The organism is Bradyrhizobium sp. CCBAU 51745 (assembly GCF_028128715.1).
In the GTDB taxonomy this organism is placed as follows: domain Bacteria; phylum Pseudomonadota; class Alphaproteobacteria; order Rhizobiales; family Xanthobacteraceae; genus Bradyrhizobium; species Bradyrhizobium manausense.
The window spans coordinates 35,372-93,042 of record NZ_LBJP01000001.1; the positions used below are offsets into that span (position 1 = coordinate 35,372).

The following is a 57,671-nucleotide window of genomic DNA, read 5'->3' on the forward strand; positions in this document are numbered from 1 at the left end:
AGATCCTGGTGGAAACTCGGCTCCAGCGATTCCAGGGCCACGCTACCGCCCGACACCGCGCCGATCGCGTTGTTGAGATAGTTGCCGTTGCTGTCGGTGTTCCAAACCGTGTACTGGTCGGCACCCGCCAGCTTCCAGGCGACCTCATAGCCTCCCGCCGTCGCCTCAACCCCGATCGGCGCCCAATTTCCGATCTGCCCCACGGTGACCGCAGCGCCATTCAGCTTCAGCGTCGGTCCCGCGCCCGCCGTGTACAGGTAGTAGTTGCTGCCGATCAGGTCGAGGCTCGTCGAGCCTGACGATTCCAACACAGTGGCAACCAGGCCAATCACGCCGTCGCCGTTCAAATCCTGATGGAAACTCGGCTCCAGCGATTCCAGGGCCACGCTACCGCCCGACACCGCGCCGATCGCGTTGTTGAGATAGTTGCCGTTGCTGTCGGTGTTCCAAACCGTGTACTGGTCTGCACCCGCCAGCTTCCAGGCGACTTCGTAGCCTCCCGCTGTCGCCTCAACCCCGATCGGCGCCCAATTTCCGATCTGCCCCACGGTGACCGCAGCGCCATTCAGCTTCAGCGTCGGTCCGGCGCCCGCCGTGTACAGGTAGTAGTTGCTGCCGATCAGGTCGAGGCTCGTCGCACCTGACGATTCCAACACAGTGGCAACCAGGCCAATCACGCCGTCGCCATTCAGATCCTGATGGAAACTCGGCTCCAGCGATTCCAGGGCCACGCTACCGCCCAAGACCGCGCCGATCGCATTGCTGAGATAGTTGCCGTTGCTGTCGGTGTTCCAAACCGTGTACTGGTCGGCACCTGCCAGCTTCCAGGCGACCTCGTAGCCTCCCGCTGTCGCCTCAACCCCGATCGGCGCCCAATTTCCGATCTGCCCCACGGTGACCGCAGCGCCATTCAGCTTCAGCGCCGGTCCCCCGCCTCCTGCAACCGGATCCAGGAAATAATTGCGGCCGGCCTGCACAAGGCTGGTCGCACCATAAGCCTCGATCGTCGTCGGGGTGCTGGTGGCAACATGGAAGCCGAGTGCATCGAGTTGCTTCAGATCGATTGCCGTCAGGCCCTGAATGGTGCTGCTTGTATAGTATTCGTTGAAAGGATCGTTGGGCCCCTGCACACCGTTGTTCAGGAAGTCGCTCGGATCGGAAGACTGGCCGTAGTCCGCGAGCTTGGTGTTACCGCCGTCCAGCGAGAAATAGGCGGCCGGCGCGGTCTGGGCGCCGGAAAACAGATGCGCGCCTGGACTCGTGAAACGATAGAAATCGAAGACGTCAGGCGCCGCCCCATATGGCACGCGACCCATCGCATGGGTCAGCTCGTGGAGCGCAACGCCGACCAGAAGATTTGGATTGATATCGGTCGAGAAATACGCGCTGGCGTCGTCGGTCGTCGTGTCGTTGGCACCAATCACACCCCACAGCTTCAGCTGCGCATTCCAGACAGCGACGTTCGATTGTCCCTGGATAGCTGTCCCGCTCGGGAGGCTGTTGAACGTGGTGTCGCCTGGGGTGGCGTTGTTCACCAGCTGCGAGTGAACCCACGAATAGTTCTCGTAAAGTCCGCTGTCGGGTCCGGCCGCTGCGCCGCCCCCTGTGCCACTGTAGTCGATGTTGATGTTGACGGTGATCTTGTCTGTTAGGTTGGCAGCCAGGATCGCAACCGCCTGCTGCAAGCCGCTCTTGAAGCTCGCCGGCGCGGCCTGCGCTGCGGCGTCGAGAATGAGATTGATGATGATACCGCCCGCGGTGACCGACAAGACAGAGCCGGTCGTTGCTCCACCCGACCCCGAGCCTGCCGACCCCGCTGGGATGTAGCTTCCCTGAATGCTATCGCCGACGACCGTGTAAAACGGATCGTCTGACACCAGATTTGTGTCCAGGGTAGATTTTGATCTCAAGGCCTATCTCTCTCGAAAATATTCAGCTCAACCGCAGTTCGGCTCCAAGCAAAGGCGAAGCGCGAAGTGAATTTGAACACATGCCCGCCAGTACCGCGCCATCGGGCACAAACGTTCAACGCTTTGACCGCGGTCGCCAAGGGAAAGCTCCGAAGCAGTAAGCCCGCTCGATTCGAGCGGGGTAGAACGCAGATTCTAGCTTGATATCTATACGTTTGGTTTAAATGGGGCGAGGTGACTCGGCCTCTTCCGCAAGACCGTATTAAGCATCAAGTCCCGTAGTCATACGAGTCGGATAGCCATCCTGGTTCCACTGCCCTTTGCGGTTTGCCGGCCCGCGCATGCAGGCCCCCTCTTCGGACCGCCCTTGACGGTCCCGACCAAAATGGCCAAAGTGCCTCGCTGGACATCTATGTCACTCTAATTGCATCACTTTTACTCGAGGCTCAGGATGGAACACGTCGAACATGTTCGATTCGGCGAACAACTCTACGCGATCATCGTGCGCGCCTCGTTCCGCGAGCCAGGGATTCATTTCTTCTCGACACCGGAATTGTCGCAGCAACTTGCGTATATGAGCCATCCGAAGGGCAAGAGCATCGAGCCGCATCGCCACAACAAGGTGACGCGAGAGGTGCACTACACCCAGGAGGTGCTGCTGATCCAGAAGGGCAAGCTCCAGGTCGACTTCTACACGATGAACGAGAAATATCTGGAAAGCCGCGTGCTGAGTGCCGGCGACACCATCCTGTTGTGCAGCGGCGCCCACGGCTTCCACGTTCTCGAGCCGGTCGAGATGTTCGAGATCAAGCAAGGCCCCTATTCCGGCGAAAACGACAAGACACGGTTTGCGGAAGTCGCGCCGTCGGAGATCCGGATCAAGGGTCCAAATCTGTGACCGCGCCGTTCATTCCCGTCAGCACGCCGCTGCTCGACGACAACGAAGCCCAATATCTCGTCGAATGTATCCGGACCGGGCGGATCTCGTCGGAAGGGCCATCCATCACGCGCTCCGCGCAGGCGCTCAAGGAGATCCTGGCGTGATTGTCTTCGCTGACTACGCGCCCTGGTATGACCTGCTCTATCGGGACAAGGACTATGCGGGCGAGACGTCTTTCGTCGAAGCACGCCTGCGCGACCATGGAACATCTTCAGGCAAACTGCTCGATATCGGCTGCGGCACCGGTTTGCATGCCCTGGCCTTCGCCCAACGGGGCTGGAACGTTACTGGCATCGATCTCAGCGATGAGATGATCGCAAGCGCCAAGGCGCGCGTCGCGCAGGCTGGGCTTCCGATTCAGTTCCGGCAGGGCGACGTCCGCGAGGCCGGTCCGGAACGCGACTACGATGTGGTCGTGTCGCTGTTCCACGTCGCGAGCTATCAAACCAGCCGCGATGCGCTGGCGGCGATGTTTCGCACCGCGCACGCCGCGCTGAAACCGGGCGGCCTATTCTTGTTCGATTATTGGTATGGTGGCGCCGTGTTGGCGCAGGGCGTCGAGACGCGGGTCAAGGTGATCGAGCAGAAGCCGTTGCGCCTGACCCGCATCGCGCAATCCGTCCACGACGAGCAGGCCGCGACCGTCACCGTGAACTACACCCTGTTCTGCGAGGACAGCGATCGCGCAACCATCCGTCGGGTCGATGAAGCGCATCATATGCGCTACTGGTTTCCGTTCGAGATCGATGCCGCGCTCGCGGCGAGCGGCTTTGAGCCCGGCACTCATGCCGCATGGCTGACGCTGGACGCGCCGAGTTCGAAGAGCTGGGCCGCCTATACCGTCGCCAGGAGGCGCGTCTCGCCGTAAGACCGCTGCGCAGCGATGGCCCCGGCAACGCCGGGCAACGCGCTCAGCACGGCGACCCCGGTCGATCATCCCGACATCGAAGGTCCCTTGCAGCCACGAGCGGCCGCGCCAACCTCTGAAGCAGCAACCTGGTTGATGGCGCCGCCATCAACCCGCCCCGCGCCGGTTCAATCCCCGCTATGCTGCGATGCAACAGATTGTTGCCCAACGGCCACGATTGCTGAGATTACAAGGGAAATGGGCGGGAACGTCGGGCCAATGGATGCCCGTTCATTGCAGCCGGTCGCGACGCCGTGGGATCATCGTGCCGGGGCTCGGTGGCTCCCGATTTACTTTAGCGATTTGCGAAGGGCCGATGGCTGACCCGATCATTGCGCCTGGAAGGATGGATGGCCGGCTGCGTGCAGTGATCAAGCATTCACTGGCGACCCTGCTCGCGACCACGGCCCTCGGCGTCGTCGCCGCGCATGCGGTGGACGGCACCTGGACCGGCGCCACGACCGACTGGACCGCTCCGACGAACTGGTCGAGCCCCACAGTGCCGGACGGAACCGCAACCTTCGGCAACACCGGAAGCACCGCCGTCGACAACAACAACGGCACCGTCACCATCGGCACGATCCTGTTCAACGGCACCGCTCAGGCCTATTCGGTCACCGTCGGCAAGCCATTCACCGTCAACGGGACAGGCATCATCAACAATTCCGGCAATACGCAGAATTTCGCCGTCACCTCCGGCAACACTCTGGCGTTTCAGCAAAGCAGCACCGCGAGCGGCGGCACCGGCGCAGTGACGATCACCACCAACGGTGGCGGCATCACGAGCTTCGCGGGAACGAGCAGCGGCGGCAACGCGCGCTTCGTCACCAATATCGGCGGCACGGTCATCATCTCCGGCCTGACCAATGGCGGCACGACGACGGGCTCGATCGAAGGCGCGGGCAATTACGTGCTCGGCGCCAACACGCTGAACACCGGCAGCCTCAACACCTCGACCCTGGTCGATGGCTCGATCTCCGGCACCGGCGGCAGCCTGACCAAGGTCGGCACCGGCACGCTGACCCTGACCGGCGGCAACACCTACACCGGCGCGACGACGGTCTCGGCCGGAACGCTGGCGCTGTCGGGCTTCGGCAACATCTCGTCATCGAGCGTCGTGACGGTGAATGCGATCTTCGATATTTCCGGAATGAATCCGGGAATTCCCGCCGTGATCACCACGCTCGCCGGCAATTCGAGCGGCGTAGTCAACATGGGCAACACGAACCTGATCATCACGAGCGGCGCGACCGAGTTCGCCGGCGTGATCCAGGGGGCGGGCGGGCTCGAGGTCTTCGGCGGAACGCAGACGCTGTCCGGCGAGAACACCTACACCAACGCGACGCAGATCGACGCCGGCGCAACGCTGGCCCTGAAAGGCAGCGGATCGATCGCGAGCTCGGCGAGCGTCACGTTCACGCCAGGTGCAGGCGGGACATTCGACATTTCGCAGACGACCTCCGGCGCGTCGGTGAACGCTCTGGTTTCCGCCACCGGCGGCAGCTTCGTTTCGTTGGGGTCCAGGACGCTGACGATCACGAGTGGCAGTCTTTACGGTGGCGTGATTCAGGACGGCGGCATCGGTGGCGGCACCGGCGGCAACCTCGTCATCGCGAGCGGCGCGACGCAGCAGCTCTACGGCGTCAACACCTATACCGGCACCACGACCATCGCGGCCGGTGGCGAGCTGGATCTCGCCAATGGCGGCAGCGACGGCAGCATCGCCACCTCGCGCAATGTCATCGTCAACGGCGTCTTCGACATCTCGGCCCTGGCCGCCGGCACGTCGATCAAATCGCTGTCGGGCACCGATGCCACCGCACGCGTCAATCTCGGCGCCAACACGCTGACGATCACGAGCGGCAACGGCGCCTTCGCCGGTGTCATCCAGGATGGCGGCGCCGGCGGCGGCCTCACCCTGCCCGGCGGCACGGAAATCCTGACCGGCGCCAACACCTATACCGGCGCGACAACTGTCAACGGCGGCAGGCTGGAGGTCGACGGCTCGATCGTCAGCGCGACCACCGTCAATGCCGGAGGCACGCTCGCCGGCGGCAGCACGTCCCCAGGCTCCGGCGCGGTCGGCAATGTCACCGTCAATGGCGGCACGCTCGCACCGGGCAGCACCGCCAATCCGTTCGCGCCGCTGACGGTCAATGGCAGCCTGAGCTTCACCGCCGCCTCGACCTATCTGGTGCAGGTCTCCTCCAGCACTGCCAGCCTCGCGAACGTCACCGGCGCGGCCACGCTCGGCAGCGCGAGGGTGAGTGCGATCTTCGGCTCCGGCAGCATCAAGAAGCAGTATACGATCCTGACCGCAGCCGGCGGCCTCGGCGGCACCACCTTCAATCCGGCCGTCACCTCCAACATATCGACGATCAACGCGACGCTGAGCTACAACGCCAACAACGTCTTCCTCAACATCGGCGTCAACTTCACGCCTGTGAGCGGCGGCCTCAACACCAATCAGCAGAACGTCGCGAGCGCGCTGACGAACTTCTTCAACACGACCGGCAGCATCCCGACGGCCTTCGCCGCGCTGACGCCTTCAGGGCTGACCACCGCCTCGGGCGAGCTCGGCACCGGCATCATCCAGTCCGCGATCAATGCCGACGGCCAGTTCCTCAACCTGATGCTCGATCCGACCATCGCGGGCCGCTCGAGCGGCTTCACCAAGGCGGGCAGCGTCGCGCAATTCGCCGAGTGCGATGACACTGAAGCTTATGCCTCGATGCGCCCGGCCACCGCGCGCGAGCGCGAGGCCTTTGCGATGGCGACCAAGGCGCCGCTGCTGTCGTCGCAGCCGGTCAATCGCTGGAGCGTCTGGACCGCCGGCTATGGCGGCTCGGCCCAGGTCGGCGGCAACGCCGCGGTCGGCTCGCAGGATCTGACGGCGCGAGTCTGGGGCGGCGCGGCCGGTGCCGACTACAGGGTTTCGATGGATACGCTGGTCGGCTTCGCGCTCGGCGGCGGCGGGCTGAATTACTCGCTTGCCAATGCGATGGGCACGGGCTCGGCCGACCTGTTCCAGGCCGGCGTCTACGGCCGGCACAATTTCGGCCCCGCCTATGTTTCCGCCGCGCTCGCCTATGGCTGGCACGACGTCACCACCAACCGCACCGTGATCGGCGCCGACCAGCTCCAGGGCCGCTTCAAGGCCGACACCTTCTCCGCGCGCGTCGAGGGCGGCTATCGCTTCGCCACGCCGCTGGTCGGCATCACGCCCTACGCGGCCGTCCAGGTCACGAACGTCAACCTGCCCAACTATTCCGAAGTCAGCCTCAATGGCCGTGGCCTGTTTGCGCTGAACTACGCCTCGCAATCGCCGACCGATATCCGCTCCGAGCTCGGCCTGCGCACCGACAAATCCTATGCGATGCAGAACGGTGTGTTGACCTTGCGCGGCCGCGCCGCCTGGCTGCATGACTACGATCCGAGCCGCGCCGTCACGGCGCTGTTCCAGACGCTGCCCGGCGCCAGCTTCGTCGTCAACGGCGCCAGGGTCGACGCCGATTCCGCGCTGGTGAGCGCCAGCGCCGAGATGAAATGGCTGAACGGCTTCTCGATCGCCGGCACCTTCGACGGCGAGTTCTCCGGCAACGTCGCCAGCTATTCCGGCAAGGGCGTGTTCAAGTACAGCTGGTGAGCTACCTTCCGACTTCCTGGGCGGCTGGCCCGGCTAAGGCCCGGGGCACGCACGCTGAATTGGCGTGACCGCGCAGGCGCGCGGCTCCCCGAGGTCTACTGTGCATGGGGTTGTTTTCGACTTTTTGCCGGGCCCGGGCCGATGTGACGGAATCCAGAGCGCGGGCTTCGATGAGGAGCGCGCGCAGAGGCTCGTTCCACGAGATGCTCTCAAACTCGGCGCATGGCTGGCTGCGCCAGCCGACGCTTGCCGCATGATCTTTCGGCATTATGGTGGGCGCGCGGTTTGTTCCCGGAGCCATCCCATATGCCCTTTCCTCACGCTTCCGAAGCCCTGTCGCGCTTCACTGTGCTCGACCTGACCCGCGTCCGCTCCGGGCCGACCTGCGTGCGTCAGCTCGCGGATTGGGGCGCCACAGTGATCAAGATCGACGCGCTGACGGAAGATGCCGGCGGCGAGCAGCCGGGGGGACCGCGGCGCGGCTCCGACTTCCAGAACTTGCACCGCAACAAGCGGGCGATGACGCTGAACCTGAAGGACGCGCGCGGGCTTGCCGTGTTCAAGCGCCTCGCAGCCAAGGCCGACGTCGTGGTTGAGAATTTCCGGCCAGACGTGAAGAAGAAGCTCGGCATCGACTATGAGAGCCTCGCCGCGATCAACCCGCGCATCGTCTATGGCAGCATCTCCGGCTTCGGCCAGGACGGCCCCTATCACAAGCGGCCTGGCTTTGATCAGATCGCGCAGGGCATGGGCGGGCTGATGTCGATCACGGGCGCGCCCGGACAAGGCCCGATGCGGGTCGGCATTCCCGTCGCCGACCTCACCGCGGGCCTGTTCTGCGCCATGGGCATTCTCACCGCGCTGCTCGAGCGCGAGGTCTCCGGCAAGGGCCAATGGGTGCAGACCTCGCTGCTACAGGCCCAGATCTTCATGCTCGACTTCCAGGCGGCGCGCTGGCTCATGGAAAATGAAGTGGCAAAACAGGCCGGCAACAATCATCCGACCAGCATCCCGACCGGCGTGTTCAAGACCTCGGACGGTTACATCAACATCGCGACCACAGGCGGACGGATCTGGGAGCGCTGCGCGCAGGCGATCGGCGCGCCCGAGCTCTACAGTCATCCCGATTATGCGACGGCCCCTGCCCGCTCCAAGAACCGCGACGCGCTCAACGCCGAGATTGAGAAGCGCACCGTGACCAAGTCGACCGAGACCTGGGTGCGCGAGCTCAACGACGCCGGCGTACCCTGCGGGCCGATCTACGCTATCGACCAGATGTTCGAGGACGCACAGGTCAAGCATCTCGGCATCGCGCAGGATGTGCCCAATGAGGAGGGCCGCCACATCCGCCTGGTCGGCCAGCCCGTCACGCTGTCGCGCACGCCAAGCAAGATGGTGGCTCGCCCGCCTGAGTACGGCGAGCAGACCGACGAGGTGCTGAAGGAATTCGACTTCAGCGCCGACGAGATCGCCGCGCTCAGGGCCGCCAACGTCGTGTGAGCGAAGGCTGGCCCGCACGGACACCCACATGAGAAAAGCCCCGGAAAACCGGGGCTTTTCCAATCCGACACTGCCTGCCGATCAGTACTTGGCGACGACCGGGCCGGCCGTGAACTGGTAGTTGAACCCAGCGCGCAGAATATGGTCGCGGAAGCGGACGTCGATGTCGTTCCCTGTCCCACTGAAGTAGGTCTTGGTGCCGAGATCGACATAGAGATATTCGAGCTTCGCTGACCAGTTGGGAGCGAACTTCTTCTCGAGGCCAGCGCCGAGCGTCCAGCCGACCCGCGTCTGGCTCTCCGACACCGTCGCACCGGTGGCCGATATGGGACCACCGATCGGTGTGTTGCTGTTGCCGTCGAACCGCTGAATCGTAACCGTCGGCGTGCTCGCGAACTTGACCTCGCCGACCGCCAGACCGCCGGTAGCATAGAGCAGCAAGCTCGGATCGACAAGGAAGCCGCCGCGTCCACGGAAGGTTGCGAACCAGGGGAAATCGGTGCTGGTGGCCGAGGACTGCGTGATACCGAAACTGCCGATTCGGATCGTCCCAAACGTGTCGTTCGAACGGCCGCGCTCGCCGGTGCCTTGGATGTCGGCCTCAACGCCGACGACCCATTTCCGGTCCACCTGCCAATTATAACCGACCTGGCCGCCGCCGAGGCCGCCATCCACGTTGTGCTTGACCGTGGCTATGGATCCCGCAGGAAAAAACCCGCCGATGTCAGCTGTCGCGTTCGATCTGCCCCAGCTATAGCCGCCGTTCAATCCAGCGTAGAATCCCGTCCAATTGTATCCGGGATCGACGATCGGGGGCGCCTTCACGTATGGCTTCGCGGCCAGGTCCGCCGCCATGGCGTGCGTCGTAAGCAACGAGGCCGCCGCCAATCCCATCACAATCCGCTTCATACTCGCCCCCGCGATCAAAATAAAAGCTGCAATCTGGGTGGAACCATACGCGTTTCGAACAGGCGCCGCTGTCGCGCGGCAGCAACATTTGGAAATAATCGGTCAGCATCAGGACTTGGACCAGGACGTCATGGATGGACCAAGCCATTGATATTACGTCGATTGGTCCCGAACTCACTCTGCCGCGATTTTCGCCCGCCCCCTCCATCCGACGCGGGCGAGCAGACCGTCAAGGAGGGGCCAAAACAGCAGAATGATCGCTAGCGTCGTAAGCGAACCGACCAGACCGTTCGACCAGAACACTCCGAGGTTCCCGCCGGCGCCGATCATCGACAGGCGGAAGGCGTCTTCAGCGCGGTTGCCGAGCACGAGCGCCAGCGTGAACGGCGCCAAGGGAATACCGATCTTCTTGAAGACGTAGCCGACAACACCAAAGCCGAGCATCAGCCAGATGTCGAACATCGCGTTCTGGATCGCGTAGGCGCCGATGGCGCAGGACACCACGATCATCGGCGCGATGGCTGCGAACGGCACGCGCAGGATCGAGGCGAAGATCGGCACCGTCGTTAACACCAGCACGAGGCCGACGACATTGCCCAAATACATCGAGGCGATCAGGCCCCAGACGAAATCCTTGTGCTCGACGAACAGCAGCGGGCCCGGATTGAGCCCCCACACCATCAAACCGCCGAGCAGGATCGCAGCGGTGCCGGAGCCGGGAATGCCGAGCGCCAGCATCGGCAGCAGCGCCGAGGTGCCGGAGGCATGTGCCGCCGTCTCCGGCGCGAACACGCCTTCGATGCGGCCGTTGCCAAAACTCTCGGGATCCTTGGCGAAACATTTTGCCAGATTGTAGCCCATGAAGGACGCAGCGATCGCGCCGCCCGGCGTGATGCCGAGCCAGCAGCCGATGAAAGAGGAGCGCAACAACGTCACCCAGTATTTCGGCAGGTCCTTCCACACGCTCAGCACCACGCGCAGCGAGATGCTCGCCGCGTGACCGCGCAGCGCCAGCCGTTCCTCCATCGTCAGCAGAATCTCGCTGATGCCGAACAGGCCGATGACGGCGACCAGGAAGTTGATGCCGCGCAGAAGCTCGGCCGAACCGAACGTCATGCGCAGCTGGCCTGACACCGTGTCCATGCCGACGCCGGCGAGCAGAAGGCCGAGCGACATCGAAATGACGGTCTTGTGCCTGGCTTCGCGGCCCAATCCGACGAAGGAGCAGAACGTCAACAGATACACCGCGAAGAACTCGGGCGGACCGAACTTCAGCGCGAAGGACGAGATCATCGGCGCAAGGAAGGTCATCAGCAGCACTGCGACCAGCGAGCCGATGAAGGAGGACGTGAACGCCGCGGTCAGCGCCTCGGCCGCCCGGCCCTGCTGCGCCATCGGATAGCCGTCGAACGTGGTCGCGACCGACCAGGCTTCGCCGGGAATGTTGAACAGGATCGAGGTGATGGCGCCGCCGAACAACGCACCCCAATAGATGCTGGACAGCATCACGATCGCCGAGGTCGGATCCATCGTGAAGGTCAGCGGCAACAGGATGGCGACGCCGTTCGGCCCGCCAAGGCCGGGCAGCACGCCGACAAAGATGCCGAGCACGAGCCCGACCATCATCAGCACGAGCGTCTTCCAGGTCAGCAGGACGGTGAAGCCGTGAAGCAGGAGACCAAGAGCTTCCATCGCGCAAGTCCGCCTAGTAGCCGAAGGCCGCTTCGAGCGGGCCCTTCGGCATGATGACGTCGAAGGCGACGTCGAAGGTGACGAACATGATCGCCGCGAACACGAGAGCGGTGAGCAGCGACTTCCAAAGCGCGATCTTGCCGATCGCCCGCATGAAGCCGGCGATCAAAAGGAAGCTCGCGACATAGAGGCCGAGGAACTGCGTCACCAGGCAGAACAGCAGCGTCGGCACGAACACCGCCAGCACGCGGCGCGCCTGTGCGCGCGTGACGAAGGTTTCGGATATCGCGCGCCGCGCCGGCAACGCGACGATCAGGCCATAGAGGCTAGCGCCGCCGAGGACGAGGGAGAGATAGAATGGGAAATAGCCAGGCTCCGGCCCGGTTGAATCCCAGGAAGCACCGGTGCGCCAATTGTCGTAGCCGAGGATGGCGGCGAGCGCGAGCAGCAGCAGGCAGACGATCAGTTCGACGGTGCTGGTCGGCGTGACGGACGGGGAGTTGTCTTCAGGCGCGGTTGGATCGTCGACGACGATTTCAAGATCGGTTTGGGACATGCTCTGCCAGATCAAGTTGCGCCGTCGTCATCCGTGAAGGCGGATGATCCACTACGCCGTGCAGAAGCCGTCTTTCGTCGCATTCTGTGCCATAGTGGATGCCCCGCCTTCGCAGAGCATGAGGTGGGGGTGTGATTACTTCGCGACGAAACCGGCTTCCGTCATCAGCGATTTGTTCTGGGCTTCGTCCTCCTCGAGGAAGTGCACCATGTCCTTGCCGGTGAGGAAGATCGGCTTCAACGCCTGCTTCTCCATGTATTCCCTGTATTCGGCGGTCTGCGTCACCTTGTGGAACAGCTCGACATAGAACGCCTGCTGTTCCGGCGTGACCTTGCCGGGCAGGAACATTGCGCGCAACATCAGGTACTGGACGTCGACGCCCTCCTCCTTGCAGGTCGGGATATCGGCCCAGGACTGTGTGTCGGTCACCTTGGTGGTGTAGGAGATGCGCTCCTTGTCGAACACGCAGAGCGGACGCACCTGGCCCGCGCGCCAGACTTCGAGATTTTCGGATGGGTTGTTGACGTTGGATTCGGTGTGGTTGCCGACGAGCTGCGTGGCAGCCTCGCCGCCGGACTTATAGGGCAGATAGGAGAACTTCGCGCCGGTCTTCTGCTCCAGGAACACGGTCAGCACGTGATCCTCGCGCTTGGAGCCGGTGCCGCCCATCTTGAACGGCGAGCTCGCCGCCTTCGCAGCCGCGATGAACTCCTTCACCGTCTTGGGACCGGCGGCATTGTCCCACAGCACGAACTGGTCGAGCGCGATCACCGAGACCGGGGTCAGCTCGCGCCAGTTGAACGGGATCTTGGCCGAGAGCGGCAGCATGTAGATCAGCGAATAGGCGATCAGCACCTTGTTCGGATCGCCCTCGCTGGACTTCATGTACATCAGCGCTTCGGCGCCCGATGCACCGCCCTTGAGCGAGACCACCATCGGCTGCTTCATCAGATTGTTCTTCTGGATCGCGGCCTGCATCATCCGCGCCATCTGGTCAGAGGCGCCGCCCGCGCCTGCCGCCACCACGATCTCGACGGGTTTGGTCGGTTCCCAGCCGGCGACGGCCGGCGCACTGAACAACAAGGCCGTCGCAGCCCCGACGGCTTTCACTGGAATACGCACGTGTATCGTCCCCTGACTATTATTGGCTTTGTGATGCCGGGAAATTTATCGATGCATTGTGCGGACTAAGGGTTGCGAATTCAAGCCGGCGGACATTCGGCCCCATATGACTTTCGGCTGACGAAGCACGCGCTACCTGCCCTTCCAGTTCGGCGTGCGCTTGTTGAGGAAGGCGTCCATGCCCTCGCGAAAATCTTCGCTCATATAAGCCTTGAGGATCAGGTCCTCGCCCTGTTCGCGCGACAGCGTCGGACGGATGCGACGCACCGCCTCCTTGGTCGTTTCCAGCGTCAGCGGCGCATGGCTCGCGACGAGCTTTGCGGTTTCATCCGCGCGGCGCTGAAGAGTCTCGACGTCAGGCACGATTTCGGTGAGGAGGCCGAGCGCGAGCGCTTCCTGCGCCTCGACCAGGCGCGCCCTGAAGATCAGATCCTTGGTGCGCGCAGGTCCGACCAGCGCGACGACGCGGCTGATGTTCGACATCGACAGGCAGTTGCCGAGCGTGCGTGCAATCGGAAAGCCCATGCGCGTCGTTTCAGTGCCGATGCGAAGATCGCAGCAGGCGGCAATGCCGGCGCCGCCGCCGGTGCATGCACCCGCGATGGCCGCGATCACGGGCACGCGGCACTGTTCGAGCGTGCCGAGCACGCGGTCGATCCGCGCTTCGTAGTCGAGCGCATCCTGCGCCGTCTTGAAGGCTCGGAATTGCGAGATGTCGGTGCCCGAGGCGAACGCCTTGTCGCCGGCACCGGTGAGGATCAGCGCCTTGATCGAACGATCGGCGTTGATCTCCTGGCAGATCTCCGCCATGCGGTCATACATGGCGAAGGTCATGGCGTTGCGCGCCTGCGGGCGGTTGAAGGTGATCCGCGCGATGCCGTCCGTGACGGAGTAGAGCAGGTCTTCGTTGGCAGTCGCGGGTAGGTTCATCGCGCTATCACTTTCCAAGTTAGTTCAGGCCACCTGGGCCTTGGCCATCGGCACCGCGTCACGTCCCTTCAGGACGTCCATGGCTGCCAGCACGCCGCCGCTCCGATGCGGAATCTTTGCAAGATCGAGACCCATCTCGACGCCGGCGAGCGTGCCCATCAGCATCAGATCGTTGAAATGACCGATATGGCCGATGCGGAACACCTTGCCCTTGACCTTGTTGAGGCCGGTGCCGAGCGACATGTCGAAGTTTTCCAACACCACCTTGCGGAAGGCGTCGGCATCAAAGCCGTCAGGCACACGCACGCCGGTCAGCGCCGGCGAATGCGCGGCGGGATCGACGCACTGCGTCTCCAGGCCCCACACCTTCGCCGCCGCGCGCGTCGCCGCGCTGTGGCGCTTGTGGCGAGCCCAGACGTTCTCGAGGCCTTCTTCCTCGAGCATCTTCACCGCTTCGCGCAGGCCGTAGAGCAGATTGGTGGCGGGCGTATAGGGGAAGGTGCCGAGCTTGTTGAAGCTGATCACTTCCTGCCAGTCCCAATAGGAGCGCATGCCGGGATTGGCCTTGGCGACGTTGAGCGCCTTCTCCGAGAGGGCGTTGAAGCCGAGACCGGGCGGCAGCATCAGGCCCTTCTGCGAGCCGGCGACCGAGACGTCGATGCCCCAGGCGTCGTGCTCATATTCCATCGAGCCGAGGCCGGAAATGGTGTCGACCATCAGCAGCGCCGGATGCTTGACGCGATCCAGCAGCTTGCGCACTTCGAGCGGCGGCGTGACGCAGCCGGTCGAGGTCTCGTTATGAACCACACAGACCGCCTTGATCGCGTGCTGCTTGTCGGCCGTAAGGCGCTTCTCGATCTCGGCGAGGTCGGCGCCATGGCGCCAGTCGCTCGGGATGAAGTCGACCTCGAGCTTGAACTTGTCGGCGATGCCGCGCCACAGCACGGCGAACTGGCCGGTCTCGCACATCAGCACCTTGTCGCCGGGCGCGAGCACATTGACCATCGCCGCCTCCCAGGCGCCGGTGCCGGACGAGGGGAAGATGATCACAGGCTGCTTGGTGCGGAACACCCGCTGCATCGAGGCGAGGACCGCAAAACCGAGTTCGGCGAACTCCGGACCGCGATGGTCCAGCGTCGGCATATCCATCGCCCGCAGCACGCGGTCGGGCACGTTGGTCGGTCCTGGAATCTGTAAGAAATGCCTTCCAGTATGCACGGTCATAGGCGTCCTTCCCGGTCTAGCCTTGTTTTGGTGGCCGCCGAATAGCACCATTTGACCGGCTTGTCCCCTCTCCTTAAGGCTCCTCCCATGCATAAGCGGCGGGCCTCCGTCGCCCCTACTCCGCAGCCACGACCCTGCCGGACGGCACCCTGTCTTCCGCGTCCGTGAACGGGCGCTCCGGGTGCATCAGGAAGGCCGAGACGCCCCCGAGCAGCAATAGCCCCATCGACATCAGGAACGGCAGGTACCAGTTGCCGGTCGCGTCGATCACGAAGCCCGCGACCAGCGGCGAGACGATCGCGGCAAAGGCTGACCCTGTGTTCATGAGTCCCGACGCTGTCCCGGAGTATTTCGGGGCGATGTCCATCGGGATCGACCACATCGGGCCGATCACGAGCTCGGCGCAGAAGAAGCCGGCCGACAGGCACAGCGCCACAACAGTGATGTCGTGGACGAACAGGATCGGGAGCAGCGAGAGCAGCGCCCCCGCAAAACCTGCAACGGTGACGCTCAGTCGTGCGAAGCGGACATTGCCGGTGCGATCGAGGATCTTGTCCGAGATCACGCCGCCGACGCTGTCGCCGACCACGCCGGCGAAGAAGACGCCGGAGGCGAACAGCGCCGAGTTCTTGATGTCGAGACTGTAATTGTTCTTGAAGAACAACGGCAGCCAGTTCAGGTACAGCCACAGGCACCAGCCGTAGCAGAAATAGGTCAGCGTCACCGGCCACATCCGCCCGAGCAGCGGCCCCCACGGCACGCGCGGCCGCTCGCCTGATGGGCGCGGCGGCAGCACGGCGAGCTCGCCTTCCGTGATGGAGGCATGGTCTTTCGGCTCGTTGCGGAAGTACCAGACCCAGATCACGCCCCAGACCAGGCTGACAAGGCCGAGCACGACGAACGCGCCGCGCCAGGTCAGCCAGAGGATCAAAAGCGCCACCACCGGCGGCGTCACGGCATTGCCGAGCCGGGCAAATGAATGGGTCAGGCCTTGCGCAAAGCCGCGGCGGTTGGCCGGCGTCCAGTACTGCATCGCGCGCGTCGCAGTCGGAAACGTCGCGCCCTCGCCGAAGCCGAGCGCGAAGCGCGCGACGAACAGTGCAGCGAGCCCGTTGACGAAGCCGGTGGAGATGGTCGCGACCGCCCAGATCATGCCGCACCAGAACAGCGTCTTGCGCGGCCCGAAATGATCGCCGACCCAGCCGCCGATCACCTGGAACAGCAGATAAGGATAGGCGAAGGCGGAGAAGACGAGGCCAAGCTGGGTGTTCGACAGACCCAGCTCGTTCTGGATCTCGCTCGCGGCCGTGCCGATGTTCACCCGGTCGACATAGGTGATGAAATACATCGCACACAGCATCGCCAGCACGACATGCGTTGCCTTGAACCTGATACCCATCTCCACCCTCTCTGATCGTTTCTTTTGATCTGCCGCCCGCGTCTCCCGCGCGAGATTTAAGTGCCGACCACTTTCAGATGCGGCGAGGCGTTGCCCTGCGGGCGCTGCTCCAACAGCTTCATCGCGACATCGACACCACCGGAGCGGTGCGGTACGCCGGCGACCGACAGGCCCATCTCGACGCCAGTGAGCGCGCCGAGCAGCGTCAGCGCATTGCATTCGCCGAGATGGCCGATACGAAAGACTCTTCCGGCGACCTTCGAGAGCCCAGAACCGAGCGACATGTTGTAGTTGTCGAGCACGATCTTGCGGAACTGATCGGCGTCATGTCCGGGCGGCATCAGCACCGCGGTCAGCACCGGCGAGAATTCCGACGGCTCCTGGCAGAGCACTTCGAGCCCCCAATGATTGACGGCGGCGCGGGTGGCGCCGGCAAGCCGCAGGTGACGCGCGAACACGTTGTCGAGCCCCTCCTCCAGCAACATCGCGATCGCCTCGCGCAGACCGTAGAGCAGATTGGTCGCTGGCGTGTAGGGGAAGAAACCGTTGGCGTTGGGCTTGAGCATCTCCGCCCAGTCGAAATAGGAGCGCGGCATCTTGTTGGTTTTCGATGCGGCCAGTGCCTTCTCCGAGATCGCATTGAAGCCAAGGCCGGGCGGCAGCATAAAACCCTTCTGCGAGCAGCTGACGCTGACATCGACCTTCCACTCGTCATGGCGGTAGTCGACCGAGCCGAGCGAGGAGATCGTGTCCACCATCAACAGCGCGGGGTGGCCTGTACGATCGATCGCGGCGCGGATCTCGGCGATCCGGCTGGTCGCGCCCGTCGAGGTCTCGTTGTGCACGACCATCACGGCCTTGATGGCATGCGCCTTGTCGTCGATGAGCTTTGCTTCGATGACGGCGGGGTCGGCGCCGCGACGCCAGTCGCCGGGCACGAAATCGACCTCGATGCCGAAGCGGCCCGCCATCTGCCGCCACAGCGTGGCGAAATGGCCGGTCTCGACCATCAGCACCCTGTCATCGGGCGACAGCGTGTTGACGATCGCGGCCTCCCAGGCGCCCGTCCCCGACGAGGGGAAAATGATGACCGGGCCCTTGGTCTGGAAGATCTTCTGGCAGCCCTCGAGCACCGCACGGCCGAGCGCGCCGAACTCGGCGCTGCGGTGGTCAATGACAGGCATGTCCATGGCGCGCAGGACGCGTTCGGGGACCGGGCTCGGGCCCGGAATCTGAAGGAAATGGCGTCCCTGGTGCATGAAGACTCTCCTTGGCAACGGATTCCGGTCGGTTCAGCGGGGCATTTTGCATTCATTTTTTGTTTTTTCAATCGAAACTTGGTATTCGATTACGAGCATCGACGCGGCACCGCGAGCAAATTACTGTCCTGCATATGAAGTCCACGATTCCCGACCTTGGGGTTCCGATCACCCCATCAGCCGCTGATAGCAGCGACCGTCAGGAGGCCTCGCTCCATGGCGAGATCCTGCTGCGGCTGCGCGACTATGTCGTGGAAGGCAACATTCCTGACGGTGGGCGCATTCCTGAACGCCAGCTCTGCGAGATGTTCGGCATCTCCCGCACGCCCCTGCGCGAGGCGTTAAAGGTGCTCGCCGCCGAGGGACTGATCGAGCTGCTACCCAACCGCGGCGCCCGCGTCCGCCAGCTCAGCCAGCGCGACCTGGAAGAGCTGTTCGACGTGATGGCGGGCCTCGAAAGCCTCGCCGGACGCCTGGCCTGCGAGGCCATTACGGACGAAGAGATCATCGCGATCGAGCAGCTGCACTACGAGATGTACGGCCAATATCTGCATCGCGACATGCACGGCTACTTTCAGACCAACCAGCACATCCACGAAAGCATTGTCGCCGCCGCACGTAACGAGACCCTGAAGGCCGCCTACGCCAACTTTGCCGGCCGCATCCGCCGCGTCCGCTACTCCGCCAATTTCGCCCGCAAGCGGCAGCGCTGGGCGGAGGCGATGCGCGAGCATGAGGCGATCCTCGACGCGCTGCGCCGGCGCGCCGGCAGCGAGCTCAGCGACATCCTGTTCCAGCACCTGCGCAACAAGCGGACGGCCGCGATTGAGCACCTGACCGAGCCCCAGGAGGACGCGCCGGCAGCGCCATGAAGGGCCGCCGGCTTGCCAATTTTGAATTCAGAATATAATCGGTCAGGAACGAGAATGAATATTCCGACGAGGTCCAGGGGCCGCGTAGGATCAATCCGGGACCAGGGATGACAAACGCCTCCTCGCTCGAACGACGCCTGCGCGCGGACATCACCGGCGACGTCCTGTTCGATCGCTTTAGCCGCGGCCGCTACGCCACCGACGCCTCGTTCTACCAGATCATGCCCACGGGCGGGGTCGTCCCCAAGACGATGGATGAGGCGCTACGCGCGCTGGCGATCGCGCGCGACGAGGGGGTGAAGGTCACCCCACGCGGCGGCGGCACCTCGCAATGCGGCCAGACCGTCAATGCCGGGCTCGTGGTCGATCTCTCAAAGCACCTCAACAAGATCCTGTCGCTCGACGTCGCCGGCCGGACCTGCGTGGTCGAGCCCGGCATCGTGCTCGACGACCTCAACCGTCAGCTCAAACAGCACGGCCTCTGGTTTCCGGTCGACGTCTCCACCGCCTCGCGCGCCACCATCGGCGGCATGGCCGGCAACAATTCCTGCGGCGGCCGCTCGCTTCGCTACGGCACCATGCGCGACAACACGGTGTCGATGGAGGCAGCGCTCGCCGACGGCACGCTGAGCCGTTTTGGCGAGGTGTCTCGCGATCTCTCCGACGTAAATGCCAGTGATAACGTGCGCACTCTGTTCCGCGACATGCTCGATCTCGGCGCGCGCGAAGCCGACGAGATCGCCGCAGGCTTTCCCAAGGTGCAGCGCCGCGTCGGCGGCTACAATCTCGATGCCCTGGTGCCGCGCAACGCGCCCAACAACATGGCGCATCTGCTGGTCGGCTCCGAAGGCACCCTCGCCTTCACCACCAAGGTTGAACTGAAGCTGTGGCCTGTTATCCGCAACAAGGCTCTCGGCGTTTGCCATTTCGGCAGCTTCTACCAGGCGATGGATGCGGCCCAGCATCTGGTCAAGCTGAAGCCGATCGCGGTCGAGCTGGTCGACCGCACCATGATCGCGCTCGGCCGCGACATCGCGATGTTCAAGCCGATCATCAACTCTGCGATCAAGGGCGATCCTGATGCCGTGCTGGTCGTCGAGTTCGCCGAAGAGGACCAGGCGGATAATCTCGCGCGTCTCAGGCAGCTCGCCGAGCTAATGGGCGATCTCGGCTTCGGCTGGAATAACGACACGCGCAAATGGGGCGGCGTGGTCGAAATCACCGAACCCGCGCTGCAGAGCGGCATCGCCGATTTCCGCGCCGCCGGTCTCAACGTCATGATGTCGATGAAGCAGGAGGGTAAGCCGGTCTCCTTCGTCGAGGACTGCGCCGTGCCGCTGCCGCATCTCGCCGACTACACGGCGCGGCTGAACGAGGTGTTCGCGAAGCACGGCACCAGCGGCACCATGTATGCGCATGCCTCCGAAGGCTGCCTGCACGTGCGCCCGGTGTTGAACCTCAAGCTCGAAAAAGACGTCAGGGCGATGCGCGCCATCGCCGAGGAGGCCTTCGCGCTGGTGCGCGAATACAAGGGCTCGCATTCCGGCGAGCATGGCGACGGCATGGTGCGCTCGGAATTCCACGAGATCATGTTTGGCGAGCGCCTCGTCGCCGACTTCCGCGAGGTGAAGAAGCGCTTCGACCCTGAAGGCGTGCTCAATCCCGGCAAGATCGTCGACGCGCCGAAGATGGACGACCGCTCGCTGTTCCGCTTCAAGCCCGACTATCGCGTTGGCGAGCTCAAGACGAAGCTCGACTGGTCCGCTTATCCCGGCGCCGGCGACGGTTTCCAGGGCGCGGTCGAGATGTGCAACAACAACGGCGCCTGCCGCAAGCTCGAGGGCGGCGTGATGTGCCCGTCCTACCGCGCCACGCGCAACGAGAAGGACGTCACGCGCGGCCGCGCCAACAGCTTGCGGCTCGCGATCTCAGGCCAACTGGGCCCCGATGCGCTTGCGTCCGACGAGATGATGGAGACACTGAAACTCTGCGTCTCCTGCAAGGCCTGCCGCCATGAATGTCCAACCGGCGTCGATATGGCCAAGATGAAGATCGAGGTGCTGGCCGCACGCGCCGCCTCGCACGGCCTGAGCTTGCGCGATCGCTTGGTCGGCTACCTCCCGCGCTATGCCGGCCTCGCCGCGCGCTTCGCGCCGCTGGCGAATTTGCGCAACCAGAGTCCGCTGTTGCGAAAGCTGTTCGAACGCTTTGCCGGCATCAGCGCCCGCCGCGCCCTGCCCGCCTTCCGCAGCGACATCTTCGTGTCGCCCGCCGAAACGGCCGGGCCGGAGGGCGGCCGTGAGGTCGTTCTTTTCGCCGACACCTTCAATCGCATTTATGAGCGCGAAAACCTCGACGCCGCCCTGCGCGTGCTGACGGCCGGCGGCTATCGCGTGCACATGCCCAAGTCCGCCAGCGGCCGCCCGCTCTGCTGCGGCCGCACGTTCCTCTCCGCTGGTCTGGTCGATCAAGCGAGGTCCGAGCTCGACCGTCTCGTGTCAGCCTTCGCGCCTTTTGCCGCGCGCGGTGTGCCGATCGTCGGCCTCGAGCCGAGTTGCCTGCTGACATTGCGCGACGAGTTGACTTCGCTGCGCAAGGATAACGACGCCAAGGCCGTCGCCGCCCACGCCCTCACCTTCGAGGAGTTTTTGGTGCGCGAGGCGGAGGCCGGCCGGCTGCAATTGCCGCTTGGCATCGTCGCGGACAAGGCCGTGGTGCACGGCCATTGCCATCAAAAATCCTTCGGCGCCTTCAAGCCGGTCGAGCAAGTGTTGCGCCTGGTTCCCGGCCTTGAGGTCGAGACCATCGAGTCGAGCTGCTGCGGCATGGCCGGCGCGTTCGGCTATGGCGCCGACACCTATGACGCCTCGATCGAGATGGCCGAGCTGTCGCTGCTACCGGCCGTGCGGAAGTCCGATCCGTCCACACTCGTCGTCGCCGACGGCACCTCCTGCCGCCACCAGATCCACGACGGGGCTGGCCGCGAGGCGCTTCACGTCGCCCGCGTGCTGGCGATGAGCCTCGATCGCGCCGACACCAATTCCACGTCTCCAACTGCAAAGGAACCCAGCCATGGCTGATCTCACGCTCGACACCGCTCGAAAAATCCTCGACGCCGCGTTCGCCAAGGCGAGTGAACTCAAGCTCAAGCCGCTCGTCGTCACCGTCCTCGACGCACGCGGCGTGCTCAAGATCGCCGCGGCGCAGGACGGCACCAGCTTGATGCGTGCCGAGATCGCCCACGGCAAGGCCTATGGCGCGCTCGCCATGGGCCTCGGCTCGCGAGCCCTGTTCCAGCGCGCGCAGGAGCAGCCCTATTTCATCGACGCCGTGAATACGATCGCCAGGGGCGCCCTGGTCCCGGTCCCCGGCGGCGTGCTGATCATGGACGGCACGACGCTGCTCGGCGCCGTCGGCATCTCCGGCGATACGTCGGACAATGACGAGGCCTGCGCGGTCGCCGGTATCCAGGCGGCGGGGCTGAAGGCCAACGCGGGGTAGCTGTCCTCAACGTCGATAGCGAAACACAGCGACAGTCTGCTGCAAAAGTGCAGCGACTACGTTATGTCTGAGATCCGATGATGGGCGGAGCTCCCTCCATAGTTGGCATATATTCGGCCTGCAAACCGAATGTCAGACGAGAGCTGATCTGCTGCCCATTAAACGATCCCGTTGTGGCCGCTGTTGCCGCAAGCGGGAGAAAGATTTCAAGTCCATAAACGCCAAACCGCGCGCCCCCAAAGCTAGTTAAGTCGACCGTGTCGGTGCGCAGGCCAGTCAAGCAATCACGGGGACTTTTCGCCCTTAGCACTCTTCCCTTTGATCGGGGCTGGGCGGGCAGGCTGATTAGGCTTTTCGATCTCTTTCTTATGGCCAACGATGGGTGGTTCGGCAGCCAGTTTCATTCTTAGCAAATCCATCGGGCCCCGTTGCGCATGCAAGGTTGCGGGCAGCTTTGAAAGAAATCAAAACAAATCAATCGGTCGGGCTCGACCAATGCACACAGGCTAAGACCAAATTCCGATGAGGAACTCCCTCAGAATGGCTCCTAGACGGCACACCGAAAGTTGTATATCTGGTTGTTTTCTCCCAGGAGTGCAGGAATTTGAGCATCTACGAGCAGACGCGCGACATCGAAGGATGGTTGATGCCCGGAGAGACGCAGCTACTCTATGATCTCGCTCGTGATTTCGGCGATGTCATCCTAGAAGTTGGAACATTCCGAGGCCGATCAGCTACCGTGTTAACGAGCGGAGCCGCCAGACGGCGAGGCGTCCGCCTCAGCAAGGCGCAATTCTTCAGTATAGATATCAACCCGGCAGCCAGGCTGCTCGCTTATGAGCTGCTGCGAAGGCGCGGGCTTGCGAGCCGCGCGCTGTTCTTCCACGGGACATTGCCCGAGTTCCGGGCAAAGTTTCCTATCACTCCGACGCTGGCGTTCATCGACGGTGATCACACTTACGAGGGCGTCTTGGCTGACCTTGCCGAGCTGTCTACACTGCTGGCGCCTAACACCCCGGTAGTCTTCCACGACTACATGAACCCCGACACACCAGGAGTATCGAAAGCCGTCGACGAGTGGTGCCAAAACGGCTTCGCCAACGTCGTCCAAACCATCGACGCTTCAGCGCAGGTGCTGACGACGACACGTTGCAGCGGAAAACGACGACATTATCCGGATCGAGCATTTAGAGCGGCGCGTGGAGAGCTTATGCTCCCCTTGAAACATCGCATCGCCGCCCGAATGCCATGGCTCGTCCCGATTGTTAGGACGCTGAAAGGTCGATCGAGGACAGAGTGAAGCCTTCACGTAAAGTAGCCCAAAACCCAAGAAAGCACTGACCTAGGCCGGCGAGTACATCGCCTCGTTGCCGCGGAAGGCGTACGCCGCGCCCGAATGGCGAGCAGCTATGGAGGCGCTGATTTGGTGGCTGCAGGCGGTCGGACGATATTTGCCCGCGTCGGCGTTATGCGGGCCTTGATCCCTCACTACGTCCCCGAGTTTAACCCGAAGGGAAAGGAGCCGCATTGGGGCCGACGCGCATGGGACGCATGGCCCGAGACGAGCCACACCATTTGCTGATCTGGCAAATTCTTGCGATCGCCGTGAAAGGCGGGCAGTCCGAAGCGTTCAAGCTCCTGGCGGCTGTGATTCGCTGACGAATATTCGAACTCGTCCGACACCCTTAACTTCATGGAAACGGCCTAGTTCAGCTCGTATTTCAGGGTCCGATTTCGCCCAGGACAACCAATCGAAGGGAATCGTGCTGAACAGATAAGTGTCTACCAGAACTACATCTGGACGCCCGATCCTCAAGCTCGTCAGCAGTTGACGTTTTTCAAAGGATGCAATGTTATCCAACCTTGCTCGAGCATCGTCACTCAATTGCGGATCTTGTTCGCGCCAGATTGCGCCGCCAGCCAAGAGTTCCGCGCAGGAACGCCCCACCCAAACTCCGTGGAGTTCGCGCACAAGCGGATGTCCCAGACCGATGTGGTCGGTGATCGTTAGCAACCGCGGATGCTTCACAAGCGCCTGAATTCGCTCCGCCAGCGGCGGAAAATCGGGGGGCGGCGAAGACAGATAGGCCGCGATGAGGACCATTGACGCAGCGCCACCGATCGCCACTGACTTCCTCAATGTGTTGGTGCGGACCTGCAGTAGCGGCGCCGCGATGGCAAACACGGAGAGCCCGAAAGCCATGTAGGGCCAGTTCTTGCCTTGAAGCAGGAAGCTCGCGGCTCCGCCAACCGACGCGGCCAGCCATGGGGTTGCATCGCCCGCGACCCTGAATTGCCGCGGAGCCAACAGGCGCAGGAACACGATCGACCCGCCGATCATGGCGATCGGCAGAGGAAGCAGGCTGCCAAACTCCTTCCTGATCGGGAGATAAGCCTCGGCCACCATCGGGGCATAGACGGAGAGATATTCGGCAAAGACGGTCGCGACGACCACCGCGTAACCGCTGACGACGATTGCGGCGCTGACCGCTTCTGGGATAAGCAACGGCCTGAGCGAGCGCTGGCGGACGACATTGGCGATGATCGGAAGCCCGACCACCAGCGCAAAGAAGGGCTTGATGCTCATCGCCAGGCCCGCGCCCAATCCCGCGACGACGGCGGCGCGTCCGGGACAAAGACCGCGCCAGCGCAGCGCCGCGACGGCGACGAAAGGGGTGAGTGCAATGACCGCGATATGTTCGCGCTGCCCGAATACGGCGCCCGGGAGCAGCGCGAGCAGGAATGCAAACGACCGCAAGAAGACAGATCTCTCTCCAACTTCCAATTTGGCCGCCACGTTTGCGCTCTCGATCACAACGAGCGCCACGACGATCTCGACGATGACCAAAAAGATCACGACAAGCTCGGGCGCCACACCAGTTGATCGCCCAAGCCACGCCGCAGGCATGTACATGTAGACCGACAGCGGCGGGTTAGACTCGAAAAGATCAGCGCCAAGCTTTTGCCCGGCGAGAATCATTTCATTCACGGTAAGCAGCCACCCCAGGTCAGCGTTGAGCACTAACGGTATCTGGACCACCATGGCAGACACGAGAATCGTTACGACCATGGTCCAATGCCGGTACATTCTCGAGTAGTTCCACCGTTAGAACGCAACCATTGCGCGCCAGCTTTCTCGACCAAAAAGATTAAGAAAGTTGTTCCCGAACTGCTCGAGTCGATCCGCCAACCGGGGCAAGCCCGCGGATCATCAACGGAGCAAAGACGCCAAGAACTAGACAACTTCCGAGCGAGAATACCGGGTGGATGGAAGCACCAGGCCTAAGATGCCGGCAGAAACAAAGAGATCAGGCGGCAACAGCAGCCTGCCAATGGTCTTCGAAAGAAATACACGGCTCACCGGGCTTCGAGGAAAAACGCGCGGCCTCACGCCCGGGCGCGGCGCGTCGGGCAATGGCGCGGACTTTAACCCAGCATTAAGAAATTGCTGTCCCGCGGTGCCAGAGTAGATTTGGATGAGCCAGTGTCAGCGCGAGTTCGTGGCCGCTAGTTCACACTGGCGGCCCTTCTGATGACCTGGAGAGCTTCGCGAGTCAGCCGACCGGCAGACCGTCGAAAGGATACGGCGTAAGAGCAAAATGAACTTTCGCTTGCGTGCAAGCCAGTTGCCTCTCCGATGGCGCAGCCGCATGCTGAAGCAACGATCTTGCCGAGACGGCTGCCCGGGCTAATTGTTATCTCCCGGACCAGGTCGGCTTGCGCTTCTCACTGAACGCCTTCAACCCTTCCTTCGCGTCCTCGGTCATCGCCAGCAGCGCGATCTGGCTTTCGGTGTAGGCGATGCTTTCGTCGAACGACATGGACGCGATGGCACGCATGGCGTATTTGCCACGGCGGATCGCGGTCGGAGATTTGTCGACGATGCGGCCGATCAGCCAGTCGACCTTGGCATCCAGCTCGGCCGTGGGCACGACGTAGTTGAGCAGGCCCGCATCGCGTGCCGCCTTAGCGTCGAACGGCTCGCCGGTCAGCGCCCATTCGTTGACGAGACGTCGCGGCGCGATGTCCTGCAACAGACTCAGCACCTGCATCGGAAACACGCCGACCTTCACCTCCGGCAGGCCGAAGATGACATGATCCGCCGCAACCGCCATGTCGGTCATGCATAAGAGGCCCATGCCGCCAGCCATGCAGACGCCGCCAACGCGCGCGATCGCCGGCTTAGTCGCGTTCTGCGACAGGCGCAACAGATCGGCGTAGTCGACATTGGGCCGGGAATAATCCATCGCGAAAGCCGCGCCGGAATTCTGCAAATCGGCGCCGGCGCAAAACGCCTTGTCGCCCGCGCCGGTCAGCACGATGACGCGAACGTCCTTGTCGTCATGCGCGTCGCGATAACCGCGCGCGATGCCGGCGATCACATCACCGTTCAGCGCATTGCGCTTCTCCGGCCGGTTGATGGTGATCCAGAACGCCTGGCCGCGCTTCTCGGTGATGACGGCTGTGATGTCGGTCATGACGCTTGATCCTTGCTCCTGGTTGCGGCCATTTGCGGCAGCTTCGGCGTGCGGTGCAAGGGCAATCTGTCAGGCCGCACCGCCTTAGCGCCTCGACGCAAATTGCGCGCTCAGGCCGCAGCCGCCTTCCTGATCCAGACCTTGTTGTCGTGGAACGCCGCGCCGCCGATCGGCGCGATCGTATCGGCGCCGGTCAGCGTGTTGATGCCGCGACCGCCGATATGGTTTTTGTTCGGATGCACGGATTCGGCGATCAGCACGCCGCGCCGCACACCATCGAAGAGCGCCGCGATCAGCGTGGTCTCGCCGCGTGTGTTCCCCAGCGTCACGGCATCGCCGTCCGCGATGTCAAGCGCGGCGGCATCCAAGGGGTGGATCATCACGCTCGCTTTGCCCTCGCGCGCCTGCGAGGACGGGGTCTCGTTGAAGGTGGTGTTGAGGAAGCTGCGCGACGGGCTGGTCGCGAGCCGGAACGGATGAGCCTGATCGGTGTGCTCGATCACAGCCCAATGGTCCGGCAACGAGGGCATCTTGTCGAAATCGCCCATGGTCTGGCCGAACGGCGGATGCGCCCAATCGGCCTTGAAGTGGAATTTCTTGTCGGGATGCGCGAAGCCATCGAGATAGTGCGAGGTGCGAAAATCCGGCTGCAGATCGCGCCAGAGATCGGCCTCGAGGGTGCCGATGTCGCCGTGGTTGCTGAGCCTCAAGGTCGTGTCGATCAACTCGCGCGGCGTCATCTCGAAGCCCGGATGCTTCGCGCCAAGCCGCGGCGCCAGCGCCTGCAACACCTGATGGTTGGAGCGGCACTCGCCCGGCGGATCGATCAGCTTGGGTCCGACCGAGATGTGCTGGTGGCCGCCGCCGTAATAGAGGTCGTCATGCTCCATGAACATGGTTGCCGGCAGCGCGATGTCGGCCATCAGCGCCGTCTCGGTCATGAACTGCTCATGCACGGCGACGAACAGATCCTCGCGCGCAAAGCCCTGCCGTACCAGCGCCTGCTCCGGCGCCACCGTCATCGGATTGGTGTTCTGGATCAGCATCGCCTTGACCGGACCCTTGCCAAGCAAAGCCTCGGCATCGCCGGTAAGGATGCGACCGATCTGCGACTGGTCGAGCGCGCGAACCGTCTTGTCGAGGGCGTCATGGCCCTCGATGATGGATTCGTTGAAGTGCCAAAGCGCGTAATTGTTGAAGAAGGCGCCGCCGCCTTGATATTGCCAGGCGCCTGTCACCGCGGGAATACAGTTCGCCGCATGCATCTGTGTCGCGCCGTTGCGCGAACGGGTGAAGCCGTAGCCGAGACGGAAGAACGTCCGCTTGGTCTCGCCGATGGCCTTGGCAAAGGCCTCGATCTCCGCCACCGGCACGCCGCAGATGGCGGAGGCCCATTCCGGGGTGCGCGACTTCAAATGCGCTTCGAGCTCGGCGGGGCAGTCGGTGTACTTGTCCATGTAGGCGCGGTCGGCGTAGCCATCGCGAAACAGCACATGCATCACGCCGCAGGCAAACGCGCCGTCGGTGCCGGGCCGCAGCAGGATCTTGATATCAGCCTGCTTCATGGTCTCGTTGTCGTAGATATCGACAGCCGCGATCCGCGCGCCGCGCTCCTTTCGCGCACGTGCGGCATGCGTCATCACGTTGACCTGGGTATTGACGGGGTTGGTGCCCCAGATCACGACGAGATCGGACAGCGCCATCTCGCGCGGATCGACGCCGGCGATCTTGCCGGTACCGATCGCAAAGCCGATGCGTCCGACATTGGCGCAGATGGTCTGGTAGAAGCGCGAATATTTCTTCACATGGGTGAGACGGTTGAGACCGTCGCGCATCACCAGGCCCATCGTACCGGCATAGTAGTAAGGCCAGATCGACTCCGCGCCGAACTCGCGCTCGGCCTGGTTGAAGCGATCGGCGATCTCGTCGAGCGCCTCGTCCCAGGAGATCCGCGCGAACTGGCCGGAGCCCTTCGGTCCGGTGCGGCGCATCGGATACATCAGCCTTTCAGGATGATGGATGCGCTCGGCATAGCGAGCGACCTTGGCGCAGACCACCCCGGCCGTGTAAGTCTGCTTTTTCGAACCACGAACGCGGCCGATGCTGCGGCCTTCGACCACCTCGACGTCGAGCGCGCAGGCCGACGGGCAATCATGCGGACAGGTGGAGTGGCGGATCTCGATCTTGGCGTGCCGGTTCATGGGCAATTTCGTAACATCAAAAGACCTGTGAGCCGAGGGCATTTATCCGGCAATGCCCATGCAAAATGCTCAAAGCCCGCGCGCGGCCTGTTCCTGCCGCGACCGCGAAATGCCGGGCGGACACACCGAAAACGGCCCGATATTCCCAATCAAATCGACTTTGTGAGGCGTCGACAGTCCACCTCCGCTCCCTCTACAGTACCATCAAACGAAAGCGAGTTCAGGGAGGTGGGTGTGACGGCCCGACACACTTCGCTGGCGCTGGCCGCCGGCTTGCTCGCCGCATTCTTCGCAAGCCCGTCCCCGGCGCAGGATTATCCCGCCCACGCGGTCCGCATCGTCGTGCCGTTCGGCGCGGGCGGACCGGCTGACGTCGCAGCCCGGCTGATCGGCCAGGCGCTGCAGGAGCGCTTCGGCCAGCCCTTCGTGGTCGAGAACCGCACCGGCGCGGGCGGCGTCATCGGCACCGTCGAGGCCGCGAAGTCGCCGGCCGACGGCTACACCTTGCTGATGATGTCCAACACCCAGACCGCGAATGAATCGCTGCTGACGGCCGAGCAGCGCAAATACGATCTGATGCGCGATCTCGCACCGATCGCGCCGGTGAACTCTTCCGATCTCGTCATTGTGGTGAACCCGCAAGTCCCGGTGCAGACGCTTGCCGAGTTCATCGCTCTCGCCAAGGCGCAGCCCGGCAAATTGAACTACGCCTCCTCCGGGCAGGGCACGCCCTATCACATGGCCGGCGAGCTGTTCAAAGCCATGGCCGGCACCGACGTCGTCCACGTTCCCTACCGCAACAGCGGCGAGGCCCGCAGCGGCGTGATCGGCGGCCAGGTCCAGATGATGATCGACGCGGTGCCGGCGATGGCACAGAACATTGGCGAGAAACAGGTCCGCGCACTCGCGACCACTGGCCAGCAGCGCTCCGCGGTGCTGCCGAACGTGCCGACCGCCGGCGAAGCCGGCCTTCCCGGCTACGAAGCGACGATCTGGCTCGGCCTGATGGCCCCAGCAGGCACGCCCAAGGGCGTCATCGAGAAGCTCAACTCAGCCGTGAACGCAATGGTGACGCGGCCCGATATCGTCAAGCTCTGGAAGGAGCAAGGTGCCGTGCCGATGTCGATGACAGCAGAGGAGTTCGCAAAATTCCTGCGCGGCGACATCGCGAAATGGGCCGATGTCGTCAAGAAGTTCAACAAGTCCTGAGGCTAGCAGGTCATGCCCACCATTCAATTCCAGCTCAACGGCGCGACGGTGGCAGTCGATGCCGATCCGGACCAGACGCTGCTCGATGTGCTGCGTGGCCCGCTTGGCATCACCGGTGCGCATTTCGGCTGCGGCGCCGGCGAATGCGGAGCCTGTTGCGTGATGGTCGACGGCCAGGCGATGACATCCTGCGACATGCCGATGTGGTCCGTGGCTGACAGGGACGTCGTCACGTTGGAGGGCCTCGGCACGGCCGAGCAACCGCATCCGCTACAGCGCGCCTTCATCTCCGAACAGGCGATGCAATGCGGCTATTGCGTCCCGGGCATCCTGATCAGCGCGGCAGCGCTGCTGAACGGCAATCCATCGCCGACGGAAGCGGAGGTCAGAGCGGCGCTCGATCGCAATTTGTGTCGCTGCGGGTCGCATAACCGCATGGTCCGCGCCGTGCTGCGCGCGGCATCGGAAATGGCGACATCATGAGCGCGCCACCGCCCGGCCCGAAACTGCCGCAGAGCCTTGCCGCCAACCCAAGACTGTCGTCCTGGGTGCGGTTCACCGCCGAAGGCCGCGTCGCGATCTCACCCGGCAAGGTCGAAATCGGCCAGGGCATCGTCACGGCGCTGGCGCAAATCGCGGCGGACGAGCTCGACGTCGAGATCGGCCGTATCGAGATGATCCGCGCCTCGACGGCCGCGAGCCCGAACGAAGGTGTCACCTCCGGCAGCCTGTCGATCCAGCAATCCGGCCGCGCACTGCGCCACGCCTGTGCCGAGGCGCGCCTGCGGTTTCTCGCAGCAGCGTCGGAACGTCTCGGCGTCGATGCGGCGCAGCTCGGTGTCGAGGATGGCATGATCTCCGGCCCCGGCAATGTCGCGACCAGCTACTGGGAGCTTGCAGGCGACATCTCGCTCGATCACGATGCGACGGCGGGCGCTGTCACCAAGTCCGCTGCTGCGCGCAGGGTCGCCGGGCATTCCATCCACCGCGTCGACATTCCCGACAAGGTATTCGCGCGGCCGCGCTTCATCCATGATCATGCGCTGCCATCGCTGGTGCACGGGCGCGCGCTGCGGCCGGATGTCTCGGGCGCCAGGTTGATCGGGATCGACGAGGCGCGGGCGCGCAGCGTTTCCGGACTCATCGCGATCGTCCGCGACGGCGGCTTTGCCGGCGTCGTCGCCGACAGCGAGGCTGCGGCTGAAGCCGCGCTGAAAGCCCTGCGCAAGGGCGCGACATGGTCGCCGGGGGAGCCGCTCCCGGATGAGAACGATCTGGCTGGTTTCCTGAGAAGCCAACCGATCGAGACGACAATCATCGACACCAGGACGGCGGCTACGACAAAAGCTGCACGTACGCTCCGCCGGCAATATACCCGCCCTTACATCGCGCATGCCTCGATCGCGCCGTCCTGCGCGATGGCGCGTTGGGACGGCGACCGTGTCCATGTCTGGACGCACAGCCAGGGCGTCTATCTGCTCCGCGCTGACCTCGCGATCGTGCTCAAGCTGCCGGCCGAAAACATCGTCGTCGAGCACATGGAAGGCGCCGGCTGCTATGGGCACAATGCCGCCGACGACGTCGCGCTCGATGCCGCGCTGCTGGCAAGAGCCGCCAGTGGCCGTCCGGTGCGGGTGCAGTGGTCGCGCCACGACGAGATGTTCCACGCGCCGTTTGGTGCCGCGATGGCCATCGAGATCGAAGCCCATCTCGATGCCGACAACGAGATCGTGGGCTGGCGCCATGCGATCTGGAGCAACGGCCATACAGCGCGGCCTGGACGCGCGGCCCAGCCCGCACTGTTGGCGGCAAGCGAGATCGCCAATCCCTATCCACGCCTGATCTCGACGAATCCGCCGCCCGCCAATGGCGGCGGCGGGGATCGCAACTCCGTCCCGCTCTACGACTTTCCGGCCTGGACCATTACCAGCCATCGGCTGTTGACCATGCCGGTGCGCACCTCGTCGCTGCGGACTCTCGGCGCGCAGGGCAACGTGTTCGCAATCGAATCCCTGCTCGACGAGATCGCGATCCTGCGCGGCGAAGACCCGATCGCACTCCGCCTGCGACATCTCCGCGACCAGCGGGCCCGTGAGGTCATCCGCGCCGTCGCACGTCGCGCAGGCTGGAAACCGCAGAAGCAATCCGGCATCGGCTACGGCGTCGGCTTTGCCCGCTACAAGAACACCGGCGCTTATTGCGCGGCGATTGCCGAGATCGAGGGCAGCGACGACATCCGCGTGAGACGGCTGACGCTTGCGATCGACGTCGGCGAGGCCATCAATCCTGATGGCGTCATCAATCAGATCGAAGGCGGCGCGATCCAGGCGACGAGCTGGGTGCTGAAGGAGCGCGTCCGCTTCGATCCGACCCACATTACCTCGACCTCGTGGGCGGACTACCCGATCCTCACCTTCAGCGAGGTCCCGGCCGTGGATGTCGAGATCATCCAGCGGCCGGACATCGAGCCGGCCGGCGCCGGCGAGGCCGCACACGGCCCGGTGACGGCAGCGATCGCGAATGCGGTTCACGATTGCCTCGGCGTGCGCGTGCGCGACCTTCCGATCACGCGCGACAGGATCATCGCGGCCATGGAGCTTGCATCGTGACGACAGTGAACATATTGAGCGGCGGTGCGGCGCAGGGGCTGGTGCGCGGCCTTGCCGAGGCTTTCAAGGCGCAGACCGGCTTTGGCATCGACGGCGAATTCGGCGCGGTCGGCGTGATGGCCGATAAGCTGCGCGCAAGCACACCTGCGGACCTCGTGATCCTGACACAGGCTCTGCTTGCTAAGCTCGCCGCGGAGAAGCTTGTGGCGCCCTCCTCGATCTCCGATGTCGGCCGGGTCGAGACCGCGTTGGCGGTCCGCAGCCGCGACCCCAAGGTGACCGTGAAGACGGAGGCCGATTTGCGCGACGTCCTGCGGTCCGCTGACGCCATCTACGTTCCTGATACCAAGGCCTCCACCGCGGGCCGACACGTTGCAAAAGTCCTGGATCAGCTCGGCATCGCCTATGAGGTCACGTCGCGCCTGAGGATATTTCCGAACGGCGCAACGGCGATGTGCGAGCTGGCGACGTCCACCGCCGCGCGGCCGATCGGATGCACGCAGGCGACCGAGATCATCGCGACCGACGGCATTGCGCTATCGGGTCCGCTGCCGCCGGGATGCGAGCTGGTGACGATGTACACGGCCGGCATCGCCGCGCAGGCGGTGCATCCGAAGGAAGCGGCGGCGCTGATCGCGCTGCTGACCGGCGCAGACCAGAAAGATCTGCGCCAGCGCATGGGTTTTGCGAGCTAGAAACGGAGCTTATTTGTGCAGCTGGGTGAGACCGGTCGGCGGCCCGTCGATCCCGGTCCAGCCGCCGTCGACGAACAGCGTGCCGCCGCTGACATAGCTCGCGGCATCCGAGGCGAGATAGGCAACGGCCGTGGCGACTTCGTCGGCGCTGCTCCAGCGGTTGAACACGGTGTGGCCGGCATAGAGATTGTAGATGTCGGGCCGCTGCTTGAACGGGCTGGTCAGCGCAGTCTCGACGATGCTCGGTGCAATCGCGTTGACGCGCACGCCGGCATGGCCGACCTCGGAGGCAAAGCCCTTCACCAGCAAACCGATCGCCGCCTTGGTCGAGCCGTAGATCCCAAGGCCCGGCTCGATGGTCACCGCACGCACCGAGGAGCAGGCAATGATGCTGCCGCCCTTCTGCTCGACCATGATGCGACCGAATGCCTGGAAGAACCAGACCGTGCCCTTGATGTTGAGGTTGAGGACGCGGTCGAGATCCTCCTCGGTGTAGTCGAGGATGGTCTTGCGGATGTTGAGCCCGGGCGTCGTCACCGCGATGTCGAGCCGGGAAAATTTCTGCATCACGAACTTGGCGAGCGCATTGACGTCAATAGCGCTCGAAGCATCGCAGTTTGCCGCCTCGGCCCAGCCACCCGTGTCGCGAATGCCCGCAGCCGTCGCCTCTGCCGCGTCAAGCGCGCGATCGGCGCAGACAACGCGGGCGCCGAGCCCGGCCATCGCCTCGGCCGACGATTTGCCGATGCCTGATGCGGCGCCAAGCACCACGGCGGTCTTGCCGGTGAGATCGAAGAGCTTGCGATAATCAGTCACGGACAGATTCTCCCTGTTGCTGTGACGCAAACTATCGCAAGCGCGGTTCGCCGGCCAACGCCGGCGGACGCACGACAGCTATCCTTTGTACCCCATCAGCAGACGAGGCAGCCACAGCGAGAAGGCCGGGACGTAGGTCACGAACATCAGCGCGGCGATCAGGGCCGCGTAGAACGGCAGGATGGTGCGCATCACCGCGCCTACCGAGATGCCGCCAATGGCGCAGCCGACGAACTGCGTGGTTCCGACCGGCGGAGTGTTCAGCCCCAGGGCGCAGTTGATCAGCATCAGCATGCCGAACTGCACCGGATCCATGCCCGCCTTCATCGCGATCGGCAGGAAGATCGGGGTGCAGATCAGGATGGTCGCCGCCATGTCCATGAAGGTGCCAAGCAGGAACAGGATGATGTTGATGAGCAGCAAGATCATCCAGGGCTGCGTGGACACTTTGCTCATCAGCTCGCCGGCGAAATCGGCGACTTCATAGAGGCCCATCAGGTACTGGAACATGGTGGAGACGCCGATCAACAGCAGCACCACGCCCGTGGTCTTCACCGCCTTGGCCGCCGCATGCAGGAAGTTACTCCAGGTCATGGTTCGGTAGATGAAGAACGTCAGCACGATCGTATAGGTGACAGCGACGGCGGCGGATTCAGTTGCCGTGAAAACCCCCGACAAGATACCCGTCAGGATGATGCCGACGATCAGAAGGCCGGGCAAAGCGGCCGCAAACGAGCGGACCACTTCGGTCCAGCCGGGGAACTTGCCGGCGGGATAGCCGCGCTTCACTGCAACCGCGTAAGCGGCGACCAGCATACAAATCATCAGCACCAGCGCCGGCAGCAGGCCCGCTGCGATCAGCGCCCCAATCGAGACCTTGCCGCCGGCGGCGAGCGCATAAATGATCATGTTGTGACTGGTCGGCATCAAGGCGCCGACGAGCGAGGCATGCGTGGTGACGTTGACGGCGTAGTCGGTGTCGAACCCCTCCTTCTTCATCATCGGGATCATCACCGCGCCCATCGCCGACACGTCGGCCACGGGCGAGCCGGAGACACCGCCGAACAGCGTGCAGGCGACCACGTTCGACATGCCGAGGCCTCCGCGGATGTGGCCGACGAGATTTTTGGCGAGCTGCACGATCTTGTCGGCAACGCCGCCATGGAGCATCAACTCACCGCTGAAGACGAAGAACGGAATGGCAAGGAACGAGAAGATATTCATTCCCGACATCATCTGCTGGAAGATGACGGCAACGGGCAGGCCTTCGTAGAGGATGGTGCAGATCGCCGAGAGGCCGATCGCGAAGGCGACCGGTACGCCCAGAACCAGAAAGCCGAAGAACGTGGCGCCGAGAATAATCAGTTCCATGAGGGGACGACCTCTTCGCCGCGCAGGAGAGCGATGATGTGCTCGATTGAAAAGGAGACGATCAGGATGCCGGAGGCGACCAGCGGCACGTAGCGAACGACCTCAGGGAAACCGAGATTGGGGATATGCACCGTCCCGACCGACGCGCCGAGGATCCAGCCGTTGTAGGCCATGGCAACACCGAACAGACCCACCAGGACGTGGATCACGAGCTCGACCTTCTCTCGCAGGTGATCCGGAAGCATCACCAAGAGACTGTCCATGCCGATATGTCCGGCATCGCGCACGCCGACGGCGGCGCCGATCAGCGTGACATAGAGGATCAGGACGAGCGCGAGGTTTTCGGTCCAGGTTGGGCTGGAGTTGAGCACGTAGCGTCCGAACACCTGGTAGAACACGATGGTGACGATGACGAGCAACCCGCTCACGGACAGATACATGCCTGCACGGGCGATAGGCGCATTGATCCGCGACAGCAAACTGGTGGACGGACGGCCCGCCTCCTGCTCATTGTCTGCGACGTGTGGGTCTGTCATCCCGCCCCTCCTTGTCAGGATCCGGCGCCGCGCAGGCGCAGCGCCGGATCTGGTCCCCTCGTGCTTTTACTTGGTGTCCTGGATGCGCTTGACGAGGCTCTGGAGCTTCTCGTCACCGGCGAACTTCTGGTACACCGGCTTCATCGCGTCGACAAACTCCTGCTTGTTCGCGACCGTGACGACCTGAACGCCGGCGGCTTCGACGGTCTTGCGGGACGCCTGCTCGCGCTCGTCCCAGAGCTTGCGCATGACCGGCACCGATTCCTTCGCCGCCTTGCGGACCATCGCCTGATCCTCCTTGCTCAGCGTATCCCAGACCTTCTTGGACATCACGAGGACCTCAGGCGCCAGCGAGTGCTCGGTGACGTTATAGAATTTGGCAGCCTCGAAATGACGCGAGGACTCGTAGGAGGGCCAGTTGTTCTCGGCAGCGTCGACCAGGCCGGTCTTGAGCGCGGTGTAGACCTCGCCATACGGCATCGGTGTCGGATTGGCGCCGAGGCTCTGGATCATGCCGACCCAGAGGTCCGATTGCTGGACGCGAATCTTCAGGCCCTTGACGTCGGCCAGCGACTTGATCGGTGCCTTGACGGTGTAAATCGAACGGGCGCCGCTGTCATAGTAAGCGAGGCCGATCAACCCCGCAGGCTCCATGGCCGCAAGGATCTCGTCGCCGATCGGCCCGTCGAGAACGGTGCGCATATGCTGCGTGTCGCGGAAGACGAAGGGCAGGCACAGGGCGACGGTTTCCGGCACGAAGTTGTTCAACGGCGATGCGTTGATCCGCATCATGTCGAGCGCGCCGATCTTGAGCTGCTCGATGGTGTCCTTCTCGGAGCCCAAGGCCCCGTTCGGAAATACCTTGACGCCGAGCTTGCCGCCGCTCGCGGTCGCAAGCTGCTTGCCCATGAACTTGACAGCTTCGACGGTCGGATAGTCGGCCGGATGGACGTCGGCCGAGCGGAAATCGCGTGCAGTCGCGAACGGCGCCGAGACAGCCAGTGTAGCGGCTGCGACGATACCGATGAGTGTCTTCATCTGGGCTTTCCTCCTGAGTTGATTATGTCGTCGTTGGGCTGGTGCTACAGACCGCCTTGCGTCGCTCCACTTCAGGTGTGAAGTCAAGCGTACAACTGCACCACCTTCGTAGGATAGCGCGGCGGGGTCGAGTAAATCTGGCTGGTTAACGATCTCTGCCTGCGACCGTGCGGGGCTCATCGCGCCCGCTCCTGCAGGGGACCCGTGCGGCAGGTGCCGGCTCCCCGGCAATCGAGCCGCGCCGTCGGCCAATGCCGGATGCGCGGTAACGATGCTCATCGTATCCATAGACGTTCCTCTGCTTTGTGCTCGACCGCTATTGGTTGCGGCTTGGAGTTTGGGCGAGACGATCGCCTCGTCTATTATGAACGCGCCCCATCGGCGTGATACCGCCAACGTCGTCCCTAGGGCGGGCGACATTCTGAGTCCAAGCCAAATGCGGCATCGATCGATGCTGGACTTGCATTGATCCGCCAGACGGCACCCGGCAGGACAATCGGAACATAATTCTGCTTTTACGAAATACCCCCGCACCCGGCGGCAGTCGCGATCATCGGCGGCTAGACCGGCAAGATCACTCGCCGTCGAGGCCGCTCTCGGCCAACTCTCGCAGTGCATCGGTGTCGAGCACGACGATGGCGCCGTGCTCAAGGCGGACCCAGTTGCGGCCCGCCCATGCGCGCAATTGCTTGTTGATGCTCTCGCGCGTCATCCCCACCATTTCACTGATCTCCTGCTGGGTGATCGCGAGGGTGCCACTGCCGGAATCGAGCTTGCGCTCCTCGGTAAGACCGAGCAATGCGCTCGCGAGCCGGCCCGGCAGATTCTGCAGGATCACCTGCTCGACCTGTTGGCTGGTCCAGCGCAGCCGCGCGCAGAGCAATTCGATGAATTTCATTGCCAGCGCCGGCTGACTCTTCACGAAGGGGAGGAAGTCGCGGCGATCGATGATGTAGAGTTCGCAATTGGTGTTGGCGGTCGCATCGGCCGACCGTGGCGCACCATCGAGCACCGCGATCTCGCCGAAGATCTCCCCCGGACCGATCAGGTTGAGAATGGCGTTCCGGCCATCGGGCGACGAGGAAGAAATTTTCACCGTTCCCGTGATCACCGCGAACAGATTGTTTCCGGGATCGCCCTTCGCGGCGATCGTCGCGCCGCGCTTGACCGTGGTGTGCTTGGCATAGCGGCACAGTTGATCGAGCGCGTCCGGCTCAAGATCCGCGAAGATCGGATGCTTGCGCAGGACCGACAGTTTGTTACCCGACGAGTGCCGGGGGTCGCCGGTCTTGTCCTGAGGCACGCCGGGACTCCTAAGACTGCGAGCGCTGGAGTTCCTGCGTAGTCAGTGTTGCCTGTCTTTTCAACCGGAAAGCACGGGACAGTTTGAGGCAAGTGCCGCTAAAATGTCGCGGTGGCGCCCACCAAATACGCACCCGCAGGATGCGTCGATGCAATTCACACCATGCAGAGTTGCAACGAAAGCAGATCGCGATCAGGCCGGGTCACGGCGGAATGGCGGATAGCTGCCGCGGAAGGCGCATCAAAATAATCTTGGGAACTTCAGCGCTTTGTGTCCGAACCGAGCCTGCGAGCACTCGTCTGTCGGTCCGCCCAAGCCAGCGCCCAGGCAAATGCCACAAAAACGGCCACCACGGCCATGGTCACAAGCAGCGCGTCAGTCGGCATCATTCCCTCCCGGACCTTGTTGTGGGGGCATTATTGGCGAGGCGCGACTGCCGTCATTGATCCGGATCAAAAATCAGCGAGGGCCAAGCCAGGTCGTGTCGGGATTCAGGCCGCTGCCAAGGCTTCGATCCGGGCGGGGTCGCGCAGGCTGATTCCGCCATGGATGATCTCGATCGCACCGTGCCGTTCCAGCTTGGTGAAGGTGCGGCTGACGGTTTCGATGGTCAGGCCAAGGTAGTCCGCAATGTCCTGCCGGCTCATCGGCAAGGGGACAATATTCGACGAGCCCTTCAGCGGGACCAGTCGCTCCCGCCAGCCGAGCAGAAAGGTCGCGACCTTTTCATCTGCCGAGCGACGGCCGAGCAGGACCATGTGGTCACGCGCCTGGCTCAGCTCGCGAATCGCCAGCTCGTTGATGCGCTTGAGCAGATGCGGCCGGTCCTCCATGAAGCGGCCAAAAGCCATCTTGGCGAATTGGCACACGGTCACGGCACCAATCGCATCGGCCGAAAAATTGTGGCGGCCGGACAGGTTCATCCCCAGGAAATCGCCGGGCAAGGCAAAGCCCACAATCTGCCGGCGACCGTCAGGGAGCAGCTTGTAGAGCCGCATCACGCCTTCGAGGAGGTTGTAGAACGAGGTCGTGATATCCTCCTCGGAAAACACCGTCTCTCCGGCACCGAAATGAACGCGGCGCCCGAGATGCTCGAACTCCCCGAGCTCGGCCGGGTCCAGCGACGCACAAACCGCGATGCCGCGGACCGCGCAGTCGCTGCAAAAATGATCGTTTGGCTCAATCATCGTCACGGAAGCCTTCATCCATCGCCCAGGCGTCATCGAATCTCCGCGACCGACAGAAACCGCGCCAAGTGCATTTTACTGCACCCCGCCAAAGCCGATTGACCCAGATCAAATTTGACGCACGTCCCCGCCCTACTCTGCGCCGAGAATTCAACGGGACCGATTTCCATGCTGCACGCCGCGCTGCGCTACGGCCTGATTGCGCTGCTCCTGATCACCCCCGCGCTCGCCGCGCAGACCGCCGAACAACGCGGCAAGGCCTATGCGCGCGCCAATTGCGCGCGCTGCCACGCGATCGACCGTCGTTCCGAAAGCCCGCTCAAGATCGCACCGCCGTTCAGGACCTTGCACCGGCGCTACGCGATCGATTCCCTCGAGGAAGCACTCGCTGAAGGTATCTATACCGGCCACGCCGACATGCCCGCTTTCGAGCTCGAGCCCGACCAGATCCACGACCTCCTGTCCTATCTCAAGACGCTCGAGTAGCTTTGGAAGCATCACACCGCCTGGACCGTCCAGCCGATCAGTTCCCTGGCGATGCGTGCGAACCCTGCGTCGAACGCTGTGACCGCGGCGGCCGGCTCGACCTTGTCGAGGTTCTCGCTGGTCTCGATCAGGCGGGATGCGATCACCTTGCCATTCTTGTCGACGATCCGTGCCGATAGTCCAATCTCGACCCGCGGCTCGCCGTCCGTGGCAATGCGGAAACGTCTGATGTCGATCAGAAGCTGATATTCCGCCTGCCCCAACTCTGTCGTTCGCAGCGGGGCGTGCGCAATATCGTAATTCTCGAAGCTGTCGATCAGCCGCGCCTGCACCAGCTTTGGAATGCTGTCGGCCCAGAGGAAGTCGGCGAAGCCTTTGATATCGCCAACCGGCGAGAACAGCATGCGCTGGGTCTGTAGCATCGCGACAGCGGTCGGCTCGGGAATGGCCAGCGATGCCGAGAGCGTCTTGCCGGCACCTCCGAGATCTTGTGGCGTGCGGAGATCATAAGTGATCTTCTGTGCAGGCGCGCCGCCGCCGGTCATTTTCTCGAGGCCCGCCAGGATGCCGTCAATCTTACCCGTGTTGCGCGCAAGGCCATCCGAGAACGTCTTGAAATTGGCGATGGTGTCCTTGAGTGGGCCGGAATTGTCCTCAAGCACGGAATCGACGCGTCGCAGCGCCTCGCGCGCCGCCTGCGTCATGCTCTGGCCCGCGCCGGCCTCGGCGATCAAAGTCAGAGGGTCGCCAGACCTCGCGGCGGTCATGCCGCCCTCCAGCGTCACCACCGGCACGCCCGTCAGCCCCTGGAAATCGAGCCCGACCTTGGTGTCGGTGCGCACCGGCGTTGCCGAAGCGACCGAGATCGTCGCGTTGACGAAGCGCGGATTGTCGGGTGCAAGGCCGAGCTGGGTTACCTCACCGACGCGGATGCCATTGAACAGGACGCCGGCACCGACCAGAAGGCCTGGCACCGGCCCCTGGAACTGTACTTGGTAGTTCGCGCGCGGCCCGATGCCACCGCTGTTGTTCAGCCAATAGACGAAGCCGAATACCGCGAGGATCGCGGCCAGCACGAAGGTGCCGATCAGCACGTAGGGAGCGCGGGTTTCCATGTATCATCTCATCTGTGGTTGCAGCATCTGCGAGCGCTTGCCGTGGAAATAGGCCCGCACCCAGGGATGCTCGGATTGCAGGAGGTCGCGCATGGGGCCGATCGCCACGATCTTGCCATCGGCAAGCGCGGCGACGCGGTCGCAGACCGTGGTAAGGCTTGCGAGATCATGGGTGACCATGAAGACAGTGAGCCCGAGGGTTTTTTGCAACGTCCGGATCAGCGCATCGAAATCGCCCGCGGCGATCGGGTCGAGGCCGGACGTCGGCTCGTCGAGGAAGAGGATCGGTGGATCGAGCGCGAGCGCGCGCGCCAGCGCCACGCGTTTGGTCATTCCGCCCGACAGTTCGGAAGGATATTTGTCGCCATCCTGCGCGCGTAACCCAACCATCTCGAGCTTGGCGATCGCGATCTCGTCCATCAGCTCCTGTGACAACACAAGATTTTCGCGAAGCGGAAATTGTACATTCTGCCTGACGGTCAGCGAAGAGAACAGCGCCCCCTGCTGGAACAGAATGCCCCATGTCGCTGCGCGGCTGCGATCATGCGGGGCACCAATCGTCTGCCCCATGACTTCGATGGTGCCGCTGCGACGCGGGATAAGACCGATGATGGTACGCATCAGCACCGACTTGCCGCCGCCAGATGCGCCCACCAGTCCAAGAATCTCGCCGCAGCGGACATCGAGCGATAGATGGTCGAGCACGGTCTGACGGCCGAAACCAACGACGAGGTCACGGACCCGGATCGCGAACTCTGCTTGCGGCTCGGGCATCGTCACATTCCGATCGAAGCGAAGAAGATCGCGAATAGGCCGTCCAGCACGATCACCAGGAAGATCGACTTGACCACCGATGTCGTCGTCTGTCGACCAAGGGATTCCGCGCTACCCTTCACGCGCAATCCTTCGCTGCAGGCGACGATCCCGATGACCAGGGCCATGAACGGCGCTTTCAGGATCCCGACCTCGAAATGGGTGACGGAAATGGCTTCATGCAGCCGCGCGATGTAGATCGCAGGCCCCATGTCGCCGTAGAATTGCGCAACCAGACCGCCGCCATAGAGCGCGGCCATCGATCCAATGAAGGCGAGAATGGGCAGCGCGATGACGAGGGCAGCCACGCGCGGCAAGATCAGGACGTCGACGGGATCTAGCCCCATGGTGGAGAGCGCGTCGATCTCTTCGCGCATTTTCATCGAGCCAAGCTCGGCCGTATAGGCGCTTCCCGAACGTCCAGCGACCATGATGGCGACGATCAGCACGCCAAGCTCGCGCAAGACGAGGATGCCGACCATGTCGACTGTGTAGGACTCCGCACCGAACCTGCGGAAATGAAAGAATCCCTGCTGGGCAATGATGGCGCCGATCAGGAAAGTGATCAGTATGACGATTGGAATCGCCTGCAACCCGATCCGGTTGAGCTGATAGACCAGCGACGTCAGCCGCAGCGAGTGGGGCCGCCGCAAGACGCCGGCCACCGCCATGAACAGGGCGCCCAGCATTTGCAGAAAGATCGCAATATCTTCACGCGCACCGATCGTGGCCTTGCCGAGGTCGTTCAGCCTGAGCAGAACCGGGTTGGAGGCGGCCGCCGGCGGCGGCGTGTGACGATTGACCTGCCGCACCTCCTCCAGCAGGCCACTGAAATGATCGGCCACGCCCATGATCTCGGCTGGCCTGCCGGATGAGGTGGCTTTGCGCGACAACTTCTCCAGAATCCAGGCCCCGAGCGTATCGAGGGCGCTGATTCCCGACATGTCCAGCGTCACGGCTCTTGATCGATGGACCTCTGCGTCGACCGAGCGGGACAAAGTCTCGAGCGTCGTCACATTCGACGCAGTCCAGGGCCCTTCCGGGCGCAATTTCAGCACATCGCCAGACGACGTCGCCAGCAACAGCGGTTCTGGGTTCACGCTTCCACCTCATCGGGACGATTTGGTCCCATTGAGCTGCTATTTCTAGACCAGCAAGTGGCGGCAGGTTTGACCTGTCTCAAGACTGCGACCACGCGCGCCGCTTGACGCAAGTCAAGCACGGGCGCACCGCCGCGACTTAGGTTTTGCTCCATTCAATGGAGGCATCAAATCCATGTTCGACAGCGACAGGGTGAGCGAAGAACTGCGGACGTTGAAGGTGGACGTTACCCGGCTGCTGAGCACGGCTGGCGAGGCGATGTTCGAGAGTTCGAAGGACCGTGCCCAGATTCTCGCCGATCAGATCAAGGCCGCGCTGGCCGAACTCGGCGAAACCGTCAGCGAAGATCAAGAGCAACTCCGTGACTTCCTCACGGAGCGCCCGGTCGCTTCGCTCGCGTCCGCCTTTGCGCTCGGCGTGGTGGTCGGCTTCATGCTGAGGAGGCACTAGGTGAATAGCGAGAATGTGGTCAAGCATCTGCGCGTCTTGTGGCGCACCGACAGGATCATCGCGGATATCCGGCTGCGCCACCTGCTGGTCGGACTTGGCCTGCGGGCCTTCGCCGCGCTGATCGCCGCATTCGGTCTCTTGATGCTGGAGCTGTCGGCCTATTTCGCCCTGGTCCAGATCTGGAGCGCGACCGCCGCGGCGGCCGTCCTCGGAACGATCAATTTCGCCATCGCTGCGGTTCTGTTCATCGTCGCCGGGCGCCCGCCATCCGGCCGCGACATCGAGCTCGCCAATGAGATCCACGGCACATCGATCGAGGCGCTTCAGGTCGAAGCCCGCGCGTTTCAGGCCGAATTGACCGGCGCGGTCCATCATCCGCTGAGCACGATCGTGCCGGTGCTGGTGCCGCTCATCGCGATCATCGTCAAGAACATGCGGAAGACCGCCAGAGAGAGCGCATCGGACGCAAGTTCCGAAGCGCGTCCGTAGCGAGCCGCCTCAGAGCTTCAGCCGGACGTCGCAGATATCTGGCTCGGTCGGATCCGGCTTGATCTCGAAGCCGAGCTGCCGGCACATCTCGAGCATCACGACGTTCTCCTTGAGCACGTCGCCCGAGATGGTCTTGAGGCCTTCCGATCTGGCATAGTCGATGATCAGCTGCATCAAGGCCCAGCCGAGGCCCCTGCCCTTGAGGTCGGAGCGCAGCAGGATCGCGTATTCGCCTCTCTCGTAGATCGAGTCCGAGTGCAACCGCACCACTCCGACCATCTCATTACTGTCGTCGAACGCAATGAACGCCATGGCCCGCGCATAGTCGAGCTGGGTCAGGCGCGCGATGAACTCGTGGGTGAACTCCTTCATCGGCGCGAAGAACCGGAGGCGAAGATCGTGCGGCGTGACGTGACGCAGGAATTCGTGGATGGTCGGTTCGTCCTCGGGGCGCAGGGGACGCACCGAGATGCGCCAGCCATCCTTGAGCGTAAAGCGACGCTCCCATTGCGACGGATAGGCACGGACGGCGAAATTTGCAGGCCCGGAGCCCGCGAATTTCCGCTGCGGCGGCCCCACGGCCACGCGGGCGTCGACGGCCGTCACGCCGGTTTCGTCGGCGAGCAGCGGGTTGATATCGAGCTCACGGATCTCGGGAATGTCCGCTGCCATCTGCGCCAACTTGACCAAGACCAAAGGGACGGCGTCCTGCTTGACGGCCGGCACGTCCCGGTAGGCGCGCAGCAATCGCGACACGCGCGTGCGCTCAATCAGATCACGGGCAAGCTGTAAATCAAGCGGCGGCAGCGCCAGAGCCTTGTCATTGATGATCTCAACCGCCGTCCCGCCGCGGCCGAATACGACGACGGTGCCGAACGTCGGATCATCGGCGAGACCCAAGATCAGCTCTCGCGCCTTGGCCTTGACCACCATTGCCTGCACAATGATGCCATCGATGCGGGCTTCGGGCCGCAACCTCTTCGCCCGCGCGAGAATCTCGGCGGCAGCCGCGCGTACCGCGGCCGGCGTCGTCAGATTGAGCACGACACCGCCGACGTCGGACTTGTGCACGATGTCGCGCGACAGGATCTTGAGCACGACGGTGGCGCCACGTGCGAATATCTCGTCCGCGTAGGCAACCGCCTGCTCGACATCTTCGGCCGTGTAGGTCGGCACCATGGCGATATCATAACACCCAAGCAGATGCTTGATCTCGACAGGCTCCAGCCATTTGCGCCCGTCGGCGATGACCGTCGTGACGATCTGCTTCGCGGCCGCAACATCGGGCACGAAAGTGTCGGGCATCGCCGGGGGAACCTGGCTCAGCTCGTCGACCACCTCGCGATGTCGGACCAAGTGCATGAAGCCGCGCACTGCATCATCTTCAGTCGGGTAGTTCGGAATGCCGGCGGCGGATAGCGTCGCAATGATCTCCTGATCAGCCCCGACCCAGGCCGCAAGCACAGGCTTGGCCCAACTGCGGTGCTTCTCGCGATATTTTTCGATGAGATCGGTCACAGTCGTCGCGATCTGGGCGGCCGATGCGATCGCAGTTTGTACGTTGAGCACCAGGACCGCATCATTGCCGGGATCGTCGAGCAGCACCTCCAGCGCAGCGGCGTAACGCGGCGCGTCGGCATCACCGACGATGTCGACGGGATTTGCGCCGGACCAGGTCGGCGGCAGCACCGCGTCGAGCCTCTGGCGCGCTTCCGGTGTCATGGGCGCGGGAATTCCGCCAAGGTCCGCGAGCCGATCAATCGCGAGGACGCCGATGCCACCACCATTGGTCAGAATCGCAAGGCGCTTTCCCGACGGCGACCCGACCCGGCCCAGGGTCTCGGCACAATCGAACAGCTCGCGCAGATCGGATACTCGAAGTACGCCGGCGCGGCGGAAGGCCGCATCATAGACCGCGTCGGCACCGGCGAGCGCACCTGTATGCGTGGCAGCCGCCTTCGCCCCCTGCGCCATGCGGCCGGACTTCACGACGACAACCGGCTTCACACGCGCCGCGGCGCGCGCCGCCGACATGAACTTCCGAGCGTCCTTGATGGCCTCGATATAGAGCAGGATCGCCCGCGTCTTATGGTCCATCGCGAAATAGTCGAGCAGATCCGCGATGTCGACGTCAATCTGATCACCGATGGTGACGATGCCCGAGAAGCCTACGCCGCGCTGCGCGGCCCAGTCCACCATGCCGGCTGCGATTGCGCCCGATTGCGAGATCAGCGCGAGGTTGCCTGCCGCCGGCATGTGCGCCGCGAAGGTCGCATTGAGGCTTGTGCCAGGCATCATGATGCCGAGACAGTTGGGACCGATCAGCCGCATGCCGTATTTGCGGGCGGCGACGATGGTGGCTTCCTGGAGCGAGCCCGGTCCCTGGCCAAGCCCCGCCGAAACGATCAGGGCGCCGGCCGAGCCAAGACGGCCGGCCTGATCGATGATGTCGGGAATCTGGCCTGCCGGCGCTGTAACGACGATGAGCTCAGGCACGAAGGACAATTGCGCCAGGCTGGCCACGGCGATCATGCCGTCGATCTCCGCATGGCGCGGGTTCACCAAGCCGAACGGCCCCTTGAACTCCGCCTTGCGAATGTTCTCCAGGACCGCACGCCCGACGGAAACCGGGCGGGAGCTTGCGCCGACCAGCGCAACTGACTGGGGCGACAACAGATTTTTAAGGCGGTAAGTCGACATGATCACAATCGTCCGATCGGGCAACGGGTCCGACAGAAGCTAGGCCCGACAGGATATGAGTTGAAACGCACCTAGTGCGACATCATCACCCAGCATGGTGGCTGGCCGATGACGGTCTTGGTCACGCCACCCCAGACGGTCTCGTTCAGGCGCGAGTGATGATAACCGCCCATGACGATGGCGTCGACCGCGTGGGATTGTGCCCAGCTCCCGAGCACCTTGCCGATCGAACTCCCGTCGCCCTTCACCGTTTCGAAGGACGCATAAATCCCGTGTTCCCTGAGATGATGGACGAGACTGTCGCCGGATTGCGCAATCGCTTCATCCTGATCGTCTGCCACGGTGACGACGTGTACCACGGTTGCCGCTTGCAGGATCGGCAATGCGTCGCCGACAGCGCGTGCGGCGCGCGCCGAGTGGTCCCAGGCAATCATGACATTCTCGAATTCCGGCCGTAACGTCGCCGCGTGCTCTTCCGGACACAGCAGCAACGGCCGCCCGGATTGGAACAGGAACGTTTCAATAAGGTTTTCGGTTCGGCTGTCGTGCGGCCTCACGGGGATCAAAGCGAGATCGCTGAAGCGCGCATGCTCGGCCAAGGTCGATGCAATCTGCTCAGCCGGCACCCTGCCCGATCGGCTTTGAGCTCGAATGCCGACACGCGAGGCCGCGTTGGTGAAGGCGTTCAAGAGTTGCTGCAACTCGCCCGCCTTGCCCACATGACCGAGTTCGGCGGACTCCGGGTCATCGGGGAGCACCACCTTCGGCCGCACGAAGGCGTCTTCCTCGAGCGCGAGCCCGGTGATCCTGGCGCCGAGATCGGCGGCAACGGCGATGCACTTCTCGATCGCGGCCAACGTGGGGGCGCGCGGCTCGCCAAAAAGCGGCAGAAAGACGTCCTTGATGGGCATCGGGATTCTCCTTGGCAACCAAAATAGGCTGGTTTTCGTTAGGCCTCTTGATTCTGGTCAAGGCGGGGAACTCCGCCCGGTCGAGCAGCGGCAGACGTTGACCGAGGTCAAGGACTGGCCGCTCCGTCATTCTATGGATATTTCAATCGGAGCGGTTCGCCCCGGAGAGATTTATGCGTGCAATGGTGTTGCCGACCTCGCGAGCGCGACTCCGAATGGAGGTACGTCCTGATCCAATCCCCGGGAATGGCCAGATCCGGGTGAAGATCAGCGCTTGCGGGGTGTGCCGGACCGACCTGCACGTCGTCGACGCCGAGTTGCCTGGTATTCGTTATCCGATTGTGCCTGGCCATGAGATCATTGGCCGGGTCGACCTCGTCGGCCCCAATGTTACAACACATGCGCCTGGTGATCGGGTCGGCATTCCCTGGCTCGGCTCTACGTGCGGAATCTGTCGATTCTGCCGGGACGGCATGGAAAACCTCTGCGACACTCCGCTGTTCACCGGCTACACGCGCGACGGCGGCTACGCGACGCACACCATCGCCGACGCGCGCTACGCGTTTCCACTGAACGAAGGCAGCAATGACGTGGAGATCGCACCTCTGCTGTGCGCTGGGCTGATCGGCTGGCGCTCGCTGGTGCTGGCTGGTCCTGCGGAGAGGCTCGGTCTCTATGGTTTTGGCGCGGCCGGCCATATCATCGCGCAAGTCGCGGTCTGGCAGAGACGATCTGTCTATGCATTCACGCGGCGCGGCGATGATGCCGCACAAACGCTCGCGCGACGTCTTGGTGCGGTCTGGGCGGGGGCGTCTGACGAGATACCGGCCGAACCGCTCGACGCCGCCATCATTTACGCACCAGCCGGCGAACTCGTTCCGGCCGCGTTGCGCGCCGTTCGAAAAGGCGGACGCGTCGTGTGCGCCGGCATCCACATGACCGACATCCCGAGCTTCCCGTATGGTTTGCTCTGGGAGGAACGGCAGTTGGTCTCGGTTGCCAATCTGACCCGGCAAGATGGCCTGGATTTTCTCAGGATCGCACCGCAGGCCGGCGTGCGCACCGAGACGACGGCATTTCCGCTGGATCAAGCCAACGACGTCCTCAGCATGCTACGGAACGGTCAGATTCTGGGTGCGGCCGTCCTGACGCCCTGAGGGTGCTTCGAATGCCTGCCTCGACGAAAGATCAAACAACCATCCAGGAACGGATCTTCCAAGCACTGGCTGGTCATCCAGGCGTGACGCGGATCGATACGCACGGCGCCTCGGTCTTTCTCGACGGCGATCGCGCGTTAAAGATCAAACGAGCGGTGCGATTTCCCTTCCTCGACTATTCGACGCTTGAGAAGCGCAAGGCGGCCTGCGAGGAGGAAATCCGGATCAACCGGCCATTGGCGCCGCAGATCTATCACGGCGTCATCGCGATCACCGAGGAGCCCGACGGTTCGGTGGCGGTCGACGGCCGTGGACGACCGATCGAGTATGCGGTCGACATGTCGCGCTTCGACGAAAACCGGACGCTGGACCATCTGGTCAAGGCCGGTCCGCTGGATGCAAACCTCTCCATGGCCGTCGCCGAGGCGATCGCAGCTTCGCACACCGCGACGTCGCCCGCCAACCGGGAGGAGTGGGTCTCTTCCATCCCCGCGCTGATCGATGGCAACAGCGCGGGGCTGCGAAGCGACAACCATTTCGACGCGGCAGCGATCGAACAACTCGGCAAAGCTTCGCGCGAGGCATTTGTACGCGTACGTCCCTTGCTCGAGGAACGCCATCGTCAGGGCTTCGTACGGCGCTGCCATGGCGATCTGCATCTCGCCAATATCGTGGTGATCGACCAGCGCCCCGTGCTGTTCGACGCCATCGAATTCGACGCACGGATGGCAACGGTCGACGTGCTCTACGACCTCGCATTCACGCTGATGGACCTGCTCCGTCACGACCAGCCCGTTGCCGCCAACGCCGTCTTGAACGGGTATCTTGCCGCGACACCGCCCGGAAATCTGGACGCGCTTGCCGCCTTGCCGTTGTTCATGTCGATCCGGGCTGCAATCCGCGCCCAGGTAGCCCTGGCGCGGTTGAAGCGCCCGCATGCCAGCGAGCCCGACATCCTAGATGATGCTCGCCGCTATTTCGACCTTGCGCGTAAGCTGATCCAGCCTGCCGCTCCCCGCCTGATCGCGGTGGGCGGACTGTCTGGCACCGGCAAGTCAGTTCTAGCGCGCGCGCTTGCGCCGACCGTCGGGCCGCAGCCGGGGGCCGTCGTGTTGCGGAGCGACGTCATTCGCAAGCAGATGTTCGGGGTCGCCGAGACGAAGCGGCTGCCGCCATCTGCCTATACGCCCGAGCTTGCCGAACGGGTCTACGCAACATTGGCCAGGCACACCCGCCGCATATTGGCGCAGGGCCATTCCGTGATCGTCGACGGCGTATTTGCCCGCGACTTCGAAAGAGACGCCTTCGCCAAGCTAGCCCGAGATTGCCACGTGCCCTTCACCGGCCTTTTCCTGGTCGCCGATCTGGCGACACGACAGGCCCGAATCGGTGGTCGCAGCAGTGATGCATCGGATGCCACGCAACAGGTTGCCGCGTTGCAAGAGCATTATAATATCGGCCACATCGGCTGGGCGACCATCGACGCGTCCGGAACGCAAGCGCAGACGCTCCAGAACTGCCGGGACGCGATCGCTAAGAATGGCAGGGCAATCTGATTGGCGCGGACTAGGATGGCGCGACCCACCAGGAGTTCGAAGGCGACCGCCGGTGCGAAGCGGGCAGCAAGCCGCAATACGCTGCCCGGCCGCCTGAACCCCGGCATGGCCTGCGACACAGCCTTCCGGATCATCGCGCGCCGTCACCTCGCAGCCGTCCTTGCCCAGCACGACAGCACCTGCCGTGGCGATCCCGACGCGCTGCACGAGATCCGAATCGCGCTGACGCATTTGCGGACTGCGATTCGCTTCTTTTCGCCTATGGTCGACGATGCGGTGCGCCCCGAAGTCTGGGCCGAGTTGAAGTGGCTGAATAGTCAGCTCGGCATGGTGCGCGACCTCGACGTCGCCATTGAACGCATCACGTCCGAGGCCGGCGGCGAACTAGCCGTCATCGCAGAACTCCAGCACTGGGACGAGAAGCGCGCCGAAAGCCATCGTCTGCTGGCCCGTGCGCTGCAATCGGCACGGTATCGTAGGCTGGTCGAACAGACCTCGAACTGGATCGAGAGCGGCCCCTGGTCGACGCGCCGTAGCAAAGTGGCCATCCGACTACGCCGCTGCCCGCTCGCCGAGCACGCGAGGGCTCAGCTGACCGAATGGGAAAGGACGCTGCTGAGGAGGGCCAAAAGGCTGCACAAGCTTGATGTCGAGAAGCGGCACAAGCTGCGGATTCTCAACAAGCGGCTGACCTATTCGATCGAGTCGCTCGAGGATTTGTTCGCAGGCACGTCACAGACGAAGCAGAAGTCGATCCTCAAGCAATTGCGCAAGGCGCAAAAATCCCTCGGACAGCTGAACGACGATGCGCGCGGCCAGACACTGGCCGCGTCGTTGAACGAGGCCGTTCCCGAAGCCGGCATCCGCTTTCTCGACCGCAAGCGGGAGAAGAAACTGTTGCAGATTGCTTCGACCGCGTATCGCAAGTTGAACAAGGCCAAGCCCCTCCGGTCCTCCGATCTGACGCCGGACGCGGAGCCTGAGGACTAGGTGCGGATGTAGTCGCCGGGAGCATCGGGCAGGCCGCCGAGATCGCCATATCCGATCGGCGGCGGATCACAGAGCGCGCCGGATCTCGCGACGAGCCACCGGATCCACTCCGGCCACCACGATCCCTCGACATGGGGCGCCAGCTTCAGCCATTCGTCCGGGCCGACATAGGGCGCGTCTGCAGCCTTGGTCATCACCTGATAGCTGTGCCCGGGCTCGTCGGGCGGCGCGACGACGCCTGCGTTGTGGCCGCCACTAGTCAACAGAAAGGTCAGATCAGCATCGACCTGATAGTGGAGCTTGTGCACAGATCGCCACGGCGCCACGTGATCGGTGATCGTACCGACCGCGAACATCGGCGCATGAATGTCGGAGAGCGAGATGCTCCGCCCTTCCACAAGGTAACGTCCTTCGGCGAGATCGTTGTCAAGGAACAGCTTACGCAGATATTCCGAATGCATGCGATAGGGCAATCGCGTTGCGTCCGCGTTCCAAGCCATCAGATCGCTCGGCGGCGCCGCGTCGCCCATCAGGTAGTCACGCGACAGCCGCGACCAGATCAGGTCGTTCGAACGCAGCAGCGCGAACGCACCGGCCATCTGCGCCGTATCCAGATAGCCTCGCTGCGACATCACGTCTTCAAGGAAGGCGACTTGGCTCTCATTGATGAAGAGCGTCAGCTCGCCCGCTTCGGTGAAGTCGGTCTGCGCCGCCAGAAGGGTGATGGTGCCCAGGCGATCATCGCCGTCGCGCGCCATTGCAGCGGCAGCAATGGACAACAAAGTGCCGCCAAGACAATAACCGAGCGCATGGGCCTTCTGCCCGGGCAGGATTCGGCCAATCGCATCCAGCGCGGCCATCACCCCCAGCTTGCGGTAGTCGTCAAACGCAACATTCCGATCTCTGGAGTCCGGATTGCGCCAGGAGATTGCAAACACGGTAAAGCCCTGATCGGTGAGAAATTTAACCAGCGAATTCTGCGGCGACAGATCGAGAATGTAGTATTTCATGATCCAGGCCGGCACGATCAGGATCGGCTCAGGCCGCACTCTTGCCGTCGTCGGATGATACTGGATCAATTCGATCAGCGCATTGCGGTGGACGACCTTGCCAGGCGACGCCGCAACCGTCTGGCCGACGACAAACTGATCATTTGCAGCGGGCTTTGCTTCCAAGAGCATCCGCATAAGATCGCCGCACCAATTCTGCCAGCCAAAGACAAAATTCTCTCCACCGCTTTGAAACGCCTTCTCCAACACCTCTGGGTTTGTTGCGGCGAAATTCGACGGGGCAAGCATGTCCAGCACCTGACGCATCGAGAATTCGACGATGGCTTCGTTCGCATGCGAGACGCCTCGCACACCCGATGTAGCATCGTGCCACCAGCGCTCGCCAAGCAGAAACGCCTGCGCAAGAAGATTGAAGGGCGGCGCTTCCCATTGCGGCTCCCTGAAACGACGGTCCCGCTTCTCCGGCCGGATCACCGACCAGGGTGCTGGCCCCGCTGCCGTCGCGTGCGTAGCTGCTTCCAGCAACCGGCTGCTATCACGAATGACGTTGTTGGCGATCTCCATCCGTCGCTGCGGCGCCCACGCGAGATGGGAACTCCAATCGAGCCAGGCCAGCATCAATGCGGTCGGCGAAAGCCCGCCCGTGAACCGCGCCAGCATCGCATGGAACATGCGGTCTAGAGGATAGCATTCGGACGCCGGCTCGGCGGTCGACGTCTTGCCGGTTGAATTTGTGCTTGTTGCAGACGAGGCGGCGCCAACAACCGGCTCGACGGATGACGCTGGCAACACCGGCTCTGCCGTCCGAGGAAGGGTCTGTACGATGCTCATGGCCAAGGGTTCTCGTGCGCTTCTGCTGATTGCGCAGCAGGATATGGCTTCCCGCCCGGGAAACGTTGAGCTGCATCAATTGCAGAGGTTGACCGCAATCGCTCAACCATCGACCTACCGAGCCCATGACTTGACATGCGTCAAACCATACTGCCGGGCACGATCTAGATTTCAGCTATCAAAATTCGACAAGCTAGCGGAGCATTCCATGCGCGCCCACCAGATCATGACCCGGTCGGTTATCTCGGTCACACCCGATACCAGCATCGTCGAAGCGGCCAACATCATGTTGAAGCGTCATGTCAGCGGCCTTACCGTGGTCGACGACGGTGGCAAGCTGGTCGGCGTGGTCTCGGAAGGCGACTTCATCCGCCGAAGCGAGATCGGTACCGGGCGCAAACGCGGACGCTGGTTGCAGTTCATCCTCGGGCCCGGCAAGTCGGCCAGCGACTTCGTCCACGAGCACGGCCGCAAGGTTTCCGAGGTGATGACCGCATCGCCAGTAACCATCACCGAGGATACTGCGCTCGCCGAGATCGTCGAGCTGATGGAACAGAACAACGTGAAGCGCCTTCCGGTGGTCCGCGGCGACAAGGTCGTCGGTATCGTGTCGCGCGCCAACCTGCTGCAGGCAGTCGCTGGCCTCGCCCGCGAGGTGCCGGATCCGACTGCCGACGACGATCACATCCGCAGTCGCATCATCGATGCCATGGAGAAGAACGACTGGTGCCCATTCGGGCTGAACGTCATCGTGCGCGACGGCATCGTTCACTTGAGCGGCGTCATCACCGAGGAGCGGGCGCGACAGGCTGCGGTCGTCGCCGCCGAGAACGTCGAGGGCGTCAAAAAGGTGCACGACCATCTCTGCTGGGTCGACACCATGTCAGGCGTCTATCTGAACTCGCCCGAGGATGACGATCTCGCCAAAGCAAGCTGAGACGGGTACTTGCGCGAGAATCTACTCAGCGAGGAATGACGGCGGTGGCCTCGATCTCGACGCGCGCCGCCTTCTCGACCAGACGCACGACCTGGACCAGCGCCATCGCTGGATAGTGCGCACCGAAGATTGCGCGGTAGATCTTGCCGAGCTCCTTCAGGTTTGTCAGGTATTCCTCCATGTCGACGACGTACCAGGTCAAGCGCACCAGATGCTCGGGCCGCGCACCGGCCTCGGCCAAAATCTCGGCAATGTTGGTCAGGGTCTGGCGCACCTGCGCTAGAAAGCCGGCGGCGAGACGCTCCTGGGCATCCCAACCGATCACACCACCCGTGACGACAATGCGTCCCTCGACGGCCATGCCGTTGGCATAACCCTTCGGCATCGGCCAGCCGGAGGGCTGGAGCACCTGCGCCGTGGGGCTGGCATCATCCTCGGCAGCAGTTGGTAGCACTGCAAGCTGTGGGCCTTTCGGCGTTGTCACGGACAATTCTTGATCCTTTATCTCATTCTGCCGCGACGCCCGAGGACGTACCAGCCGCCTGCGCCAGTTGTCGCAAGGCGAAGCGCTTCAATTTGCCGGTCTCGGTCTTCGGCAGCTGTGTCACGAACTCGATCGCGCGCGGGTACTTGTACGGCGCGATCTCGCGTTTGACATGTTCCTGCAACTCGGCCGCGAGCTTTGCATCCGGCGTCACGCCGGGGGCGGGTATGACATAGGCCTTCACGATCATTCCGCGCGCCTCGTCCGGCGCACCGACGACCCCGCACTCGGCAACCGCTGGATGCGTGAGCAAGGCCGCTTCCACATCCGTACCCGCGATATTGTAACCGGCTGACACGATCATGTCGTCTGAGCGCGACTGGTACCAGAAGTAGCCGTCGGTATCCATCAAATAGGTGTCACCGGTGATGTTCCACCCGTTCTGGACGTATTTGCGTTGTCGCTCGTCGGCGAGATAACGACAGCCGGTCGGCCCGCGCACGGCGAGCTTTCCTATCGTGCCTGGCGGCAACTCGTTGCCATCGTCATCGACGATCTTTGCCTCATAGCCGGGAACGGGCTTGCCGGTGGCGCCGGGACGAATCTCGTCCTCGGTCGCACTGATGAAGATGTGAAGCAACTCGGTCGAGCCGATGCCGTCCATCAGCTTGATGCCGGTCGCTTTCAGCCAGGCGTCGAATGTCGGCTTGGGCAACGTCTCGCCGGCGGACACGCACTTTCGCAGTGAAGAGATGTCGCGGCCTGCGAGCTTGCCGATCATGGCGCGGTAAGCCGTCGGCGCCGTGAAGCAGACCGTGATCTTGTACTTTTCGATCGCCGAAAGGATGTCATCGGGCGTCGTCTTCTCCAGCACAACAAACGACGCGCCGATATGCATCGGGAACAGTACGCCACCGAAACCGAAGGTGAACGCAAGCGGCGCTGAGCCGACGAAGCGATCCCTCTGCTCGGCCCGCAAGATGTTGCGCGCATAGCCGTCGCACACCGCTAGCATGTCGCGGTGGAAATGCATGGTGCCCTTAGGATCGCCCGTCGTGCCCGACGTAAAGGCTATCAGACAGATATCGTCGGCTGCAGTATCAACCGCCGTGAACTCAGCGCTGGCATCCGCGATCAGCGCCTCTAGCGAGTCCGGGGCGCCATTACCCCAATAGACCACATGCTTGAGACCTGGTGCGGCCAGCTTCGCCTTCTCCATCTCATCGGCAAGCTTTCCGTCACAGAGCGCGAGCGCGATCTCCGCCTTCTGAATCGGATAGGATAGCTCCTTGGCGCGCAGCAACGGCATTGTCGCCACGCAGATGCCGCCGGCCTTGATCACTGCGAGATAGGTCGCGACCATCATCGGACTGTTGGCGGAGCGCAGCAGCACGCGCCCGCCGGTGACGAGTCCGAGTTTGCCGACCAGCACATTGGCGATGCGGTTCACGAGCGCCTGCAACTCGCGATAGGTGTAGCTGACGGCGGGACTGATGACACAGGGCGCATCCCCGTGCCCCTGCTCGACCCAGCGATCGAGGAAATAGCTGACGCAGTTCAATCGCGCCGGATAGTGCAGCTCCGGACGCGTGAAGATGAACTCCGGCCAGAGCTCAGACGGCGGCAGATGCTGCCGCGCAAACCTATCGACATGAGCGGTCGCAGCATCGCCGTCATGCGAGCCCGACACTTGAACCTTGGCAGCGTTGGCCATCGCACGCTCCTTTGCGCATGGAAAGCACCCGGCAGCACCATCTGGAAAACATTTTATGCTTAAAACAATTTTGCGCAATAGCGGATTTTGGGCATCCCTCCATTTTCGTGCGGACACGCCGGCCGGTGGACTTAAGGCTTGCGACGCACAGCAGATTTCTGCGCCGACGCCTTGGTCTTGGCCAGCAGCCGCATCAGCTCGCGGACATCCTTGGGCGTCAGGTCGGCAAAGAGATCGGCGATCCAGGTCTCGTGTTCCGAGGCCATCCTGCGAAACTCGGCACGACCAAGCTTGGTGAGGCGGATCACCTGGACGCGGCGGTCAGTCTCCGAGGTGCGGCGGTCGAGATGGCCGGATTCCACGAGGCGTTCGACCAGGCCAGTGACATTGCCATTGGACACCATCATGCGCTTTGAGACGTCCGACAGCGTCATGCCGTCGGGCGCCTTGTCGAGCTGCGCCATCAGATCGAAACGCGGAAGCGTAACGTCGAACCGCTGCCGCAGCCGGCCACGGACCTCGCCCTCGATCAGGGTCGTGCAGGTGAGCAGACGCAACCACAGCCGGAGCTCTTCGGCATGGTCCTCCGGAGTCTCGACAGCCTTGGTCTCGGAATCGAGCATTTCGATGCAATCATTCACGGCCGGCATATTGGCGCCGGCCCGGATTCCCCAACGTTTTGAGCTTCAAATAAATCGACGCCGGCCGCAAGCCCAAAGCTGCAACAATCGACCGCACACGAATTTCTTTAGGCTTCAAATAATTGGCGCGCCGTTTGCATGCGCCGCTGCCCGCACGATGGCGGCGCCTGAGCTTGGCTTGCCGCGAGCGCCGTCGTCGGCATAAGCTTGGCTCGGAGTACGCAGCTTGCAGCGCAAGCGCAAATCGTTACGGGGGATCAATCATGAAGTCGCAACTGACCTTGGCCGCAGCCGCATTTCTTCTCGGCACCGCGATGAGCCCGGCGCTCGCGCAGGAGAAGATCAAGCTAGGCGTGATCGTAACCCTCTCCGGACCCGCCGCAGCCCTTGGTCAGCAAGTTCGCGACGGCTTTGCGCTCGCGGTGAAGGATCTCGGCAGCAAGATGGGGGGCCGTGATGTCGAAGTGGTCGTGGCC

48 protein-coding genes (1 of these 48 cut by a window edge) are annotated in these 57,671 nt (G+C 63.2%); 21 read left to right on the forward strand and 27 right to left on the reverse strand.

What is annotated here, in order from left to right; all coding sequences use genetic code 11:
- Positions 1 to 1,877 (reverse strand): NF038122 family metalloprotease (locus XH98_RS00165; RefSeq protein ID WP_271617389.1); only part of this gene is annotated, 1,877 nt, incomplete at its 3' end.
- A 484-nt stretch (positions 1,878 to 2,361) separates the two neighbouring features.
- On the opposite strand from XH98_RS00165, the gene XH98_RS00170 reads away from it, so the two are divergent.
- From XH98_RS00170 to XH98_RS00190, 5 genes are all read left to right on the forward strand, one after another.
- Positions 2,362 to 2,808, forward strand: a complete 447-nt coding sequence (locus XH98_RS00170; RefSeq protein ID WP_271617390.1) for a hypothetical protein — start codon at positions 2,362 to 2,364, stop codon at positions 2,806 to 2,808.
- Positions 2,805 to 2,954, forward strand: a complete 150-nt coding sequence (locus XH98_RS00175) for a hypothetical protein (protein ID WP_271617391.1) — start codon at positions 2,805 to 2,807, stop codon at positions 2,952 to 2,954. Before XH98_RS00170 ends, XH98_RS00175 begins: the two co-directional genes overlap by 4 nt.
- Complete coding sequence (locus XH98_RS00180; RefSeq protein ID WP_271617392.1) at positions 2,951 to 3,718, forward strand: class I SAM-dependent DNA methyltransferase; 768 nt, start codon at positions 2,951 to 2,953, stop codon at positions 3,716 to 3,718. Before XH98_RS00175 ends, XH98_RS00180 begins: the two co-directional genes overlap by 4 nt.
- 355 nt (positions 3,719 to 4,073) lie before the next feature.
- Positions 4,074 to 7,403, forward strand: a complete 3,330-nt coding sequence (locus XH98_RS00185) for an autotransporter outer membrane beta-barrel domain-containing protein (RefSeq protein WP_271617393.1) — start codon at positions 4,074 to 4,076, stop codon at positions 7,401 to 7,403.
- A gap of 306 nt (positions 7,404 to 7,709) precedes the next feature.
- Complete coding sequence (locus XH98_RS00190) at positions 7,710 to 8,903, forward strand: CaiB/BaiF CoA transferase family protein (protein ID WP_271617394.1); 1,194 nt, start codon at positions 7,710 to 7,712, stop codon at positions 8,901 to 8,903.
- An 81-nt stretch (positions 8,904 to 8,984) separates the two neighbouring features.
- Here XH98_RS00190 and XH98_RS00195 read toward each other — a convergent pair whose 3' ends face one another.
- The 8 genes from XH98_RS00195 to XH98_RS00230 form a co-directional block, all read right to left on the reverse strand.
- Positions 8,985 to 9,812 carry an outer membrane protein gene (locus XH98_RS00195; protein ID WP_271617395.1) on the reverse strand — a complete coding sequence of 276 codons (828 nt, stop codon included), beginning with the start codon at positions 9,810 to 9,812 and terminating at the stop codon, positions 8,985 to 8,987.
- Positions 9,813 to 9,986: 174 nt separating this feature from the next.
- The gene (locus tag XH98_RS00200; RefSeq protein WP_271617396.1) at positions 9,987 to 11,504 is read right to left on the reverse strand and encodes a tripartite tricarboxylate transporter permease; all 1,518 of its coding nucleotides are present in this window, start codon (positions 11,502 to 11,504) and stop codon (positions 9,987 to 9,989) included.
- A gap of 13 nt (positions 11,505 to 11,517) precedes the next feature.
- On the reverse strand, positions 11,518 to 12,060 hold the full coding sequence (locus tag XH98_RS00205) for a tripartite tricarboxylate transporter TctB family protein (RefSeq protein ID WP_271617397.1): 543 nt from the start codon (positions 12,058 to 12,060) through the stop codon (positions 11,518 to 11,520).
- A 135-nt stretch (positions 12,061 to 12,195) separates the two neighbouring features.
- Positions 12,196 to 13,182 carry a Bug family tripartite tricarboxylate transporter substrate binding protein gene (locus tag XH98_RS00210; protein WP_442868527.1) on the reverse strand — a complete coding sequence of 329 codons (987 nt, stop codon included), beginning with the start codon at positions 13,180 to 13,182 and terminating at the stop codon, positions 12,196 to 12,198.
- 132 nt (positions 13,183 to 13,314) lie between these two features.
- Complete coding sequence (locus tag XH98_RS00215) at positions 13,315 to 14,112, reverse strand: enoyl-CoA hydratase/isomerase family protein (protein WP_271597329.1); 798 nt, start codon at positions 14,110 to 14,112, stop codon at positions 13,315 to 13,317.
- A gap of 24 nt (positions 14,113 to 14,136) precedes the next feature.
- Positions 14,137 to 15,336: a pyridoxal-phosphate-dependent aminotransferase family protein gene (locus XH98_RS00220; protein WP_057749423.1), complete on the reverse strand. Its 1,200-nt coding sequence runs from the start codon at positions 15,334 to 15,336 to the stop codon at positions 14,137 to 14,139.
- Positions 15,337 to 15,451: 115 nt separating this feature from the next.
- Complete coding sequence (locus XH98_RS00225; protein ID WP_271617398.1) at positions 15,452 to 16,735, reverse strand: MFS transporter; 1,284 nt, start codon at positions 16,733 to 16,735, stop codon at positions 15,452 to 15,454.
- Between the two features lie 56 nt (positions 16,736 to 16,791).
- Positions 16,792 to 17,994, reverse strand: a complete 1,203-nt coding sequence (locus XH98_RS00230; protein ID WP_271617399.1) for a pyridoxal-phosphate-dependent aminotransferase family protein — start codon at positions 17,992 to 17,994, stop codon at positions 16,792 to 16,794.
- A 134-nt stretch (positions 17,995 to 18,128) separates the two neighbouring features.
- Here XH98_RS00230 and XH98_RS00235 point away from each other — a divergent pair, with 134 nt between their 5' ends.
- The 4 genes from XH98_RS00235 (at position 18,129) to XH98_RS00250 (ending at position 23,667) form a co-directional block, all read left to right on the forward strand.
- A complete protein-coding gene (locus XH98_RS00235; protein WP_271617400.1) occupies positions 18,129 to 18,866 on the forward strand; it encodes a GntR family transcriptional regulator in 738 nt (245 codons plus the stop codon).
- Between the two features lie 107 nt (positions 18,867 to 18,973).
- Positions 18,974 to 21,946 (forward strand): FAD-binding and (Fe-S)-binding domain-containing protein, encoded by a 2,973-nt coding sequence (locus XH98_RS00240; RefSeq protein ID WP_271617401.1) that lies wholly within the window; start codon positions 18,974 to 18,976, stop codon positions 21,944 to 21,946.
- The gene (locus tag XH98_RS00245; protein ID WP_220000939.1) at positions 21,939 to 22,367 is read left to right on the forward strand and encodes a GlcG/HbpS family heme-binding protein; all 429 of its coding nucleotides are present in this window, start codon (positions 21,939 to 21,941) and stop codon (positions 22,365 to 22,367) included. Before XH98_RS00240 ends, XH98_RS00245 begins: the two co-directional genes overlap by 8 nt.
- 604 nt (positions 22,368 to 22,971) lie before the next feature.
- A complete protein-coding gene (locus XH98_RS00250; protein WP_271617402.1) occupies positions 22,972 to 23,667 on the forward strand; it encodes a class I SAM-dependent methyltransferase in 696 nt (231 codons plus the stop codon).
- Between the two features lie 330 nt (positions 23,668 to 23,997).
- On the opposite strand, the gene XH98_RS00255 is transcribed toward XH98_RS00250, so the two are convergent.
- From XH98_RS00255 to XH98_RS00265, 3 genes are all read right to left on the reverse strand, one after another.
- On the reverse strand, positions 23,998 to 25,437 hold the full coding sequence (locus XH98_RS00255; protein WP_271617403.1) for a hypothetical protein: 1,440 nt from the start codon (positions 25,435 to 25,437) through the stop codon (positions 23,998 to 24,000).
- A 625-nt stretch (positions 25,438 to 26,062) separates the two neighbouring features.
- On the reverse strand, positions 26,063 to 26,845 hold the full coding sequence (locus tag XH98_RS00260) for an enoyl-CoA hydratase/isomerase family protein (RefSeq protein ID WP_271617404.1): 783 nt from the start codon (positions 26,843 to 26,845) through the stop codon (positions 26,063 to 26,065).
- A 110-nt stretch (positions 26,846 to 26,955) separates the two neighbouring features.
- Positions 26,956 to 29,046 carry a molybdopterin oxidoreductase family protein gene (locus tag XH98_RS00265; protein ID WP_271617405.1) on the reverse strand — a complete coding sequence of 697 codons (2,091 nt, stop codon included), beginning with the start codon at positions 29,044 to 29,046 and terminating at the stop codon, positions 26,956 to 26,958.
- A gap of 234 nt (positions 29,047 to 29,280) precedes the next feature.
- Here XH98_RS00265 and XH98_RS00270 point away from each other — a divergent pair, with 234 nt between their 5' ends.
- From XH98_RS00270 to XH98_RS00285, 4 genes are read left to right on the forward strand one after another with little or no spacing between them, the layout of a single operon-like run.
- Positions 29,281 to 30,255 (forward strand): tripartite tricarboxylate transporter substrate binding protein, encoded by a 975-nt coding sequence (locus XH98_RS00270; RefSeq protein ID WP_271617406.1) that lies wholly within the window; start codon positions 29,281 to 29,283, stop codon positions 30,253 to 30,255.
- A gap of 12 nt (positions 30,256 to 30,267) precedes the next feature.
- Positions 30,268 to 30,738, forward strand: a complete 471-nt coding sequence (locus XH98_RS00275; protein WP_271617407.1) for a (2Fe-2S)-binding protein — start codon at positions 30,268 to 30,270, stop codon at positions 30,736 to 30,738.
- The gene (locus tag XH98_RS00280; protein WP_271617408.1) at positions 30,735 to 32,864 is read left to right on the forward strand and encodes a xanthine dehydrogenase family protein molybdopterin-binding subunit; all 2,130 of its coding nucleotides are present in this window, start codon (positions 30,735 to 30,737) and stop codon (positions 32,862 to 32,864) included. The genes XH98_RS00275 and XH98_RS00280 overlap by 4 nt, the downstream gene beginning before the upstream one ends.
- Positions 32,861 to 33,559: a molybdate ABC transporter substrate-binding protein gene (locus tag XH98_RS00285; protein WP_271617409.1), complete on the forward strand. Its 699-nt coding sequence runs from the start codon at positions 32,861 to 32,863 to the stop codon at positions 33,557 to 33,559. Before XH98_RS00280 ends, XH98_RS00285 begins: the two co-directional genes overlap by 4 nt.
- 9 nt (positions 33,560 to 33,568) lie before the next feature.
- On the opposite strand, the gene XH98_RS00290 is transcribed toward XH98_RS00285, so the two are convergent.
- The 6 genes from XH98_RS00290 to XH98_RS00315 form a co-directional block, all read right to left on the reverse strand.
- A complete protein-coding gene (locus XH98_RS00290; protein WP_271617410.1) occupies positions 33,569 to 34,375 on the reverse strand; it encodes an SDR family NAD(P)-dependent oxidoreductase in 807 nt (268 codons plus the stop codon).
- Between the two features lie 78 nt (positions 34,376 to 34,453).
- Positions 34,454 to 35,746, reverse strand: a complete 1,293-nt coding sequence (locus XH98_RS00295; RefSeq protein ID WP_271617411.1) for a TRAP transporter large permease — start codon at positions 35,744 to 35,746, stop codon at positions 34,454 to 34,456.
- Positions 35,737 to 36,282, reverse strand: a complete 546-nt coding sequence (locus tag XH98_RS00300; RefSeq protein ID WP_271617412.1) for a TRAP transporter small permease — start codon at positions 36,280 to 36,282, stop codon at positions 35,737 to 35,739. The genes XH98_RS00295 and XH98_RS00300 overlap by 10 nt, the downstream gene beginning before the upstream one ends.
- A 66-nt stretch (positions 36,283 to 36,348) precedes the next feature.
- A complete protein-coding gene (locus XH98_RS00305) occupies positions 36,349 to 37,320 on the reverse strand; it encodes a TRAP transporter substrate-binding protein (protein ID WP_271617413.1) in 972 nt (323 codons plus the stop codon).
- Positions 37,321 to 37,894: 574 nt separating this feature from the next.
- Positions 37,895 to 38,623 (reverse strand): Crp/Fnr family transcriptional regulator, encoded by a 729-nt coding sequence (locus tag XH98_RS00310; protein WP_057749508.1) that lies wholly within the window; start codon positions 38,621 to 38,623, stop codon positions 37,895 to 37,897.
- Between the two features lie 491 nt (positions 38,624 to 39,114).
- Entirely contained in the window at positions 39,115 to 39,828 is a 714-nt protein-coding gene (locus XH98_RS00315) for a helix-turn-helix domain-containing protein (protein WP_333931517.1), read from the reverse strand.
- Between the two features lie 150 nt (positions 39,829 to 39,978).
- Between XH98_RS00315 and XH98_RS00320 the strand changes: the two genes are divergently transcribed.
- Positions 39,979 to 40,296 carry a c-type cytochrome gene (locus XH98_RS00320; protein WP_271617414.1) on the forward strand — a complete coding sequence of 106 codons (318 nt, stop codon included), beginning with the start codon at positions 39,979 to 39,981 and terminating at the stop codon, positions 40,294 to 40,296.
- Between the two features lie 11 nt (positions 40,297 to 40,307).
- Here XH98_RS00320 and XH98_RS00325 read toward each other — a convergent pair whose 3' ends face one another.
- From XH98_RS00325 to XH98_RS00335, 3 genes are read right to left on the reverse strand one after another with little or no spacing between them, the layout of a single operon-like run.
- Positions 40,308 to 41,411 (reverse strand): ABC-type transport auxiliary lipoprotein family protein, encoded by a 1,104-nt coding sequence (locus XH98_RS00325; RefSeq protein ID WP_271617415.1) that lies wholly within the window; start codon positions 41,409 to 41,411, stop codon positions 40,308 to 40,310.
- A 3-nt stretch (positions 41,412 to 41,414) separates the two neighbouring features.
- The gene (locus XH98_RS00330; protein ID WP_057749517.1) at positions 41,415 to 42,185 is read right to left on the reverse strand and encodes an ABC transporter ATP-binding protein; all 771 of its coding nucleotides are present in this window, start codon (positions 42,183 to 42,185) and stop codon (positions 41,415 to 41,417) included.
- A gap of 2 nt (positions 42,186 to 42,187) precedes the next feature.
- Entirely contained in the window at positions 42,188 to 43,324 is a 1,137-nt protein-coding gene (locus tag XH98_RS00335; protein WP_271617416.1) for an ABC transporter permease, read from the reverse strand.
- A gap of 175 nt (positions 43,325 to 43,499) precedes the next feature.
- On the opposite strand from XH98_RS00335, the gene XH98_RS00340 reads away from it, so the two are divergent.
- Positions 43,500 to 43,775, forward strand: a complete 276-nt coding sequence (locus tag XH98_RS00340; protein ID WP_271617417.1) for a hypothetical protein — start codon at positions 43,500 to 43,502, stop codon at positions 43,773 to 43,775.
- Positions 43,776 to 44,264, forward strand: a complete 489-nt coding sequence (locus tag XH98_RS00345; RefSeq protein ID WP_271617418.1) for a phage holin family protein — start codon at positions 43,776 to 43,778, stop codon at positions 44,262 to 44,264. It abuts the gene before it with no gap.
- 9 nt (positions 44,265 to 44,273) lie between these two features.
- Here XH98_RS00345 and XH98_RS00350 read toward each other — a convergent pair whose 3' ends face one another.
- Both XH98_RS00350 and XH98_RS00355 read right to left on the reverse strand, forming a co-directional pair.
- On the reverse strand, positions 44,274 to 46,964 hold the full coding sequence (locus tag XH98_RS00350; RefSeq protein ID WP_271617419.1) for a bifunctional acetate--CoA ligase family protein/GNAT family N-acetyltransferase: 2,691 nt from the start codon (positions 46,962 to 46,964) through the stop codon (positions 44,274 to 44,276).
- Between the two features lie 71 nt (positions 46,965 to 47,035).
- Positions 47,036 to 47,875, reverse strand: a complete 840-nt coding sequence (locus tag XH98_RS00355; RefSeq protein WP_271617420.1) for a universal stress protein — start codon at positions 47,873 to 47,875, stop codon at positions 47,036 to 47,038.
- Positions 47,876 to 48,048: 173 nt separating this feature from the next.
- Between XH98_RS00355 and XH98_RS00360 the strand changes: the two genes are divergently transcribed.
- Genes XH98_RS00360 through XH98_RS00370 form a run of 3 tightly spaced genes read left to right on the forward strand, consistent with a single transcriptional unit; the run spans position 48,049 to position 51,578 of the window.
- Entirely contained in the window at positions 48,049 to 49,032 is a 984-nt protein-coding gene (locus XH98_RS00360; RefSeq protein ID WP_271617421.1) for a zinc-dependent alcohol dehydrogenase family protein, read from the forward strand.
- A gap of 11 nt (positions 49,033 to 49,043) precedes the next feature.
- Positions 49,044 to 50,588, forward strand: coding sequence for a bifunctional aminoglycoside phosphotransferase/ATP-binding protein (locus tag XH98_RS00365; protein WP_271617726.1), 1,545 nt, complete (start codon positions 49,044 to 49,046; stop codon positions 50,586 to 50,588).
- Between the two features lie 15 nt (positions 50,589 to 50,603).
- Positions 50,604 to 51,578 carry a CHAD domain-containing protein gene (locus XH98_RS00370; protein ID WP_271617422.1) on the forward strand — a complete coding sequence of 325 codons (975 nt, stop codon included), beginning with the start codon at positions 50,604 to 50,606 and terminating at the stop codon, positions 51,576 to 51,578.
- Here the strand turns inward: XH98_RS00370 and XH98_RS00375 are convergent.
- Positions 51,575 to 53,419: a PHA/PHB synthase family protein gene (locus XH98_RS00375; protein ID WP_271617423.1), complete on the reverse strand. Its 1,845-nt coding sequence runs from the start codon at positions 53,417 to 53,419 to the stop codon at positions 51,575 to 51,577. The genes XH98_RS00370 and XH98_RS00375 overlap by 4 nt on opposite strands.
- 208 nt (positions 53,420 to 53,627) lie before the next feature.
- On the opposite strand from XH98_RS00375, the gene XH98_RS00380 reads away from it, so the two are divergent.
- The gene (locus XH98_RS00380; RefSeq protein WP_271617424.1) at positions 53,628 to 54,356 is read left to right on the forward strand and encodes a CBS domain-containing protein; all 729 of its coding nucleotides are present in this window, start codon (positions 53,628 to 53,630) and stop codon (positions 54,354 to 54,356) included.
- A 25-nt stretch (positions 54,357 to 54,381) separates the two neighbouring features.
- On the opposite strand, the gene XH98_RS00385 is transcribed toward XH98_RS00380, so the two are convergent.
- The 3 genes from XH98_RS00385 to XH98_RS00395 form a co-directional block, all read right to left on the reverse strand.
- Positions 54,382 to 54,840, reverse strand: a complete 459-nt coding sequence (locus XH98_RS00385; RefSeq protein ID WP_271617425.1) for a RidA family protein — start codon at positions 54,838 to 54,840, stop codon at positions 54,382 to 54,384.
- Positions 54,841 to 54,862: 22 nt separating this feature from the next.
- The gene (locus XH98_RS00390; protein WP_271617426.1) at positions 54,863 to 56,554 is read right to left on the reverse strand and encodes a benzoate-CoA ligase family protein; all 1,692 of its coding nucleotides are present in this window, start codon (positions 56,552 to 56,554) and stop codon (positions 54,863 to 54,865) included.
- Between the two features lie 131 nt (positions 56,555 to 56,685).
- Positions 56,686 to 57,204: a MarR family winged helix-turn-helix transcriptional regulator gene (locus XH98_RS00395; RefSeq protein WP_271617427.1), complete on the reverse strand. Its 519-nt coding sequence runs from the start codon at positions 57,202 to 57,204 to the stop codon at positions 56,686 to 56,688.
- A gap of 254 nt (positions 57,205 to 57,458) precedes the next feature.
- Here XH98_RS00395 and XH98_RS00400 point away from each other — a divergent pair, with 254 nt between their 5' ends.
- Positions 57,459 to 57,671, forward strand: the 5' portion of a protein-coding gene (locus XH98_RS00400) for an ABC transporter substrate-binding protein (protein WP_271617428.1). It continues 963 nt past the right edge of the window; 213 of the gene's 1,176 nt are visible here — the first part of the coding sequence; the start codon lies at positions 57,459 to 57,461; its stop codon lies beyond the right edge, outside the window.

Bases quoted from the DNA above. Each gene is read 5' to 3' on its own strand.
- XH98_RS00170 (WP_271617390.1), top strand. From the start codon at position 2,362: ATGGAACACGTCGAACATGTTCGATTCGGCGAACAACTCTACGCGATC.
- XH98_RS00185 (WP_271617393.1), top strand. From the start codon at position 4,074: ATGGCTGACCCGATCATTGCGCCTGGAAGGATGGATGGCCGGCTGCGT.
- XH98_RS00190 (WP_271617394.1), top strand. From the start codon at position 7,710: ATGCCCTTTCCTCACGCTTCCGAAGCCCTGTCGCGCTTCACTGTGCTC.
- XH98_RS00195 (WP_271617395.1), bottom strand. From the start codon at position 9,812: ATGAAGCGGATTGTGATGGGATTGGCGGCGGCCTCGTTGCTTACGACG.
- XH98_RS00200 (WP_271617396.1), bottom strand. From the start codon at position 11,504: ATGGAAGCTCTTGGTCTCCTGCTTCACGGCTTCACCGTCCTGCTGACC.
- XH98_RS00205 (WP_271617397.1), bottom strand. From the start codon at position 12,060: ATGTCCCAAACCGATCTTGAAATCGTCGTCGACGATCCAACCGCGCCT.
- XH98_RS00215 (WP_271597329.1), bottom strand. From the start codon at position 14,112: ATGAACCTACCCGCGACTGCCAACGAAGACCTGCTCTACTCCGTCACG.
- XH98_RS00220 (WP_057749423.1), bottom strand. From the start codon at position 15,336: ATGACCGTGCATACTGGAAGGCATTTCTTACAGATTCCAGGACCGACC.
- XH98_RS00225 (WP_271617398.1), bottom strand. From the start codon at position 16,735: ATGGGTATCAGGTTCAAGGCAACGCATGTCGTGCTGGCGATGCTGTGT.
- XH98_RS00230 (WP_271617399.1), bottom strand. From the start codon at position 17,994: ATGCACCAGGGACGCCATTTCCTTCAGATTCCGGGCCCGAGCCCGGTC.
- XH98_RS00235 (WP_271617400.1), top strand. From the start codon at position 18,129: ATGAAGTCCACGATTCCCGACCTTGGGGTTCCGATCACCCCATCAGCC.
- XH98_RS00240 (WP_271617401.1), top strand. From the start codon at position 18,974: ATGACAAACGCCTCCTCGCTCGAACGACGCCTGCGCGCGGACATCACC.
- XH98_RS00245 (WP_220000939.1), top strand. From the start codon at position 21,939: ATGGCTGATCTCACGCTCGACACCGCTCGAAAAATCCTCGACGCCGCG.
- XH98_RS00255 (WP_271617403.1), bottom strand. From the start codon at position 25,437: ATGGTCGTAACGATTCTCGTGTCTGCCATGGTGGTCCAGATACCGTTA.
- XH98_RS00260 (WP_271617404.1), bottom strand. From the start codon at position 26,845: ATGACCGACATCACAGCCGTCATCACCGAGAAGCGCGGCCAGGCGTTC.
- XH98_RS00265 (WP_271617405.1), bottom strand. From the start codon at position 29,046: ATGAACCGGCACGCCAAGATCGAGATCCGCCACTCCACCTGTCCGCAT.
- XH98_RS00275 (WP_271617407.1), top strand. From the start codon at position 30,268: ATGCCCACCATTCAATTCCAGCTCAACGGCGCGACGGTGGCAGTCGAT.
- XH98_RS00280 (WP_271617408.1), top strand. From the start codon at position 30,735: ATGAGCGCGCCACCGCCCGGCCCGAAACTGCCGCAGAGCCTTGCCGCC.
- XH98_RS00295 (WP_271617411.1), bottom strand. From the start codon at position 35,746: ATGGAACTGATTATTCTCGGCGCCACGTTCTTCGGCTTTCTGGTTCTG.
- XH98_RS00300 (WP_271617412.1), bottom strand. From the start codon at position 36,282: ATGACAGACCCACACGTCGCAGACAATGAGCAGGAGGCGGGCCGTCCG.
- XH98_RS00305 (WP_271617413.1), bottom strand. From the start codon at position 37,320: ATGAAGACACTCATCGGTATCGTCGCAGCCGCTACACTGGCTGTCTCG.
- XH98_RS00315 (WP_333931517.1), bottom strand. From the start codon at position 39,828: ATGAAGGCTTCCGTGACGATGATTGAGCCAAACGATCATTTTTGCAGC.
- XH98_RS00320 (WP_271617414.1), top strand. From the start codon at position 39,979: ATGCTGCACGCCGCGCTGCGCTACGGCCTGATTGCGCTGCTCCTGATC.
- XH98_RS00325 (WP_271617415.1), bottom strand. From the start codon at position 41,411: ATGGAAACCCGCGCTCCCTACGTGCTGATCGGCACCTTCGTGCTGGCC.
- XH98_RS00330 (WP_057749517.1), bottom strand. From the start codon at position 42,185: ATGCCCGAGCCGCAAGCAGAGTTCGCGATCCGGGTCCGTGACCTCGTC.
- XH98_RS00340 (WP_271617417.1), top strand. From the start codon at position 43,500: ATGTTCGACAGCGACAGGGTGAGCGAAGAACTGCGGACGTTGAAGGTG.
- XH98_RS00350 (WP_271617419.1), bottom strand. From the start codon at position 46,964: ATGTCGACTTACCGCCTTAAAAATCTGTTGTCGCCCCAGTCAGTTGCG.
- XH98_RS00355 (WP_271617420.1), bottom strand. From the start codon at position 47,875: ATGCCCATCAAGGACGTCTTTCTGCCGCTTTTTGGCGAGCCGCGCGCC.
- XH98_RS00360 (WP_271617421.1), top strand. From the start codon at position 48,049: ATGCGTGCAATGGTGTTGCCGACCTCGCGAGCGCGACTCCGAATGGAG.
- XH98_RS00365 (WP_271617726.1), top strand. From the start codon at position 49,044: ATGCCTGCCTCGACGAAAGATCAAACAACCATCCAGGAACGGATCTTC.
- XH98_RS00370 (WP_271617422.1), top strand. From the start codon at position 50,604: ATGGCGCGACCCACCAGGAGTTCGAAGGCGACCGCCGGTGCGAAGCGG.
- XH98_RS00375 (WP_271617423.1), bottom strand. From the start codon at position 53,419: ATGAGCATCGTACAGACCCTTCCTCGGACGGCAGAGCCGGTGTTGCCA.
- XH98_RS00380 (WP_271617424.1), top strand. From the start codon at position 53,628: ATGCGCGCCCACCAGATCATGACCCGGTCGGTTATCTCGGTCACACCC.
- XH98_RS00390 (WP_271617426.1), bottom strand. From the start codon at position 56,554: ATGGCCAACGCTGCCAAGGTTCAAGTGTCGGGCTCGCATGACGGCGAT.
- XH98_RS00395 (WP_271617427.1), bottom strand. From the start codon at position 57,204: ATGCCGGCCGTGAATGATTGCATCGAAATGCTCGATTCCGAGACCAAG.